Below are 57,671 nucleotides of genomic sequence, written 5' to 3'. Positions count from 1 at the left end.
CCCGTACACCTTGGAGGAGCTGGAGGACCGCTTCCGCTCGCTGGAGTCGGCAGAGGGGCATTTTATTTGGCCGGCGCTGCGCTGGCTGTTCAGCGAGTTTGCGTTGTCGCCGGAGCCGTATTTCCTGCAAATGGCCGGACAACGGCTCGACACGTCGTTGACCCGATACGACACGGTGGAGCAGCTGGAGCATTACTGCTACCTGGTCGCGGGCACAGTGGGCAGTATGCTCGTGCCGATTTTGCACGGAGGGCGCGTCGGCGAACGGCTGGCGGAATCGGCCGTTTATTTGGGCAAGGCTATGCAGATCGTCAACATCATCCGCGATATCGGCGAGGACTGTCAGCGGGGACGGCGGTACATTCCGCTGGAGCTGATGCAGCAATACGGCTGCACGGAGCGCGACTTCGAAAACGGTACGGTCCACCCCGGCTTCATTCGCATGCTGGAGCATTTGATGGAGCTTGCCGGCAGCTGGCTGCAGCTGGGCTTGCGCGAGCTGGAGCAATATCCGGCGACCAGCGCCTTTTGCGTCGAACTGGCTGCGCAGACCTACATGGCGATACTTGACGAGGTACGGGCAAGCCGCTATCAGGTGTTCCGCCAGCGCGCCGTTGTCAGCGATAAAGCCAAGCTGTCGATTTTGTACGGGCTGCTGCAGCGCTACCCGCAGCTTACGCAGGAAGCGCAGGCGCGTCTTGCAGCGCTTTAGGCCAATGGCGCTGCTATTCTGGGGCTGGTACGCGGTAGGCCTGCTGCTGATGCTTTTCTTTCGCGTGCCTGAGGCGCTGGGCTTTGCGAATGGGCTCTTTTTGCTCCTCTACGCGCTGTATGCCATTTCCCTGCGCCTTCCTTCCGCCAGCGGCTCCCGCCTGCTGCGAATCGCCCCCGCGCTGCTGGCCATCGCCCTGCTCGCCTTCGGCGTCGAGTGGCTCGGCACAACGACCGGCATGCCTTTCGGCGCCTACGTCTACACTGCGACGCTTGGCATCGGCTTGTTTGGCGTTCCCGCAGCCGTTGCGGCGGCATGGGTCGGCGTCGTTGTCAATACGTCGCTGCTCATTCCGCGCGGCGTCTCGCGCCCTCTTCGCGCGCTGACGATCGGAGCGCTGGCGACCGGGCTTGACCTCGTGCTCGACCCGGTCGCTCATGCGCGCGGTTTGTGGCGCTGGGACGAGACGGCCGGGCTGTACGGCGTGCCGTGGACAAATTTTGCGTCCTGGTTTGCTGTCGGGGCGCTGCTATCGCTGCTGCTGCCGCAGCTTGACGCCACTGAATGGCAGCGCCGCCGCGCGTGGCGGTTGTATCAGGGCATGCTGCTGATGTTCGGGCTTTTAGCCGTCAAAGAAGCGCTGTGGGCCTCTGCAGCGATTGCCGCAATCGCGCTGCTTGCGGCGGAAAGGAGTCTGCGCCATGATCGAAGCGCACAAGCGCCCCGGCTTTGAAGCCGTGTTCCGGTTGTATAACCGCCATTATTTGCTGCGCCGCCATTTTCATTCCTTGACCGTTCTGGGCGATGTCGACCCTGTCGAGAGCCGCCCCGCCGTCTACGTCATGAACCATTGCAGCTGGTGGGACGGATTGCTGGTCTACGAAGCGGTCAGCCGCCTGTCGGCGCGCGCCCATTTCATGATGATGGAGGAGCAGCAGCTGGCCAAATACGCCTTTTTCCGCAAAATCGGCGCGTTCTCGATCCGCAAAACGAGCCCCTCCGGCATCCGCGACTCGCTGCAGTACGCCCGCGGTCTGCTTGAGCAAGGGCATAGCGTCTGGATTTTTCCGCAAGGGGATATCGAGCACATCGACAAACGCCCGCTGGGCTTTCACAGCGGAACCGGCCTGCTGCTAGCCCTCTGCCCTTATGCGCTGGCCGTGCCGGTCAGCTTGTATCTGATGTTCGGCTTGCATCAAAAGCCCGAAGCCAGCCTCCGCTTCGGCGAGCCTTTGGCTCTCGACTGGGCGGCGCTGGGCCGCAAAGCCGCCGTGCAGGCGCTGGAGGACGCTGTGACCGACCAGCTTGAGCGCCAGCGCGCGCAGGCGATTGCCGGCGAGCCGACACAGCTGGCCGGCGACGCTACTGCCCTGCTGCGCCCTGGACGTTCGGTCAGCGACACGTTTGACCGCTGGTTCGGGCGCAGTAACGGCGGGCGCGGCCGCGGGGTGGCGCCATGAGCGCGCTGCTGTGGCTGATTGCCGCGCTCGTCGGCGTCCAGTGGCTGTTCGCGCGCTGGAACCTCCAGCAGCTGCCGACGCTGGAGCAAGCGGCAGCGGCGCGCGATGCGGGCCAGCCAGACGCGGATGCTGCGGCCGTATGCGGCGGCGCTTCTGCAGCCGAGACGCGTCCGGTACGCACGCGTGAAGCGTCCGCCGGCCTTGCGGGCCGCGATTCCTACTGCACGCCGGCCGTCCCCCAGGACGGCTACGCAGACTGCACGCCTGCCAGTCCAAAGGGCCGCTACGCCGATTGCCTGCCTGCCGGCCTCAAGGGCCGCTACGCCGTCCGCGTGCCGGCCGGCCCCCGGGACCTCCATGCCTGCTACTCGCCTGCCAGTCCAAAGGGCCGCCCTGCCGACTGCGCGACCGCGCCGACCGGCTCCTGCGGCCCCCTTGGCATCAGCGTGCTGATCCCCGCCCGCAACGAGGCCCGCAATATCGCCGCATGCCTGCGCTCGGTGCTGGCACAAAGCGAGACGCCGCTGGAGGTAATCGTACTCGACGACCGTTCCGAGGACGGAACCGCCGAGCTGGCAGCCGCCTTCCTCCAGGCCCATCCGCAGCTGCGCGTCATCCGCGGCGAAGAGCCGCCGCCCGGCTGGACCGGCAAAGCCTTCGCCTGTCACCAGCTCGCGCAAGCGGCCCGCGCTCCGTGGCTGTTCTTCCTCGATGCCGACGCGCGGCTGGAGCCAGGCGCGCTCGCCCGCTTTGCAGCAGCGGCGGAAGCGCTGGGCCCGGGCCTGGTGACCGGCTTCCCGCGGCAGGAGGTCGTCACGCCGCTGGAGCGGCTGATCGTGCCCCTGATGATGTTCACCGTCGCCTGCCATTTGCCGATACCGCTCGTACGCCGCTCGGCCGACCCGCGGTTTGCCGCTGCGCATGGCGCTTGCCTGCTCATTGCCCGAGAAGCCTATAGGGCCGTCGGCGGGCACGAAGCGATCCGCGGCGCGCTCGTCGACGATATGGAGCTGGCTCGTGCCGTAAAGCGGGCCGGCTATCCGCTGCTGCTCGCCGACGTGCATCGCGACATCCATATGCGGATGTACACATCATCTGCGGAAGTGTGGCAGGGCTACCGCAAAAACATTTTCGCCGGAACGGGCCGCAGCCATGTTCTACTCGGTACCGTGCTGGTTGTTTATTTCCTGCTTTACGTGCTGCCCGCGCTGACCGCTGCGGCTGCGCTGCTCGCGCTCGGAACCGGCTTGCTCTCTGGCGCCGGCTTAGAGGGCTTCCACATCTCCGCGGGCAGGGGCAGCTTTGCCGATTTCATGCCATCCGGCAAATCAGGCGGCTGGCTACATCTGCTGGTCCCGGCGCTCACCGCCTGTGCGCTTGGCTGGGCGCTCAAGGCGACGATCGACACGCGCAACGGCCAATCGCCCAAGCTCGGCGCTCTGCTGCCTGTGTCGATCGCCGCGCTGATCGCGCTTGCTGCCGATTCGTGGAGACTCGCCGTCACGGGACGCGGCTACGTCTGGAAAGGCCGCGCCTACCATCATTCCAAAGCTTCGCCGGAGGTGAAATCCAAATGACGCCGTATATTACCACACCGATCAGTTCCGCCGCTTCCGGCAAGCGGATCGTCATTATCGGCGCAGGGCTTGGCGGCTTGTCATGCGCCATTCGGCTCGCTGCGGCCGGTTGCCGCGTGACCGTCATCGAAGCCCAGCCCCGGCCGGGGGGCAAGCTCGCTCGCATCGAGCAATCCGGCTACCGCTTCGACCGCGGACCGAGCACGATTACGATGCCGGGAGCGTTTGCCTCTGTGTTCACGGCCGTTGGACGGCGAATGGAGGATTACGTGACGCTGTACCGGCTGGACCCGTCGACGCGCAACTTGTTTGCCGACGGCCACAAGGTCGATCTGTGCCGCGACCGCGAGCGCATGAAGGAGCAGCTCGCCGCCTTCAGCCCCGAGGATGCGCGGCAATACGACGCATTCATGGATGAAGCCGAGCGGCTGTACCGCTTGTCGGAGCGTCATTTTTTGAGCCGTCTGCTCCTTTCCTGGCGCGACAAGGCCGATCCCGCTCTGCTTAGGGCCTTCCTGCGCGTACGGCCGTTCACCCGGCTGAATCAGCTGCTGCGCCGCTATTTCCGGCATTCGCACACACTGGCGATGTTCGGGCGCTACGCCACGTATGTCGGCGGCTCGCCAACCGCCGCGCCGGCGATTTTCGCCATGCTTGCCCATGTCGAGACGGAAATCGGCGTTTACGGCGTGCGCGGCGGCACCTACGAGCTGGTGCAAGCATTCGTGCGGCTGGCCGAGGAGCTGGGCGTGACCATCGTCTGCGGCGCGCGGGCCAAGCAAATCGCCGTGCGCAACGGCCGCGCCCACGGCGTGCTCACGACAGCCGGCGATCTTCCCGCCGACGAGGTTGTCGTTGGCGCCGACTTGCTGACGGCCTGCCGCGAGCTGCTGCCTCCCGGCTGCCGTCAGCATATGACCGACGCGCGGATCGACGCCTACGAGCCGTCCTTGTCCGGCTTTGTTATTTTGGCCGGAGTGCCGCAAACCTTTCCGCAGCTGCTGCATCATACCCTCCTGTTCCCCGAACGGTACGGAGAGGAATTCACCGATATTTTCCGACATGGACGGCCTGCTAGCGATCCCGCCCTGTATCTTTGCAATTCATCCTTCAGCGATCCGGAAGCCGCTCCCGCGGGGGGCAGCAACCTGTTCATCCTTGCCAACGCCCCATACCTCGGCAGCGGCGCGAGCTGGACCTTCGGGGAAACGCTGCTTTACCGCGATCTGCTGCTGGAGCGGCTAGAGCGGCGCGGCTTCGGCAAGCTCGGCCAAACGGCGCAGACACTGGAGGTCTATACGCCGGCCGATTTGCGCCGCGATACCTCGGCGTTTCGCGGCGCGATTTACGGCATTTCGGCCAATACGCGCCGACAGACGTTTTTCCGTCCCTCCAATCGCAGCCGCGACGTGCAGGGACTTTGGTTTACGGGCGGCACTACGCATCCCGGCGGCGGTACGCCGATTGTTGTGCTTTCCGGTCAGCGCGTAGCCGAACGGCTGCTCGAGGGTTAGGAACGAGCGAACTGCACATTGTATTTTGTATAACTTTTGTATAGAATGGCGAAGGAGGAGGGACATAAGAGCGATGTATACGATCAAAAAAGTATCCGAGTGGCTGGACATCCCCGCCGTGACGATTCGCGCGTGGGAAAACCGCTACGGCCTCGTCAAGCCGCTGCGCACGGAAGGCGGACACCGGCTGTACCGCGATGAAGACGTCGCCACGCTGCGCTGGGTCAAGCGCCAGCTGGAGGAAAAGCAGCTGCGCATCTCCGAAGTCGTTCGCGCGCTCGCCGCGCAAAAGGATGCATCCATGCCTGAGCTGCAACCAACATTTACGCCGCACGGCGAAACGGACTACGCCAAAGCAGACGCGGGCCTGACCGCCGCCCCGGCTTCCCCGGCTCCCGCTGCCGGAAGCGTCGCCTCCACGACATCATCTGCCGACTCCTTCGCTGCTTCTGCCGCGCCCGATCGCCGCGACGAGCTGATCGAGCAGCTCTACCGCAGCTTGATCGGACTTAACGGCGACCAGTCGAATGCCAGGATTGACCTCGCCTTCTCGTTGTATCATTTCGAGGATGTGTTTCACCACATTCTGGCGCCCGTGCTGTACCGAATAGGCGAACAGTGGGAAGCAGGGCTGGTGACGGTCGCTCAGGAGCATTTTGCTTCCCAGCTCGTGCAGCAGCGCATGCAGCAGCTTTTACGTTCGCTGCCCGTGCGTCCCAGCCAGCCTAAGGCGCTGGCATTTTGTCCGGAGGGCGAGCATCATCAGCTGGGCCTGATGCTGTTTTCCCTATTTTTGCGCAGCCGCGGTCTTGAAGTGATTTATGTCGGACCCGATACGCCCTATGACGGTCTGATTCAGCTGATTGAAGCGAAAAACGTCCGGTTCGTAGTCGTCTCCCTGTCACACGCCCGGTTTGCGCCCGCTTTGGAGATGTGGGTCGAGCAATGCCGCCAGCAGCTGCCAGAGCTGAAATTCATATTGGGGGGCAGCGGTCTTGACCCATGTCCCCCCGCGCTTCGCCCTTACTTGCTGGGAGCCGCCTACGAATCCTGGGAAGAGTGGTTCTTAACAGAACTACGTGTATAGCAAAGAAGCACCCTGTATACAGAGTGCTTTTTTTTGCGAAGTGTCGGCTTTATCAGCGTGCTTTTTTTATCGCGCAGGCGCACTGACAATCCGCTGACAGCAGACGGTCCTGCCCTGTCCTGTCCTGTCCTAGTCTGCCCTGATCTGATCTGATCTGATCTGCCCTGCCCGGTCCTGACCTGCCCTGTCTCATCCCTCGCCCGCCAGCCCGGCCGCTACCTTCCGCTGCGCTTCCCTGCCCAGCTCGACGATGGTGCGCGCCCGTTCCATCTCCTGCTCTGTCGGAGGCGTCACATTCTCCAGCGGATACGGCCAGCCCAATTGCCGCCATTTGTACAGGCCCATCCGGTGGTAGGGCAGCAGCTCGATTTTGTCCACACAGCCCAAGCTTTCGGCAAAAGCGCCCCAAGCGTGCAAGTCGCTGTAAGCATCCGTTACACCCGGCACCAGCACGTGCCGCAGCCACATCGGCTTGCCGATCCGGCCCAAATGGCGGGCGAACCGCAAAATCCGTTCGTTCGGCTGTCCGGTCAGCGCCTGATGCTTGCGCGAGTCCGTTTGCTTGATATCGAGCAGCGCGAGATCGGTTTGCCCCAGCAGCGTCTCGGCGTGCTCCGGCTCGCAAAATCCGCTCGTATCGAGCGCTGTATGCAGCCCCCAGCGGCTATGGCATTCCGCGAACAGCCGGGCCACGAACGGCGCCTGCAGCGTCGGCTCGCCGCCGGTCACGGTCAAGCCGCCGCCCGACCGCCTGTAATACGGCAGGTACGGCTCTATCTCTTTCATAATCTCCTCGATCTCTACCACTTTGCCGCCCTGCGCGTTCCACGAATCGGGATTGTGACAATACTGGCACTGCAGCGCGCAGCCTTGCATGAACAGCACAAACCGGATGCCGGGTCCGTCTACCGTGCCAAAGGTGTCAAAGGAATGAATACGTCCTTTCAGATGAGCCGTCATGATCGCCGGCCCCCTTTCCTCATTCCGCGCGCTACTGCATCGAGCCGTGGAACGTGCGATGAATAACGTCGAGCTGCTGCTCGCGCGTCAGCTTGATAAAATTGACCGCGTAGCCGGAGACGCGAATCGTCAGCTGCGGGTATTTTTCCGGGTGCTCCATCGCATCGAGCAATTGCTCGCGATCAAACACGTTGACGTTCAAGTGATGACCACCGCTGCCCATATAGCCGTCGAGCAAAGCGGTCAGATTGCCGATGCGCGTATGCGTCTCGCGGCCGAGCGCCTTGGGCACGATCGAAAACGTGTTGGAAATGCCGTCCTGACAGCAGGCGTACGGAATTTTGGCCACCGAAGCCAGCGAAGCAAGCGCGCCCTTGCGGTCGCGGCCATGCATCGGATTCGCCCCGGGGGCAAACGGCTCGCCCGCTTTGCGGCCGTCCGGCGTGCTGCCGGTTTTTTTGCCATACACCACGTTCGAGGTAATCGTCAGCACCGACATCGTCGGCAGCGCGTTGCGGTACGTGCGGTGTCCGGCCAGCTTCGCCATAAACGATTCGGCCAGCGTCACGGCCAGTTCGTCGGCCCGATCATCGTTGTTGCCGTATTGCGGATAATCACCTTCAATTGTAAAATCAACCGCCAGCCCTTGCTCGTTGCGCACCGGACGCACCTTGGCGTATTTGATCGCGCTGAGCGAATCGGCCGCCACCGACAGACCGGCGATACCGCAAGCCATCGTGCGCACGATGTCGCGGTCGTGCAGCGCCATTTCCAGCCGCTCATAGCTGTATTTGTCGTGCATGTAATGAATCGCGTTCAACGTGTTCATATACAAGCCGGCCAGCCAATCCAGCATCTGATCGTAGCGCTCGGCCACCTCCTCGTAGACCAGCGTTTCGCCGGTAAGCGGAGCGAGCTGCGGTCCAACCTGAACGCCCAGCTTTTCGTCGACGCCGCCGTTAATCGCGTACAGCAGCGCCTTGGCCAGATTGGCCCGCGCGCCGAAAAACTGCATCTGCTTGCCGATCCGCATCGCCGATACGCAGCAGGCAATGCCGTAGTCGTCGCCGTAGTATGGACGCATCAAATCGTCGTTCTCGTATTGGATCGAACTGGTCTCCGCCGACACCTTGGCGCAATACGCCTTGAACGGCTCCGGCAGCGCTGTCGACCAGAGCACGGTCAGGTTCGGCTCGGGCGCAGGACCGAGGTTATACAACGTGTGCAGAAAGCGGAACGACGACTTCGTCACACGCGTGGTGCCGTCAAGCGCCATGCCGCCGATCGATTCGGTCACCCACGTCGGATCGCCGCTGAACAGCTCGTTATAGTCCGGCGTCCGCAGAAACCGCACCAGCCGCAGCTTCATCACGAGATGATCGACCAGCTCCTGCGCCCCGGCTTCGTCCAGATAGCCCTCCTTGATGTCGCGCTCCAGATAAATATCGAGGAAGCTCGATACGCGGCCCAGCGACATCGCCGCCCCATTCTGCTCCTTGATCGCACCGAGATAGGCAAAATACAGCCACTGCACCGCTTCGCGCGCATCCTTCGCCGGCTCGCCGATGTCGAAGCCATAGGCGAGCGCCATGCGCCGCAGCTCGGCCAGCGCCCGCAGCTGCTCGGCCAGCTCCTCGCGAAGACGGATCACGTCTTCGCTCATCTCGGCGGCGTCCAGCTCGCGCTGCTCCGCTGCTTTGGCGGCGATCAGCCGGGTGACGCCATACAGCGCGACACGGCGGTAATCGCCGATGATCCGGCCGCGCCCGTAGGCATCCGGCAGCCCGGTAACGATGCCGGCTTTGCGGGCGAGCTTCATTTGCGGCGTATAGACGTCGAAGACGCCCTGGTTGTGCGTCTTGCGGATGTCCGTGAACATCCGCACCGTCGCTTCCGGCAGCTCGTAGCCGTACGCCGCGCACGCGTCGACGGCCATGCGGATGCCGCCGAACGGCTGGACGGACCGCTTGAGCGGCGCGTCCGTCTGCAAGCCGACCACGCGTTCCAGCGCGCGGTCGATGTAGCCCGGGGCGTGAGAGACGATCGTGGATACGGTAGCCGTATCCACGTCCAGCACGCCCCCCTGCTCGCGCTCGCGCCGGGTCAGCTCGCTCACCTGCCGCCACAGCTCCACCGTCGCTGCGGTCGGCCCGGCGAGGAACGCGGCGTCGCCGCCATACGGCTTCACATTCGCCGCAATAAACGCCGCCACGTCCACTCGCTCCCGCCAGGCGTCGCCGGCGAAGCCCTCCCAGCCGTCCGCGCGCCTTGCCCCGCCTTGCTCCACTTCCGCTTCTTTCATGCTCATGTCGCTCTTGCCTCCTTCTCGTGCCGCTGTCCCGGCGCTTTATTCAAATTTGCCGTAAAAGGCGTTGCGGTAAATATCGGCCAGCTCCTTAACCAGCGGCATCCGCGGGTTAGCCGTTGTGCATTGGTCCTCGAAGGCCCGGTCAGCCAAGTAGTCGACCTTCAGCTCAAAGGCGGCGGCGTCAAAGCCGAGGTCCTGGAATCTTTCCGGAATGCCCAACGCCTTGTTCAGCTTGCGGATCGCGTCGATCAGGCTGTTTACGCCTTCTTCGGTCGTGCGGGCCGGCAGGCCAAGCATGCGGGCGATTTCCGCGTAGCGACGGTCGGCGACGAAATGGTCGTATTTCGGGAACGACGTGAATTTTGTCGGCTTCGCCGCATTGTAGCGGATGACGTGCGGCATGAGAATCGCGTTCGTCCGGCCGTGCGCCGTATGGTATTCGCCGCCCCATTTGTGCGCCAGCGAGTGGTTGATACCGAGGAAAGCGTTGGCGAACGCCATGCCGGCAATCGTCGAGGCATTATGCATTTTCTCGCGGGCCAGCGGATCGCCGGTCGCAAACGACGCCTCCAAATATTCAAAAACAAGCTGAATCGCCTTCATCGCCAAGCCGTCCGTATAATCGTTGGCCATCACCGAGACATACGCTTCAATCGCATGCGTCAGCACGTCCATGCCGGTATCGGCGACGGCGGTTTTCGGCAGGCTGTACACATAGTCCGGATCGATAATCGCCACGTCCGGCGTCAGCTCGTAGTCGGCCAGCGGGTATTTCGTATTGCCCTTGGCTTTGTCGGTGATTACGGCAAAGGAGGTGACCTCCGAGCCGGTGCCCGACGTCGTCGGAATGGCGACGAATTTCGCTTTGCGGCCGAGCCGCGGATATTTGTACACCCGTTTGCGGATGTCAAGGAACTTTTGCTTGAGCGCGTCAAAGCTCGTGTCCGGGTATTCGTAGAACAGCCACATCGCTTTGGCTGCGTCCATCGGCGAGCCGCCGCCCAGCGCCACGATGCAATCCGGCTGGAAGCTGTCCATCAGCGCCCGGCCGCGCTCGACCGTATCAACCGATGGATCGGGCTCCACATCGGCAAAAATCTCGATGTACACCGGCTTCGTCCGCTTGCGCAGGTAATATTCGACCCGCTCGACATAGCCGAGCTGGACCATCATCGGATCGGTGACAATCAGCACGCGGCTGATATCGGGCATTTTTTCCAAGTATTGCGTGGCGCCCTTCTCGAAATAAACCTTGGGCGGAATTTTGAACCACTGCATATTGACGGTGCGGTACGCGACCCGCTTGAGATTGATCAGGTTGACGGCGCTGACGTTGGAGGTCGTCGAGTTATGGCCGTAAGAGCCGCAGCCGAGCGTCAGCGACGGCAGGTTCGTATTGTAAATGTCGCCGATCGCGCCATGCGTGGACGGCGAGTTGACGATGATGCGGCCGGTTTGCAGCCGGTCGGAGAACGCCTGAATCACAGCGGCGTCCTGCGAATGGATTACCGAGGAGTGGCCCATGCCGCCGAAGCGGACGATTTCCGCGGCCCGCTCGATACCCGCTTCGGCTGTTTTCACCTTGTAGCAGGCGAGCACGGGACTAAGCTTCTCGGCAGACAGCGGGAACGCTTCGCCGACGCCGTTCAGCTCGGCGACGAGAATTTTCGTATCGGCAGGCACGCTGATGCCGGCCATTTCGGCAATACGCACGGCGGACTGGCCGACGATGACAGCGTTGACTGCGCAGCGGTCCGTGTTAATCACGAGCTTGGAGACGGCTTCGGTTTCCGTTTTATTGAGGAAATAGCAGCCTTGCGCGCTCATCAGCTTTTTGACCTCGGTGTACACCGGCTCTTCGATGATCACCGCTTGCTCGGAGGCGCAAATCATCCCGTTATCGAACGTTTTGGACAAAATCAGGTCGTTGACCGCTTGCGGCAGGTTCGCTGTCTTGTCGATCAGGCACGGCACGTTGCCTGGTCCGACGCCGAGCGCCGGCTTGCCGGTGCTGTAAGCCGACTTGACCATCGAGGAGCCGCCGGTTGCCAGCACAAGCGCCACGTCCGGATGGTTCATCAGCAGCTGCGTCGCTTCGACGGACGGATGCTTGATCCACTGGATGCAATCGGCCGGAGCGCCTGCGGCTACCGCCGCTTCGAGCAGCGTGCTTGCTGCTGCGGAGCTGGACAGTTGCGCCGACGGATGGAAGGCGAAAATAATCGGGTTGCGCGTCTTCGTCGCAATCAGCGATTTGAACATCGTGGTCGATGTCGGATTCGTGACCGGCGTCACCCCGGCGATGATGCCGACCGGCTCGGCGACGGTACGATAATTTTCGTAGCGGTTTTCCTCGATCACGCCGACCGTTTTGATATTTTTAATGCTGTGGTAGATGTATTCGGTGGCGAAAAGATTTTTCGTCATCTTGTCTTCGTACACGCCGCGTCCCGTTTCTTCTACAGCCAGCTTCGCCAGCGACATGTGACGGTCAATGCCGGCGAGCGCCATTTTTTGCACGATCAGATCGACCTGCTCCTGGCTCAGCTCCAGAAAAGCCCGCTGCGCCTCCTTCGCCCGCATTACCAGCTCGTCAACTTCCTTTTGCGCCGCGGCGCGTTCGTTCACTTTATTTTCCTGAATGGACATGTGCGTCACTCCTTTGTCATTGTGCCTGTTAGCGGCTTGCAGCTCGTTCCGCCGCCCGGCTGTGATGTTCTGCTCTTAGCTTACGGCTTTTGCGATAGGGCCACTATGAGAAAAATCACCTGGCGGGTTGTTTTTTCAATGATATTGTGAAAATATTCACAAATATTTCGAAAAGCAAAAGCGGCTGCCTGCAACCGCCTTGCTTTGCTTTGCTTTGCTTTGCTTTGCCTGCCTTGCTTTGCTCTGTTTTGCTTTGCTTTGCTTTGCCTTGCTCTGCTTGCCCTGCCCTGCCTTGCTTTATCTTGCTTTGCCGCGCCCCCGGCGCATCTCTCTCTATATCGCGCCTACCACGTTACATACGTCGGCGACCCTGGTCCGCCGTGCATGATCATATCGGCCAACGGCAGCGTATACGCGATGACGATCAGCGCTACCGAAAGCCCGATCCAGATGCCCCAGCGCTCCAGATACGCCGGCGTCGCTTCCGCCTGCTCCATCGCTTCGCCAAGCGGATACTCGCTTTCGCCCTTGGGCGCTTTTAATAAAGCAAACACGTTGTAGACGATCAGCAGCACGCCAATGAACAAAATCGTTCCGCCAATCGCCATCGCCACCTCATACGGCAGCCAGGACAGCGCTTCGGGGTTGTCCTCGTAGGTCGTGTATGCCGTGCGCCGCGGCGCGCCGAACAAGCCGACCAGATGCATCGCTCCGGACATGAAAAACATGCCGATACACCAGATAATCGTCTGAACAATGCCCAGCTTGTTCATCCGCGGCGTCAGCACGCGGCCCGTGACCAGCGGCAGCAGCCAATAGGTGATGCCAAAAAACGTCAAAGCGACGCTGGTCGCTACGGTCAAATGAAAATGCCCCGTCACCCAAAGCGTGTTGTGTACGACCGCATTCATCTGGTTGCTCGCGTTGACGATGCCGCCTGCACCGGCCGGTATAAAAATCAGCATACCCATAAACGGGGCAAAAAATCGCACATCGCCCCAAGGCAGCTTCCGTAGCCAGCCGAACAAGCCCTTGCCGCCGCGCGCCCGGCCGTTCAGCTCGAACGTCGCGAACAGCGAAAACGCCGTCATCAGCGACGGGATCACGACCATAAACGTGAGCACGACCTGCAGGTATTTCCAAAAAGGGCTGATGCCCGGCTCCATCAACTGATGGTGAAAGCCGACGGGAATCGAGAACAGCAGCAGCAAAATAAACGAAAGTCGGGCCAGCGCGTCGCTGTAGATTTTGCCCCCGATAATTTTCGGAATGATCACATACCAGCACATATACGCCGGCATCAGCCAGAAGTAAACGAGCGGATGACCGAAATACCAGAATAACGTCCGGCTCAGCATCACGTTAATCGTCTCGACCCAGCCGAACGACCACGGAATGAGCTGGATCAGCACCTCGGCAGCAACGCCCAGCGTCGCGATTTGCCACATCAGGAACGTCACAACAGCCATGAAAGCGAACAGCGGCGAAATCTTGCCGCGATGCGTGCGTTTCCAATACGTGTATTGATAAAAAATGCCCCAGCCGCTGATCCAGCTGCCAATCACCAGCAGCGCCAGCGCAATGTAGAAATATGGCGACGCCTTCAGCGGCGCATAAAACGTATACAGCACGCTCGCTTTGCCGCTCAAAATCATCACCGTGCCCAGCGCCGTGCCCGCCCCCATCAGCCCGAAGCCAGCCCAGCCCATGCGCAGCACAACCGGCAGCAGCTTGCCGCCCAGCGTATGTGAAATGCCTGAATACAGGAATCCCACGATAAAAAACGTCGTAAACACAATCGCCATCAGCACGCCGTGCGCCGTCAGCAGCTCATAGTAGCCGACTGCAGCCGGCAGCTTGATCGAGCCGCTGCGCACCAGGCTTTGCAGCAAGCCCGCAACGCCGCCGAGAAGCAGCGCGACGAACGCGGTAAGAATATGCGCAACGACAAGCTTGCCGTCCCGCAGGTTGAATCCGGTAGGCTGTACACCTGCATTCATAAAGGCCGCTCCTCTCTTTATTTCACGATAATTTTCGTCTTCATCCATTCATGCGCCCCGCCGCAATACTCGTTGCAAAGCACGAGAAATTCGCCCGGTTCGGTGAACGTATGCGTAATCTGGCTGATCTCTCCGGGCACAATCATCATGTTGACATTCGTACCGGGGATCGCAAATCCGTGCACCACATCTTTACTCGTCACGGTAAAATGCACCGTCGCCCCTGCGGGAATCTCCATATTGTCCGGCGCATAGCCGAAGGTGAACGCGGTCATAACCGCCTCGTATTCGTTGTCGCCAATCTTCGTCAAGCCCGGCTTATCGAACGGCGCCGTCGTATCGACTTGGGTCGGATCGATGCGGTGATGGTGCTCGCTCGGCGGCTTCGTGCCCATCGCAAAGGCGGAGACGCCCAGCACGGCCAAAAACACAAACAGCATCGTAATGCCCACAGTGAGCCAAATTTTTTCCAAACGGTGAATATGCATCGCTATCGACCTGCTTTCCTCAGCTAATTTACAGCTATCCGGCGCTATTGCCGCGCCATAAACAATACAAATACAGCGACCCACGTCACTGCCACAAATACGCCTAGCAGCAGCACTGCCGCGAACGTGCCGCGCAGCGACGGCTCCACTTCGCCCCGTTGCCCGTCCGCTGCTCCTGCCCGGCCTTCCGCTCCCCGCTTGCTCATTGTTGCTCCACCTCCCGCCGGTTGTTTGTTGCCTTGCCCCTATTGTAGAGGCCGGAGCCGGCCGGGGTTGTGATTTTGCTCACAGCCGCCTCCGGCAATCGTGAACATTCGGTTACAGCCGGCCTCCGTCGGGCTGACCGCTTGGCGCGTCGGCGCTGTCGGCTGCCGTGCCGTCGGCGAACAGCTCGGCTGCGGCTGCGCTCGCGGCGAGTCCTCCGGCTGCGATTGCACCGCCAGCCAATCCGCCGTCCGTCGCGACGACGCGCTCGCGGCTCACTGGCGGCGCGGGCCGGTCGGCCGCTCCTTCGACCGCCCCTGCAGCCGCCGCACCGTCCCCCGCCCTTACCTCGCTATCGCCCCCTGCGGCTTCGCCCGCCTCGGCCTCGCGCACCAGCCGCGCATAGTCGCTCGGCGTCTTCACGCTGGCGACAAAATTCAGCGGCACGCCGCGCTCGCGGAAGCTCGCATCGCCGAGCTCGCTCCAGAACAGGCGGCGCAGCAGCGCGGCCGCGCGCGTCTCGCCCGCCTCCAGCAGCGCTGCTGCCTGGTCGCGGCAGCCGCGGGCGTACACGCCGTGCAGCGGGTACAAGCCGCCCTGCACGAGCGGAATCGCCGCGTCAAGGCCGAGCCGCAGATGCGCCAGCAGCAGCGCCGCCGCTTCGCTCGACACGAACGGCATGTCGCCGCCGACGATCCATACCGCCTCGTGGCGGGCCAGCGACAAGCCGGCGTGCATGCCGCCCAGCGCTCCCGCCTGCGGGTAAAAATCCGTGATCAGCCGATCGCCCCGCTCCAGCACCGGCAGCAGCGGCTTGGGATCGTCGGTCACTACAATCAGCTCATCGCACAGCCGCCGCATCCGGTCAAGCTGCCCGGCAATAAGCGGCCGGCCGCAGAACGGCAGCAGCGCCTTGCGCTCGCCCGCCATCCGCTTGCTCACACCGCCGGCCAATATGACGCCGCTCAGCATAACGCATCCCCCCCTTTGCCTTGCTTGCTTTCGTTCGTCCAGCCCCACTGTACGCCAAACCGTTACGCCTGTATGTGATCTATATCACTGACCGCCCGCTCCTTCCGCCAGCAACGGCCAGCGACGGGTAGCTGCCGGCAGCCTTCGACAGAAGCCGCTCGCGCGCTCTGCCTGTGACATCGGTCACACCTGAACGCGCCGCAACGCGTTACAATCGGTGCATCCGCATATTCGCGAAGGAGGATGGGACATGGGCCCTACGGAACCGGCGGGCGGGAGCGCCGTCCGCAATACGGATTGCTTTTCGCCCGAATGCTTGAACAAGCTCAAAGACATCATGTATGAAATGAAGGCGCCCGCAGGCTCGCATCTGTTCTGGGAGGGCGACCCGGCCGACAAGCTGTATTACATCCAAAGCGGCCGCGTCAATATAACCAAGTCGTCGGACGAGGGTCGACATTTCATTTTGTATATGTATCAGGAAGGGGATATGCTCGGACAGGTTGACCCGTTTCGCCGCTCCGAGCACGCCTTTAACGCCGAGGTGGCCGAAGACAGCGTCATTGGCGTCCTACAGCAGAAGGACCTGGAAATTCTCCTGTGGCAGCACGGCGAGCTGGCCGTGGAATTCATGAAGTGGATGGGACTTGTCCACCGGATGACGCAGACCAAATTCCGCGATCTGATGATGTTCGGCAAACACGGCGCCTTGTGCTGGCTGCTGATTCGCTTGACCAACTCCTGCGGCCGCCCGCAGCCCGACGGCTCCATCCTGATTGATAAAAAGCTGACCAACACCGTGCTGGCCGACATGATCGGCGCCACGCGGGAAAGCGTCAACCGGATGCTGGGCGAGCTGAAAAAAGCAAACGCCGTCAGCTTCGAGAACGGCCTTCTCATCGTCGCCGACGTCCATTACCTCAAGGACATCTGCCACTGCGAGAATTGCCCGAAGGATATTTGCCGCAAGTAGCCAGCCGCGGCTTGCGTCTCGCACACGCACAAGACAAAAAAGCTTGCTTTCGCTCCAACGGCATCCGTTGCGGCAAAGCAAGCTTTTTCTTTTATTTAACGCTTAGGAATAAAAGTAATCGAGGTCCTTGAGCAGCTGATCGGTCATCGGGAACACCAGCTCTTCCTCAAGCGTGAAATGCTCCGACAGGATCAGGCAGGCCTGAATGAGCTGCGCAGCCATTTCCTTCATAAAGCCTTCTTCGATCGGCTCCGCCATCCCGTTGACTCCGTCGATGAACGACTGTACGAACAACCGGGCCAGCTCGTGATCCTTTTCCATCACCCAGATGGAAGGCGTAATCGACGGCAACAGCTTGCGATTGAAATACAACTGCAGCACCGGGAACAGCTCCTCCTCCTCCCATTTCGAGTGGCGGTCCAAATCCTCGGTAATCAGCAGCACCCGATCCTGCAGCTCGATCAGTCGGCACGGCCCGCTGGCGCAATCCTGCGCCGCATACAGCTCGCCTGCCAGCTGGCGAATTTCCTTGAGCTGCTGCTGCAGCACCGCATGCTCCACCTTCAATCGGTCCACCATCGTCAAAAATGCCGTCGGATGCGCCGCATGCTCCGATACGGTCTGCCCGTGCAACCTCGTCTCCATCGCGATTCCTCCTTGCGTCTCACAGCCCCGTCCGGGGCGTAACTGGCTTCCTGCTTTCAAGTGTATGCGAAGTGAGGCCGTTTCGATGTGAGGTACGTCACAAGTTGTGAAAAAAAAGTAAAGACAGCCGCTGCACACGGCTGCCTCCTCCCGCTCCCCAGTCTCTGGAGTCCTCTGCCCGATCTGCCGCTCCATCCCACCTGTCTTTTCCGCCGCTCGCCAAGCCGTTATGTGCCGGGATCAGCCGGACCGCTCGGGCCCAGCCCTTCCTTCACATGCTTGAGCTGCGCCACGATCATAAAGCTGACGATCACGAGCAGTCCCCACGAGCTGAGCTTGCCCAGCGACACGAGCCGCCAGCCGGCCTGCTGGTTCGGGTACTGCCACGCGCCAAGCAGCGTGCCGATATTTTCCGCAATCCAAATGAAGAAACCGATCAGCAGAAACGACACATTCAACGGCATCCGGTAAGCCACCCGGCGGACATGGAACACGACCTGCGTGCGGAAAAACACCACGAACAGCAGCCCCGTCAGCACCCAGCGGAAATCATAGATATAATGATGCGTCATGAAATTCAAATAAATCGCTGCGCCCAGCGGCACAATCCACACCGGACGCGGCCAGCGGATCAGCTCCACGTCCAGCCGACGCCACGCCTGACACAAATAACTCGCTACGCTGGCGTACATAAAGCCGCTATACAGCGGCACGCCACCCAGCTTCGTCCAGCCCGGCTGCGGGTACTGCCAGGAGCCCATGTGCACCTTGAACAGCTCCAGCGCCAGACCGATGAGATGGAACACGCAAATAACCTTGAGCTCATCCAGCGTCTCCAGCCCGCTTCTCACCATCCAGATCTGTATAGCGATGCAATAAATCAGAATCAGATCGTAGGCCGGAATCCCCGGCACATGCACCAGCTTCAACGCCAGCAAACCGACGAAAATCAACGCGGGAAACAGACAGGACAATGCCTGCTGCCACCCGAAATGCACCAGTTGTCCCCACATTCTCACAGCGGCTTCCACACCCTTCAAAAAAAGTTCAAGCGATATTTTTCCATATGCGTTTCATTCTAAATCTTGTGGGGTAGTAACACTCATGCACAACACAAACGAAATAATCGGGAGGATGAAGATGATGAAAAAAAGTTTAGGTGTATTGCTCGGTTCAGCTTTGGCAGTAACGATGTTGTCCACGGGGGCGTTTGCCAAATCGTCCGAAAATTTCTCGGACCTCGGCGGTCTCGACGCTTCCACGAAAATGAAATTCGACGCAATGATCAGCTCCGGCGCATTTGACGGCGTCAGCGCCAACTGGTTCGGCGTCAACGACAGCATGAATCGCGCTCAATTCGCCAAAGCGGCAGCAGCCGTTATGGGCCTGCCGGTGAACACGGAGCTGCGGCTGTCCAGCTTCACCGACGTGATGTACACCGATACGGCCAACGGTTACGCGCTGCCGTATATTGAAGCCCTGAAGGAAGCCGGCGTAGCCGACGGCACCGTAAACGGCAAATATGATCCAACTGCAAAAGTCACAAAAGAACAGCTCGCAGCCTTCCTGGTACGCATGCTGGGCAAAGACAGCGAAGCCGCTGCAGCAGGCGGTTCCGATCCGACCGTATCCGATTGGGCCCAAGGCTATGTGACCATCGCCAAAAAATGGAACCTGCTCGATAACGAAGGCGCAGCCAACTTTAACGGAACGTGGCCGGCTTCCCGCAAGCAGCTCGTAACCAGCGCCTACGACGCAGAACAATTGTACATACAAATGAGCAAAACGTCTATCGTGAGCGCAAAAGTAACCGGCGCCCGCGAAGTCACCGTCAACTTCAACAAAGCCGTAGACGGCAAACAGCTGCAAGTCACGTTGTGGAAAAGCAACATGAACATCAGCGCCAAAGCGATGTGGGCAATGGACGGCAAGTCCGTGACACTGACCACCGACAATGCGCTGGACGCGGGCCAATATGCGGTAAATGTCGCCGGTTTGGACGCAGCTACCGCAGGCCGCACGCAGCAAACCCTGCTGGCTGACGACGAGCGCGTCGTATCGCTGAGCTTCGAGAACACCAACGGCATGATTGCCAATAGCGTGAGCACAGCGCTGCGCGTCAAAGCCGTCAACCAATACGGCGAAATGACCAACCTGCCGGCCAATCGCTTCAACGCTTTCGTAGCAGGCAAAGCGGCTCTCGATCTGAGCAAGGATGATGAAGGCTTCCTCGTCATTAGAACAGACGTTGCCAACAACGCCGCAGTTCAAGCTTCCGGCATGCTCACCGTCAACGTGAACACCACCGACAACAGCATGACGCTGACGCAAAGCTTCAAAGTCGGCGACGCGCCTAAGCTGGCCGCAGTCCGCGCCCACAAAATCTCCTACTCAAGCGATAGCTGGACACTGGAGAAAGAAGGCGACACCGCCACGATCACGATGCTGCTGTTTGACCAATACGGCAACCCGATCGACCGCGCCCAATTCGATCGCAGCGAGCTGATGCCAAGCAGCATCAACCCGATGCTCGTCCTCAACGGCCAATACGTGGAAATCGTGAAAACCGGCAGCGCCTACGGCGTGGACGATTTCTTCGAAACCGACGGCGGTCCTCGCTTCCGCGTGAAGCTGGTTAACTCGCCAGTCGAGAACGTAGAGTCCTCCATCGACATTTACGGCGGCAGCTCCAGCCCTTCGCGCGCTACAGTGAGCGTTGACGCCAGCGAGCTGGCTGCGAAGTAAGCGGCAGCTGAATATTATAACACGGGCTATTCCAAAAAAATTAAAACCTCCAATCCCACTTACTCAGTGGTTTTGGAGGTTTTTTCGCTCTGATTTGGGACTTATCCAGAGGTAGATGATTTTGCTTTTAAAACGGGATATAATGACAACAAAGCAGGAGGGATATAAAATGATCGCATTTTCGGATAAATACGCCTTGACCAAACCACAAAGCTTGTTTCTGGCCAAAAAAAAGTGGGACGAAAATATATATTGCGGAATGAAGATGGAGAACCGGAACATTACCTTTCCGCAAAATATGAGAGATGCTTGGCGTTATTTGGTAAACGCGAGAGAAGATCTTCCCAAAAGCGAATGAAGGCTGCCACGTCGGAAGAAGATGGGTAGACGTTCTTTAGATTCAAGTTTTTGCAACTCTTCAAAGGAAAATAGACTTTCTTGGAGAATATACAAGTGACTTCACTTCCTTGGTTGTTTTCGGGTTTGGTCGCTTGAAAACTTCTCCAAGTTGGGGTGAAGTCCCTTTTTTATGTTCAAAAACCCTTGTCTAGCAAGGGCTCAGAATTATGCAAAATGCTCAAATATAAGAGACGTTGATAACTTGATTATGAGGGGATACTACAACTTTGAGGATAGTTTAGAATCCCCCATTTGCATAATGTTAATCAAGACTACTTTTCGCGTTTGAAAGGAATATCATCCGTTAACTTAAATCTTTAATTAACTTATAGGTTCTCGAGCATTACATTGTCTACAAAAATTTGATTTAAATAACCTTGCTAATTCATCACGACTTTGTCCAATTAATGATTGATGTCCAAATTTTTCGCATATAATTATTCTGTCAGGATTAACCAAAAATTTATTTTGAAGTTCTTTATTAACGCTTAAATCTTGCCTTGTTCCAATATGCTCGCAAAATTGAAATCTGTCTATTTCATCCTGTTGCAACCATCGATATTCATTTAAAACATTTGGGAATCTATCATTTGGAATTTCTAATAATTCAATCATTTGCCGAGCATACTTTTCAATTTCGGCATCCGACAATACTGAAAGTTTTCTTTTACTTTTAGATTCTGCTTGAGCCATACTTGCATAATTAAAAACATAATATCCATCTAGAAATAATTTGCAGTATGTTACAATCTCCAAAACTCCTATGCCCTCTGCATTTAACATGACTTGTTGAACTAATTCAGTTGCTTGTTCGACTAGTCCTAGTCCCATATAACATTCCGCTAAAGACATTTGTGCGCGGAATAATTCGTGCAAATAACCACCTTGTTCTAAAACTACTGCTCCGTGTTCCAATGACTCCTTCATTGAATGGAGTAATGAATTAGTCTCAGTAGTTAGATCTTTGTACATTCGAGTTTGTGCAATAAATTGAAGTTGAATACTTGCAAATATGGTACTAGCACGTGCTCTACTTACTTCATCCTCAATTGAAATAAATATTGATCTGAAATTCAGCATCCATTTTTCAATCTTTTGGATTATTAATTGTGCCGCATGAATCCGTTTCTGCTGAGGAATGGGATAACCGATTGTTTCTCTACCTTCCAGATTAAACTTACTAAATTGAAGCTCTCTTAATATTTGAAATCCAATTATTTCCCATTCAACTAAATCAACAAATTTTACTAACATTGATTCAGGAGTATGTATTTGCTTAACTGTTCTCATTAACGCTTGAAATGAATCAGTTAACTCTCTATAGCTATCCTTTAAAGTCATATCTGCAGTAATCAATTCTTCTCTCAATCTAAATAACCTATGTTGTAATGTTATCTGGTTGTGAGGATATTTTTTTTGAAATGAATTAAATAGTTCGTTATACATTTCAACACTGCACATGTTGAGTAAGTACTTTAACGAAATATCTAAATATTCTGCCAATTCTTTCTCAGTCTCATCTAGTTTTAGTTTTGTTATCCCTTTCGGCAGCCAAGAATAGGCATCATAATACTCTCCATTGTTATATTTAATATAAGCAACAGTTAGAGAATACTCCGGATCAGATTTGAACTGTAACGGAATTTGAGAAATCCACTCATTAAGAAACGCAAATTTGCCTTCATTAGCTAGCGGATATCCATATCGCTTTACATATTCAACCAGCGTATCTGAACTCATCACTTTTTGTTCCTGTACATTTACTAGAATATTTGTCGCGGTAGATTTCGATAGTTTTAAATTATCTGAGATTTGCGTTGCTATAGAGCACTTTATCCTAATATCATTATGTATCTCTTCGAAAGCAAGGTCATCTAACTTCTTGATAAAATGAAAATTAACTGTTTTTTGATCTGTTGTTGTAATATCAATTTCTTTAGAAGCCGAAAAATTCACTATCTCAGAGATCCACTCCCAAAGAAATATTTTTTCGTGTTCTAAGAATATGACAAACATCGAGCTTGGTTGATTTCTCAAGTAATTCAACGTCTTTATTGGAACTGAGAATGGTAGATAAGAATTATTAAGCCTCGAACTGGTGCATTTTAATTGTATGTGTGATCTAAAGTTGGACATTCGTGTACCCTGCAACTTCAATTCAATTACCTTGTCGACTCCATAATCCCCACCATCTTCATTTCTAACAAGAAATAAGTGGTCTGGAACAATTATGTCAAACATCGCTTTGGATCGCCTTTCTTGATTATGAGTTTCAGGCGATTCCGGTAGATTACCCTCTGAACGATGATCCATTGACATGTCCTCCAACAAATGTTGTAATCAAAAACAATGCACGCCTATATATTAGCTCACAAAAAAGACAACTCAAAAAGAAGCGCAGAGTTATCTAGAGGCATTGCAATTTTGAATTACTATTTAATATAACAATGAACGCAAGCTTTGTCCACAGAGACCTTCTTCTCTTTCGGCTTGAATTCAACAAATTGCTCATGGTTGCTTCCAGGTAACATCGAATTGTGCTGCAACTAAAATTAGAATTCAATATAATCTTATTGCGCAGTCATACGATCACCTTATTAATATACGAAAGACCACCTTCATCCAGCTCAAAGGTGGTCTTTCACGCCGATTTATTGCTGATTCCCATGTGATTAAGTTTACTTAGTAAAAAACACAACACCGGATTATTCTCCACATACGTATACAAGTTCAAGCTCAGCGGATTATCAATCTGCCCCTCATAGCTATCTTCACTAATAAATCTTCCCATTACCGTGCCATAACTACGTATATCCCTAGGATATTGCAAATTTGTGTTGAACTACTCTCTTTACGCTTTCAAGCTTCACTCTCGCCCCCTCCCCCCCACATTTCATATCCTGCTAAATAGAGGGATTGCCGCAACGATGTGGAATATATCCTAATATGAAGGTGGCCGCGATTCGGCCACATCCAATCGACAGGAGGCCTAGCCTATGAAATCCACCGGGATCGTAAGAAAAGTCGATGAATTGGGACGTATCGTATTACCGATTGAGCTGCGCCGCACCTTGCATATTGAAATCGGAGACGCCGTCGAAGTGTACGTCGATCCGGACCGCATCACCCTCAAAAAATATATGCCCGCCTGCTTGTTTTGCGGCAATGTCGAGAACACGACGTATTTCAAGGGCAAGCTCGTTTGCCAGGCCTGCATCGAAGACTTGCAATAATATACGGAACAGCGATATTCTCCAGCCTCGAACGCTCTACTGGGTTTTCCAACAAGACCCGTACAGCGCTTTGCGCAGCAAAAAACCTTCGCCCGCTCCAGCGGGCAGAAGGTTTCTTTGTGTCGTCGCGCGGTTCCGCACAGTCCCTGGCGACCACCCGGCGTTGCTATCTCCGTTCGACTGGCGGAAGCCCTAGCCCGCCCGCCTTTTACAGCGTAATGCCAAATTCGCGCGCAACATCGCGCGTCAGCTTCGACAGCACGCGTTTCTCCGCCTCCTCGGTGTGCATGAAGTTGCCGAACACCAGCCGGGCCAAATGCTCCTTAGTCGGAAACAGGTGCGGAAACTGCCGCTGCATCGCGTCCAGCTTGGCATCATTGTACCAAATGGATTTCAAAATAATTTCCTGCACGTAATCCCCGTGACTCGCATACAGCGATTTCAGCTTGAAAATCCGCTTGTGGTTGTTCACCCGCCGCAGCAGCCGCTTGAGCTCGTCCCGGTCAAGCCGCCTGCGCACAGCCGGATCGAGCAGCAGCTCCACACGCAAATCCCCCTGCTCCCGGTACCACATTTTCAAATAATCCAGCTTGCCCTTCCCGGCCGGGAACTTGACGGTAAACCGCACATCGTCCCCGAAGCCGCCCTCATACGGATGAATATGATCGTCCCACGTAAACATCTGGTTGCGCTTGAGGCTGGCGTTGCAGACGCTGCAGCTTGGAATCAGGTTATAAAGCGATACGGCCAAATACGGAAAATGCGACTGGGCAAAAAAATGATCGAGCTGCGGGCGCGCCCGGCCCTTCTCACCGAGCACCGGCTCCACCACCGTGATATATTGGCGGTTGCAATACGGACAGACCGGGATGCGCAGCCGCTTCACCAGCGCGTACGCGCCCCATTCCTCATCTTCGTACCTGTCGCAAAAATCGTCATAGTTAAACACCGATTGGATTTTGCCCAACAGCCCCTCGATCCGTCCTGTCTCCTGCTGCAGCGTCCGGTACTGGTCCAGCAGCGCCTGCTTGCCGTCCAAAGCCCGGCGAATGTCTTCGGCCGCATGTCGGTGCGGCTCCGCCGTCAAGCGGTCATGATGCTCGGCTGCTTGTTCGAAGCGTTTTTTTACGCTTTTGGTTTCACGTTTGAGCGGCGTCAAGCTGGCAAGCCACTGATGAATGTCCGGGTGGGTGGCGCGCGCCTCCACCGTAAGCTCATGCAGGCGCGCTGGCCGGGCTGTGATCAGCTCCGGCGCACGGTCATGCAGCCAGGCAAAAAACGCCCGTTCTACCGCATCCGGCTCCCGTTGCGCCAGCCGTTCCAGCTTCCGCTCGAAGCCGCAACCGACGAAATAATCGCGATAGTGTGTATCGGCGATTGCCGGCAGGTCAGTTCGCTCGATTTTGATCACGTTGCCACCGCTCCAATTCATCCAGACGTAACTTCAATGACGCGATCTCTCGTTCGACGCCAAAATCGCGCACGGCCAGCTTGTCCCGCAGCATCTGGGCTATTTTATGGCGAATGACCGGCTCGCCGATCATGTTCAGCACCGTCTCCAGCCGCTCGCGCTGCTCGTACGCTACTTGCGCGCTTTCGTGGACGAGCACGTGAATCACCTCATTGATTTTGCGCTTGGCAAACGCCCCGATCAGCCCTTCCTGCATAAAAAAAGAATGCGCCAGCAGCGTATGAATATTGGCCGCAAACGTCTGCGGCTGTTCATCCAGGCTGTCCAGCACCCGGCAGCCGTCTGCGCTGCGCTGCAAATAAATAACACTGGCGTTCGGCAAATCCGACACGACAAAAGGCGAATTCGACGTCAGCACGAGCTGCACCTTGCGATTGGACGGATCGAACAAATGCGGCAGCATCTGCAGCAGGTTATCGATGAATTGCTGCTGCCAATGGGGATGCATATAGATGTCGCCTTCGTCGATCAGCAGCACCACATCAAGCGGCGCTTCTTCTCTGATAAAGCCGGCGACGTAATGCAGGCGGGAGTAAATGTTGAACAGCGCCTTTTGTCCGCTGCTCAAATCGCGCCACATGAAGCGAAACAGCTCGTGCTCGCCCGAAGCTGCTTCGCACAATCCAAGAAATTCCTGCACGCCTGCGTTTCCAAGCTTGTCCAGATCCAGCATGAAATACGGCGTCTGGTTGTCGTCGAATTTCAGCGGCGACTCGCTCAATTGCTTGTACAGCATCCGCGTCAAGCCCAGCATCGGCTCAAACAATGCGGTCAGCTCCAGCGTATCGGCGTAATGGTGCATGCGAAGCGCTGTAAACAGCTCCTCCAGCAAATATTCAAAATCGGCCAACGGGACTGGCGCAGGAACAAAATCCGGATGCGGAACCACGACCGGCCGCTTCGGCACATCGATATCCACAAATTGAAGAAAAAATGGCGAAGCTAACAGTTCGTCCGTCAGATGCTCCAGCATAAACCGCAGGAAATACAAATGCGAATTGTCAGGCTCGCGCTTGGCGGCAGCAGCCCGTTGCTCTACGAACGCATTGCTCAGCGTAATGATTGATTGGGCCAGCGGATAATTGCGGTAGCGCGGCTCGTTTAACCTCGACCAATGCGCGGATCTGTTGATGTACACCTGAAGCTGGCGCGGCGTGTCAAACGGCAAACGGTGATTGCCGACAAATTGCGAAAACAGCACCTGCCGCTTCACATCGCCAAAGCGGTGACGGCTGCCCTCGCGCGGGATCGGCGCCGCGTCGCTTCTCCTTTTTTCATCAACAAGGTAGTTGGTCGATACATTCAGCAGGTTAGGCCCGGCCGGCTCGCGTTTGCCGTCGTAAACATTCGACAGAAACACAAACCGCGTATGCTGCAAATTGACAATAGCGCCCGGCTCCAAGCTTACGGGCCGCTCTGCGGCAAATTCCGTGCCTTCCGCCTTCTGCACCTCCAGCCGCAAAGCCGGATGCCGATAAATGCGATGCAGGTCTCCCTCTTCGCCCCGCTCGCGAAGCACGTAGACGAATCGCGATTCGGCCAACGCTTCGTCCGACAGCTGCTCGCGGTCGACTAGCCGTTCCTTGATATAATCGAGAATCGTCGATTTACCCGCCCCATTTTCGCCCACAATCGCCGTAACCTGTCCGACCAAAGCCGGCCCAGGCTCGTCGCCGACACGGAAAAAATCGCGCAAATCATACGAATTCGCCTTCACCTGCAGCGTGTAAACGCCGTTGTCATCGGTTTTGAGCGCATAGCGATAGCGCTGGTCAAAAATCAGCCCCTGCTCGCGTAAGCTGCCGTCCCGATACTGTTCGATCCATAGGTAACAAAGCTCCACTTTTTTTGTCCTCCACACAGGAATTCCCTTTTTATTTTACAGACTTTTTGCAGAAAAAAAAGGCCCCCGCGGTTAGAACCTCTCGCGAGAACCCTGGTGGATGAACACGTGCCCTGTCGGCGCAAGCCGTGTTATTACAAGCTGACCAGCGTACCATCCTCCATGCGGTACACCTTGTCGCAATAGGCGAGCATCCGCTCATCGTGTGTGACCATGACGGCTGCTTTGCCGCGGGACTTGACCTCCTTGGCCATCAGCGCCACAACCTCATGCGCCCGCTTGGTATCAAGACTGGCCGTCGGCTCGTCGGCCAAAATGACGCTCGGGTCGTTGATGAACGCCCGCGCAATCGCCACGCGCTGCTTTTCGCCGCCGGACAGCTCTTCGGGATAGACGGACAGCTTCGTTCCCAGCCCCAGCTCCTCCAGCAAGCGGGCTCCATAGGCCCGGTCAGCTGTCGTAACTTTACCGGCCATTTTCTTCACGACCAGCAGTTGCTCCAGCACCTTCAGATAGGGAACCAGATTGGATGATTGCATGATAAAACCGATATCCTGCAGCCGGATGCGGGCCAGCGCCTTGGCCGAAGCGCCCGAGAAGGCTTGGCCGTTCAAGAGAACCTTTCCTTCCGACGGCGTCAGCAGCGCTCCGGCCACGGAAAGGAAGGTGCTTTTCCCCGAGCCCGACGGACCGACGACGGCAACGAATTCGCCCGGCTGCACGGCGATGGAAACCCGGTTCAGCGCGGCTGTGCGATTGCGGCCTTCCGTGTAATAATGGACAACTTCCTTCATTTCCAGACCATACGTCATCAGTCGGCCCTCCCTAATGCTTGCAGCGGATCAATATGAACGATTTTGCGCACCGACACCAGCGAGCTGAGCACGGCAATCACCAGTAATATCACTGAATAAGCGGCAACCAGCTTCGTATCCAGCAAAAAAGGCATCCCCTTGGGCATAAACGCCGCGGTCACATACGTTAAAGCAATGCCGACGGCAATACTGACCAGTGAAACCACAAACACCTGCGAGACAACAGCCCGGCCGAGAAATCCGCTTCCTGCGCCAATCGCTTTCATGATGCCAAACTGATTCGTTTTTTGCATGGTGAATACATAGAAGAACACGCCGAGCATCACGGCCGAAATAACCAGAAGAAACGCCAGCATCATCATGATCGTGCCGTTTTCTTCTTTATAGCCCGGCATCCCCTTGATCGCAGCTGCGCGAGTCACGGTCTCGGTTCCAGCCAACCGGCTGTCAAGCAATGTTGCGTCGATTTGCTCCCCTTGAAGCATGATCGCGTTGACCGGCTGCGAGATTCCCTTGTCGGCCCCGGGCGCCGCAAACGCAATCGTTCTCCACTTCGGCATTGGCGTAAATACAGACGCGACGTGATTGTAGGTTTGGTTGCTTACGAATCCGACAATCGTCAGCGAGGCCGTCGAGCCATCCAGCCGGAACGTATCGCCAAGCTGGAAGCCCTCGTCCTTCATCGTCCGGTTGACGATAACGCCGTCGGGCCGGTCAGCCGACAAGCCGCTTCCTTCCACAACCGCCGGCTCCAGAAAGCTGCCCGGCTCGATGCCGATCAGCGCGATATCGAGCTTGGTCCCGCCAGCCGCTTCCTCGCCGCGGATTGCCGTCGCCATGCTGCTGCCAATCGGCGAAGCAGCCTTGACGCCGGGCAGCCCGGCAGCCTCTTGCACCCGGTCCGCCGATAGCAGCGACCGACTCATCGAAACGCGAGCGCCTGCCTCGAAGACGGCATAATCGGCCTTCATGTTCTGGAACGTCGACGCCGCGAGCGTTTGCAAGCCGTTGCCAAGCCCCGATAAAATAAAAACCAGCCAAGCAATCAACACAAAAATAAGACCGATCATCGAGAAGCGCAGCCGATATTTGTTCAATTCCCGTAAAGCCAAATACATCGTCAGGACCTCGTTTCTTTTTATGACACATGTGTCATTTTTGGTGGATAACTCTTGCGCTGCAGCTTCTTTATTAAACACCATAATTGACACCTATGTCAATTAAATAAACAGAAACCGTCACCCGCCGGCTCCCTTCAACCACATATCAAACAAAAGCCCGCTCCACTGCGCAAGCGGCAAATTCAACATATTCGGCGCATTGATCAGACTGAACATCACGCTGATTTGCACCGGCAGCGGTACGTCCTTGCGCAATCCCCCTTGGGCGTATGCCCGTTCGAAAATCCGCGACAACTGATCCTTCAGCGTCTCGTGCGCCTGCATAATAAACGCCAAATCCTCTGCGGCTGCAGTGGAATGCCCGGTTCGGATTTTATGCGCGTCGCCCAGCAGCTGATGGAATTCCGCTTCCTCTACGTAGATGTGCAGCAGCTGCCGGAGCGCAGCCATCGCATCTTCTTCGTCGACAGCGGAGGTTTTCTCCAGCACCTTGAGCATCACGCGTTTCATGCAAGCCGTAACAATTTCCTCGCGACTGGAAAAATATTGATAAATCGTGCTGCGCGCGCCGGTCAGATGTCCCGACAGCAGCTTCAGATGAAAGCCGTCATAGCCGTGCTCCAGCAGCAGCTTCTTCGTGATATCCAGCAGCTCGGATTCCGTATAGCTCCGTTTGCGCCCCAACTCCATCATCCCCTAACCGTAAAAAGCCCTAGCCGTATTGTACCAGAAAACAGCCCGGCGGTTAATGGGTTCTCCGACCGGCGCGCTGCATCACCGACCGGAGAAGCCGGAAGCAAAAAGAAAGCCCCGGCTGCTTTCACAGCCGGGGACAGCCTTAATCCAATCAAGCCTTATACCGTTTTCACGACGCATTCGGCAGCCGCTGCCGGCACGACAACGCTCACCTTTACCTCGTGCGGGCGATATACTGCCAGCAATTCGCCACTGGCACGCGTCGCAAACATAACGGTCCGCTCCGACTCCAGCTCAAATGCATAGCTCGCTCCGCTTGTCGGGTCCGTCACCTCGATCTCGGCGTCCGCCGCAAACTCGGAGACGAACACATACAGCGCGCCGTCGCGGAAGCTCAGCTTGCGGCCGTATACGCCCGGCAGCTCGCCGCCGCGCGTCCAGATCAGCTCCGCGCCGACGCCGGCTTGCGCCAGCGCGTGCGCGTACAGCTGAACAAGCGGCTCCGAACGCTCGTTCAGCTCCACCGGCAGCGGGCACCAAATGAGCGCCCCCTGCCCCAGCGGATACGTGCGCACTTCGCTTACGCCCGCCCGTACAGCCGAACCGCCGTCCGACGCGGCGGTTTCCTTGCACGCTTCGGCGATCCGCGCCCCGCCGAACGAAACCGGCAGCTGGCGTCCGCCCAGCGCCAGCATTTCCTCACGCTGCACGTTGCCCAGCACCGTCTCGCCGACGACATCGGTCAGCCGGGCGACCGGCGTCCAATATTCGTCGAGGCCGAGCGGTCCGGTGACCAGCAGCGTGCCGCCCCGCTCGCGCACATGCGTGGTCAGCTTCGCGAGCGCTTCGTCGCTGAAATTGTGCGCGCTAGGCACAATGATCAGCTTCGCGCCGTCCTGGACCAGCGAATCCAGATGATATTCGCCGAGCGCGCGGAACGGCACGTTCATTTCGTACGCGAGCGTGCGCGTCAGCTTCGACGTCGCGTCGAAGGCCAGCTTGCGCGTCGAAAAGTCGTTGGAGTAAGGGAAAACCACGACAACCTCCTCCAGCTTGCGTTCGACGAACAAATCGCGCGCCGCTGCCATAAAGGCCCCGAAATCGTACGAGACGTTCGCTTCCGGCTTCTCCGTGCCGTCCGCCCGCAGCGCGCCGATGTTCGATTCGTTGATATTGTTCATATAGAAGTTAATATTCCAGATCCATTGCACCGCTCCCGCGCCGCCCGTCGAAAAGCTGTAGGCATACTTGCGCTCCAGAATGTTGCGCAGCTCCTCCTCGGAGCGCTTGGCCCGGCCGTCCGGCGTCTCCACATACATGATGCCCGTTTCCTGAATCAGATTCGGCTTATCCGGCGCTTTCGAGAAAATGCCGTCCCAGACGAGCTGGTCCATCAGCCACCAGCTGTGTACTGTCGTATAATCGACCGCCTCGGCGTAAAACAACGGCGACGGACGCTGCGCGCCCAGCCCCTCGTCTTGACCGACCGTCGCCAGCTGACGCGGATTGATGCTGCGGATCGTCGCGATCAGCTCGCGTGCCCAGCGATTGTGCATCTCCATCGTAAACAGCGTGTAGTCCAGCCACGGTCCGCCCTTCTTAGGCAGCGGCTCCGTTGTGTTCAGATTCATATTCGCGGCGTCAGGCAAACGTACGGAAGCAAAATCAGGCAGCTCCAGCGGCGTCATATTCCAGCGCTCCTGCAAGCGGCGGATATCGCCGTGACGCTCCTGCAGCCACTCGACAAAAGCCGCCTGCTCGAAGCGGTCGTGCGCCGACTGCGGACCGCTGAACGGCTTGGCCGGATTGAACATCGAAGGCTCGTTAATCAAATCCCAATGCACGTGCGTCGATGCGGCATGACGGGACACCACCGCGGCGATCAGCCGCTTTTGCGCTTCTACGCTGCGCGGATCGAGATACGGATTTTCTCCCTCCCACGCCTCCGGCGTAAACGCGAAGAAGTTGAACGTGACTTCAAGCCCGTGCTTTTTACAGGTCAAAAAGAACGCGTCGATCGCGCGCAGCACTTCCTCGCTCGGATGTCCGTCGACGAACATCACCTGACGCCATGCCGTCCAGATGCCGGTGCGCAGCAGGTTGATGCCGGCGTGCGCCATTTGGGCCATATCGCGATCCCATACCGCGCAATTCGGCATGAACAAAAACTTGCGCGCCACGTCGCTGGTCATATACGTCATGCCGACAATCGGCAGCGGACGGCCATCTTTAATAAAATAATCGCGCCCGGCCGCCAGCGGCTCGCCTTCGCGCAGCAGCTCGGCGTCGAAGCCCCAGAAGCCTTGCCGGAAGGTCCGCGTCTCGCCTGCCGACGAACGCGCAGCGCACTCGACGCTGTAATAGCCGGGACGCACGTCAAAAGGCAGCGGAATGCGATGGAAGCTCAGCTCGCGCGACGCCGGCAGCGACGCCTCACCGCTCCACACAGCCTCGTCGCCGTGCCGTACCTCAAGAGCGAACGTCCATGAGTCGTTGCCCGCAGCGCCACGCAGCGTTTGCAACTGCAGCTGCAGCGACGCCCGGTCGCCGGGATCGTAGCAGGCGTAGTTTGTTTTCAGCCATATCTCGGTCACGCCGCGTCCGGTATACGCGCTCAAGCGGCCCAGAAGCGCCGCGCCGCCGCCGGCCCAGAAGCGCTCGTCCGCTACCGTATTCATGAAGATCCAGCGCCCGCCGGCAAAATCCCCTTTCGTATTCTCCAACAGGACGACGGGTGCCGCCACCTCGCGGTCAACCGCAGACAGCCCCTTGAGCAGCGGAACGATATGCGCATCCATCGGACCGCTGGAGCCGACGTGGCCCGGATAAGGATGATCGTCGTAACGGGTAACGTGCAGCACAAGACCGACCGTCGGCTGAATGCTGAACAGATCCTCGCTGCCCGACAGCAGCGGCAGGTCGGAGAACGCCTCGTAGCGCGCCACCGGAGCCGGGTCGACTGGCAGCACTTCATGAATTTGCAGCTGCTGGTGATAGCCCGTTTGCTCGGCCTCCAGCTGCCAGGTCCCGCCCTCCCGGTATGCCGGAATGCGGAACGGAGCGCTGCCCGCATGAACCAGACCTTTTCCGCGCTGCAAATGCGCGACAATCGCCGGCCAGGCCGACTTAGGGAAATAACGTCCGTGCAGATGCACGAAGCTGTCGGCTTCGGCCAGCGCGGCGCTCAACGAATCAGCATCGACGACGCGGCCCAACGCATGCAGTGTTTCCCGCTCGCCGGCACCGGGGCGCACTCCTTCAAAGGGAAACGCGGGATCGTAAAAAATAACGGTTTGGGACATGGGTACAGCCTCCTAAGCCATAGATTCATGGGGTCAATTTAATTTCGTTAGTTTTGTTAGCCTAACTAATGTTTGTTATGTATATAATGTAAACCCTTTCCCTCGAAAGGTCAACGAAGAAATTTGCAGAATGATGTCGAAAAATTTTCAAAAATGGCTTGACTTCTCCTCCAAAATAGCGAACAATTAAAGCTGTTAGTTTTGTTATTATACAAACTTGGCAGGTGCCTTTATGAGCAAGAAAATTACGATGCAGCAAATCGCCGACCGGCTTGGCATATCCAAATTTACCGTCTCGCAGGCGCTATCAGGCAAATCGGGCGTCAGCCAGGAGAATCGCAAGCGCATTCAGGAAGCGGCGCGGGCAATGGGCTACAAGGTCCGCTCCGGGAAAGGGTCGGACTTTGGCAAACCTGACGCCTTCGCAGCCGACGAGCAGGACAGCAGCGCGGAAACGGAGCCAGTCATACCTTATATTCTGGTGTGGATTGACAGCCGCCATTTTCAGGAGACAGGCTTCTGGGGCAAGGTGCTGGCCGGGATCATGGCCACGTGCAAGGAGCACGGCTACGAGCATATCATCGTACCGCTGCCGGTATCCGAGCAGCAGCACCTCAAGATTCCGCGTTATCTGGAGCGCAGCGCCTGCATAGGCCATATTCTCGTCGGCACCTTTCCTTCGCAGGCCGTCATCTCATTGAAGCAAAGCGGCTTGCCGTTCGTGCTCGTCGATCACGAAGAGCCGCTGGTCGAAGCCGATTGCGTGCTGAATAACAATCTGGATTCGGGCAAGCTGGCCTGCAAGCGTCTGCTGTCTGCCGGCTGCAAGCGCATTGTGTTTATCGGCGACGACTCCTACGCGATCAGCTTCAAGGAGCGCTGGTGGGGCGCGCGTCTGGCGATGGAGGACGTGGCCGGTCCGGCCCATGAGCTGGTTTTGAAAAAATGGAGCATCGCCTACAGCACCGAATTCGCCGCTTCCAGCCTGGAGCGCAAGCTGGTGGCCAGCGAAGCGACTTCGCTGCCTGACGGCTTCATTTGCGCCAATGACCATATCGCGCTGGAGCTGATTGCGCTGCTGAAGATGAAGGGCGTCTCCGTGCCCGGCCAAACCAAGGTCATCGGCTTCGACAATATCGAAATGTCGGCTTATGCCGACCCGGCGCTCAGCACGATTGAGCTGGGCAAGGAATCACTTGGTATCCGTGCGGTTGAAATGCTGCTTTATCGCATTCAGCACCCCGGCAGGCTGGCGGAAAAAATCGTGCTCAGCTCGCAGTTTATCATTCGCGATTCCGGCTGAGGCGATGCGCGGGGGGGCGGATTCGCGAGCGGGCGAGATCAGCTCTCGGTTGGCAGAGCGGGCGGATTCGGGCGAGAGCGGCCTTCGGCGGGCGCAGAGCGGACGGATTCGGGCGAGCGCGGCTTTCGGCGGGCGCAGAGCGGACGGATTCGGATGAGCGCGGCCTTCGGCGGGCGCACAGCGAGCGGACCGGAGCGGGGCGAGATCGACGCCCCAAACGAATTGGCGGCGACGTCTCCGGCTCAGCTTGATGCCCGTTAGACACGGCCTGTTCCCATCGGCTGGCGGTTGATCCCGTCCAGCGGCACACCGTCGCAGAGCCCCGGCACTTACGGCGCGCGCTTCCGGCAGGCAACAAAAAAGCGACCTTCTCCGTGAGGTTCGCTTTTTTGTTGTGCTTCCGGCGTCTGCACCTCCGGCTCTGCCAGCCGCTGCCTGAGCGCTCCAGCAGCGTTCGTAGCGCCGCTGCCGCACTCGGCGCCGGACAGCCGACGGACGGCGGCTCTGCATCCGGCAGCCGCCGCGCTTACTCTTCGCGATACGCCAGCACGCGAATCCGCACATAGTCGGCCGTCCACTGGCCGTCCTTGTACAGCTGCGGGCGCAGCCGCTCTTCGATCGCCTGCAGCGCCCGCTCCTTGACGCCGGCATCGAAGCCGGCGAAAAAAAACGCGGCGAACGTGTCAATCCACAGCCGCAAGCCGTTCTCCCCGCCCGCAAGCGGCGTCGGGCGGTCAAAATGCCAGGCGCCGGCCACGCGGAAGCCGTGCGCCTCCAGCAGCGTGGTATATTCCCCGATACTCGGGTAATACCACGGATTGCGGGCCTGGGCATCGATCCCCAGGCCGGCCAGCTCCGCCGCGACCGCACCGGCAATCGCGGCGATGTTGCCTTTGCCGCCAAACTCGGCGGCAAAGCGTCCCCCCGTCCGCAGCGCCTGCCGGACGGTTTCCACCGCCGCTTCCGGCGGCTTGACCCAATGCAGCGCAGCATTGGAGAATACGCCGTCAAAGCGGCGCTCGCTGCGGTAGGCGGTTGCATCCGCCACCGCGAACGGCAGGCCCGGATATTTGACCCGGGCCTCCTCGATCATCGACGCCGAGACGTCGATGCCCTCCGGCACAGCCCCGCGCCGCGCCAGCTCGGCGGCCAAATCGCCCGTGCCGCAGCCCAGATCGAGAATCCGCTCGCCAGGCTGAGGAGCAAGCAGCTCCAGCACAGACTCCCCGTATTTGGAAACAAAACTCATCGCCGTGTCGTATTGCTGGGCCTTCCATTCCTGACTATTCGATGCTGTCATTGTGCATCCCCCGCTTCCTGCCTGCTGGCCGCGAGCGCGGCTGCAAGCTTGATGACTTCATTATACGCCGGGAGATTGATAAGTCTAATATATAAAAACTTTTCAATTGATAGGATTTACCTATAATCAAAATAAGCAGCCTAAGCTGCAACCCGTCCTATCGGACCCTTATAAGGCCCGTACCGGACGCCGGAACTCGCGCGCGATCCGGTTTGAACGGGATGTCCCCCTCTTCTCCCTACCTCAAAAAGCTGCCGCTTTCTCTCCGAACAACCGATTGGATGCAAAAAGCAGCGTCAAAGCCGGACCTCACCACCGACATACGACCGGCACTACGCTCCATTACTCGCTTTCACGGTGCGGAAACCGCAGCATCGCAGCCCGTATCTTTACCTACTGTTCTCCCCGCTGACGCTTGCCCTGGCGGCTTCGCCGGTTCAGCCACCTGCGCTGGAGACGCAAATAGACCTCGACCAGCAGCCAGGTACCCGCTACAGTCGTCACCCAATAACCGGCAATATACCAGCGAAAAGCTGCAATATCCCCCGGCGTATCCACCACCGCCTTGATTGCACTGAGTACGGCGGGATGCACCAGATACAGGCCAAAGGAAACCTGTCCAAGCCGTAGCAGCGCCTTGACCGGCCAGCCGCCGCTCTCCAGCAATCGCTTGCCGCAGCCGATCAGCGCCACGGCGGCCAGCAGTGCGAACGCATTGTAGGCCAGCCGGAACCAGCCCCCGGCGACAGGCTGTTTGCCGTAGTACACCAGCCAATACAGCCCGACGAAAGCCGCACCCGCAATCAGCGCCCCCGCCAGCAGCACGCCCCAGTAACGCCTCGCCCAAACGCTCGCTGCCGGATAATGGATGCCGACATAGCCGCCAAGCACAAAAATGGCGAAATACGTGATAAACAACGTCGCACTGTGCGGTACTACGATGCCTGATGTTGCGACATGATATACAAGCTGGACAAGCACGGCAACCGCCGGCATGGCGCGGGCCAGCAACGGCCACGCTTTGAACGCCGAGAGCAGCAGCGGAAACAGCACGTAGAATTGCATAATGATGATCATGAAATACAAATGATAACCGGCATCGCCCAGCGGCAGCAGTTTGAGGAACCCGACCAAGCTGAAGCTGAGCGTCCGCGTGTTCAGATATTGATAAAACAAATCATAAAACAGCGAAAACAACACATACGGATACACGACGCTGATGATTCTTTTTTTATAAAATTCCACCGTATCGCGCGCCCGCCAGCCGGCATCATACCGATAAAACAAAACCAGCCCGCTAACAAAAATAAACACGGGAACGGCAAACGAACCGAACATATTCAGCGAAAAAAACATCCGCTGCGTGGAACTGCCCGCTACGGGCACGTACGTCCCTTCGGAGGTAGCGTGAATCATGATCACGGCCAGAATCGCGATGGCCCGCACGATATTGATCTCCGTCAGCCGCACACGCGCCGGTTGTGTTGAAAGGTTACTCATGGTCGATCCCCCGGATGTCGAATCTTGCGCTTCTGCGCTATTCTAGTTTAGCTTACTTTGCCCACAAGCACTATGTAAACCTTATCTGCCGAACGCCACTTTTACGACCGGCTGCAGCCGCCGGCGATTCGCTGCCCCTTCGCGTCTGGCTGCCGTAAAATCCGGCTACAGCTCAACTTCCGCCGCCAAACGGACAAAACCTCTGCGAGCGGCTCCTTCTCAGGGGCTTGCAGAGGTTTTGCTTACATAAAACGATTCAGATTTGCAGGCATCCTGACTGACCGACTGGCTGCCTGCTTCCTTGGATAACAAGCTTTCCTTACAGCGTCTTGTCCCCCGGCTTCCAGTTCGCCGGACAGAGGCCGCCTGCTTGCAGCGCCTGCAGGACGCGCAGCGTCTCATCGACGCTCCGGCCAACGTTCATGTCGGTGACGACTTGATAACGCAGCACGCCGTCGGGATCGATGATAAACAAGCCGCGATGCGCCGCGCCGGATTCGTCGTCCAAGACACCGTAAGCGCGAGCCGTTTCCTTGAAAAAGTCGCTGACCAGCGGGAACCGGACAGCGCCGATGCCGTTTTGCTCGCGAGGCGTCTGTGTCCAGGCCCGGTGCGTGTACACACTGTCGACCGACGCGCCGACAATTTCGCAATCCAGCTCCAGAAACTGCTCGTAATGGTCGCTGAAGGCAGTAATTTCCGTCGGGCACACAAAGGTAAAGTCAAATGGCCAGAAGAAAAAGACGAGCCATTTCCCGCGGTAGTCCTCCAGCGTAACACGCTCGTCGAGCGTTTCCATATTTTTGGTGGACAGCAGGCTGAAGCTTGGCGCCGGCAGGCCGATTTTGGCCACGGCAGGTTGTTCAGTGATCGTGAATTGTGCTTGTGTCATGTCGGTTCCTCCTCGTCAAACAGCCGCTTCGGCCAGCGCTTTTTTCAACCGGGTAACATTAAGACCAAGAATTTTATGCTCGCCGATGACCGTTACCGGCAGCGACATCATACCCATATCGTGCAGCTCCTGACCGTATTGATCGTTCAAATCGATATTGCGCTCCTCATAAGCGACGTTTTGATCCGTCAAATATTTTTTGAGCTGTTGGCAGTAGGGACAGTTAGTGCTGGAATAAACAATGACATTAGACATGGCGTTTCTCTCCTTTTTTAAAAGTACCTGTATTTACTTATATTGCGGGATCAGTTGAGCCCGTTTGTTGATAAACTTGTCGACCGCCATCGCAGCAATCGCGCCGTCGGCAGCAGCGACGACCGCTTGCTTGACCGGGGAGCGCCGCACCTCGCCGGCTCCGAATACGCCGGGAACCGACGATTGCATGAACGCATCGACGATCATAAAGCCGTCTTCATCCAAAGGCACTTGATCCTGCAAAAAATCGGTGCCGGGCTTACTCCCCGACATGAACACAAACACGCCGTCGACCTCCAGCTCTTCCTCCGCGCCCGCACCGCTGCGCACCTTCACGGCCGTTACCCGCTCATCGCCGATAATTTCCAGCGGCTTGGTTTTGAAGCGCAGCTCCGTGTTGGCCAGCTCCGGCACATGGCTGACGCCCTGCAGCTCCGGCCGCGGCACGATAAACACCAGCTTGCTCGCAAACTTGGTCAGCGCCTGCGCTTCATCAAGCGCCTCTTCGGAATCGCCGATCACCGCTACCGTCTTGCCGACGAAGAAAGCGCCGTCGCAGGTGGCACATGTGCTCACACCGCGTCCGAGCAGCCGTTCCTCACCCGGAAGCATCCGGTTACGTCCCTTGGAGCCAGTCGCGACGATAACCGCTTTGCTTTCATAAATGCCGTCAGCCGTAAAGACGTATTTGGTTTCGCCTTCCAGATCGACAGCCGTAATCGTCGTTTGCACGAATTCTGCGCCAAAGCCCGCCGCTTGGCTGCGCATCCGCTCCAGCAATTCCTTGCCGGTCAGCGGGTCCTCGACGCCCGGGTAATTGGCGATTTTGTGCGTAACAGCCAGCGCTCCGGTATTGGGCGCTTTGTCGATCACCAGTGTGCGCAAGCTGCCTCTGGCCGTATAAATCGCTGCCGACGCCCCCGCCGGTCCGCCGCCGATAATAATAACATCGTACATGGCTCCACATCCTCTCGCGTTTCATTCGCTGATAATGAGTATCACTTAATAATTATTATAAATAATATAAGATAAAAGTCAATATTATTTTATAATTATTATAAATAAGAAAAACGGGCGGCCGCAAACATTTATCTGCCCAAAAGAGGTATAATGTAGGTACAGCAGCAAATCAATCAGGAGCTGAACGCATGCGCAAAATCCCGGTTACACGCGACGGCAAAAAAGGATCGGCCACGCTGCTTATACCTGCCGCCGATGTCATTAAAATCGAATGTATCCGCGATAAAGAATACCGTATTCATACGCTGGATGACGTCTTTTATTATTCCGCTTCCCTCGAAGCCTTCGAAGAATGGCTGTTCGAAGACGGCTTTCGTTTGATCGACCAATCCAATCTGGTCAATATGAATTTCATCACGCATTACGATCCGTCCAAAGGCATCGTATATTTGGGAACCGCTGAGCGTCAGTGGGTCAAAACCGCTTCCGCCGCGCGCATTCATCGCGAGCATATTCTGAAGGTCATGGAGCTGCTGCGCATTGCCAACGCTGAGAAGGCGCTTGGCTTTCCCCTGGGCGGCGATTCGGCCGGGAAGCTGCGCAGTCTGGTCGCGCAAAGCACGGACGATCTGTTTTTCCGCTCCTATGCGATGATTCAGGCGATTTACGAGCGCACGCGCGCAGAGAAAAGGCTGGAGGAAAGCGAGCAGCGCTACAAATCGCTGTTCGAGAACAACCCCGACGGCATTTGCTCGTTTGACCGCGAGGCACACTTCATCAGCGTCAACCCGGCGACAGAGCGCATTACCGGCTACAGCGCGGACGAGCTGCTGCGGCAGTCGGTCCAGCACATGGTTGCGCCCGAAGACGCGCTGCGCTGGCAGGAGCATTTTCAGCGGACACTGCTCGGTGAAACGCAGACCTACCGGATTTCGCTGATCCACAAGCTGGGCCATACCATCTCGCTCAGCCTGATCAACGTGCCGATTGTCGTTGACGAGGAAATTGCCGGCGTGTACGTCATTTATAAAGATATATCCGAGGAAAAACGGGCCGAAGAGCTGCTGATCAAATCGGAAAAGCTGTCGATTGTCGGCCAGCTCGCCGCCGGCGTCGCCCACGAAATTCGCAACCCGCTCACTTCGCTGAAAGGCTTTGCGCAGCTGCTCAAAAGCAAGCATAACGACTTCGCCCATTATTATGACATCATGCTGTCCGAGCTTGAGCGGATTAATTTCATCGTCAGCGAATTTCTGGTCATTGCCAAGCCGCAAGCCGTTTCCTTCCAATCGAAGGCCGTCGCCGATATCGTCAACAACACGATCGCGTTGATGAGCTCGCAGGCGCTGATGAACAACGTGGAAATCATCGGCCGGCTGGAGGACGATTTGCCGCCGATTTTGTGCGACGAAAATCAGATCAAGCAGGTATTCATCAACGTGCTGACCAATTCCATCGACGCGATGGCCGAAGGCGGGGAAATCATCGTCGAGGCGACGCGTTCCGGCAGCCGTGAAGTCGCCTTGACGTTTACCGACAACGGCATCGGCATTCCCGAAGAGCGGCTGCCGCGGCTCGGCGAGCCTTTTTATACGACCAAAGAAAAAGGCACCGGGCTTGGACTCATGGTCAGCTACAAAATCATCGAAAATCATCGCGGACAGATGACGATTTCCAGCGAATTGAACGAGGGCACAACCGTGCGCATAACGCTGCCGGCCGCCGTCGGCTCCAGATAAACCGCAAGCCTTCGCCGCCATGCGGCTTCTCGCGCCCAAAACCGCCCGCAATCTACAAGCAAGCTGGAGCGCATCCCGTCCGTCAGACCTCTTTCGCACGCCAAAAAGCGCGAGCTATCAGGCCGTAACGCCTGTAAGCTCGCGCTTTTGCTTATGTCCGACTATCGTTGCGAACAACTGTTTTCTGAAGGGCTTAGCGGTTCAGCAAGCTGCCGACATACCGCAGCAGCTCGTTGGCGCAGACCGGGCAGTAGCCGTGCTCGTCGATCAACTGCTTCGTCACATCGTTGATCCGTTTGAGCTGGCGTTCGTCCGGCGTTTTCGTCGACGTGGTGATTTTGACGATATCCTTGAGGTCGGCGAACAGCTTTTTCTCAATCGCTTCGCGCAGCCGCTCGTGGCTGCTGTAATCGAACTTGCGCCCCTTGCGCGAGTAAGACGAGATGCGAATAAGGATTTCTTCGCGGAACGCTTTTTTGGCATTTTCCGATATGCCGATTTGCTCTTCGATCGAACGCATCAGCCGCTCATCCGGGTCCATCTCCTCGCCGGTCAGCGGGTCCTTGATTTTGCCCCAGTTGCAATAAGCCTCGATGTTGTCAAGATAGTTGTCGAACAGCGTTTTGGCCGATTCTTCGAAGGAATAGACAAATGCTTTTTGCACTTCTTTCTTCGCCAACTCGTCGTATTCCTTGCGCGCCACGGAGATGAAGTTCAAGAACCGCTCTCGCTCATCCTTTGTTATCGAAGGGTGCTGGTCAAGGCCGTCCTTGAGCGCGCGCAGCACGTCAAGCGCATTGATGCACTGCAAATCCTGGCGGATCAGGGCGCTGGAGATCCGGTTGATGACATAACGCGGGTCGATGCCGCTCATGCCCTCGTCAGTGAACTCGTTTTGCATCTCCTTGAGATCGGCTTCCTTGTAGCCTTCGACGGCTTCCCCGTCGTACATGCGCATTTTTTTCAACAGGTCCATGCCCTGCTTTTTCGTTTCCTTGAGTCGGGTCAGAATCGAGAAAATCGCGGCGGCCCGCAGCGCATGCGGCGCAATATGAATATGCGACATATCGCTTTGCCCGATCAGCTTGAAATAAATTTTTTCCTCGTCCGTCACCTTGAGGTTATACGGCACCGGCATGACGATCATCCGCGACTGGAGCGCTTCGTTCTTTTTATTGGCGATAAACGTCTTATATTCCGATTCGTTCGTATGCGCAATGATCAATTCATCGGCGGAAATCAACGCGAACCTTCCGGCCTTGAAATTGCCCTCCTGGGTCAGCGACAGCAAATTCCACAGAAACTTTTCGTCGCATTTGAGCATTTCCTGGAACTCCATAATCCCGCGGTTCGCTTTATTCAGCTCGCCGTCGAAACGGTAGGCCCGCGGGTCCGATTCGGAACCGAACTCGGTAATCGTCGAGAAGTCGATGCTGCCGGTCAGATCGGCGATATCCTGCGATTTCGGGTCGGACGGGCTGAAGGTGCCGATGCCGATCCGGTTTTCTTCGGAAATGAATACGCGCTCGACCTGCACATCTTCAATGCAGCCGTTGTATTCGGTTTTCAACCGCATTTGGCACGACGGGCACAACGCGCCTTCGATGCGCACGTTCAGCTCGCGCTCGACCTCCTCCCGCAGCTCCTGCGGAATCAAATGCAGCGGCTCCTCGTGCATCGGGCAGCCCTTGATCGCATACACCGCTCCGCGGTCGGTCATGGAGAAGCGCTCCAAGCCGCGCTTGAGCATCGTCACCAGCGTCGATTTACCGCCGCTCACGGGTCCCATCAAGAGCAGAATCCGCTTGCGCACATCCAACCGGCGGGCGGCGGAATGGAAATATTCCTCCACCAGCTTTTCGATGGAACGGTCCAGACCGAACATCTCCTGATTGAAGAACTTGTAGGACTTCTGCCCGCTCTCGTCGTCGATACCCTGAGAAGCGATCATTTCATAGACACGGGTGTGCGCCGGCTTCGCCAATCCGGGATTGTGCCGAACCAATTCTATGTACTCCGCGAACGTACCGGTCCATGCCAGCTTCTGCTTCTCCGTCCGGTGCTCCGTGATCCTCTTGAATATGTCCATGGGTACCTCCTTTCACTGCTACCTCATCTCTTTCAGGTCAGCTCGTGATGGTGATTTGTGTATTACAATCCTATGCGCTCCTTGAGGATAAGTTTCCCGAAATTTTAACGCTGCGAAAAAAGAAATCGCCGGCACGGCTGTGCTATAATAGAGAACATACATTCCGCAGCGCGCTGCGCGGCGGGCAAGGAGGCCGCTGAAGGACCATGCCGATTCAGCACGAAACGGAGCTGTACGCTCCGATCAAACGATTCTTCGAGGAGCGCGGCTACGCAGTTCGCGGCGAGGTGAAGCACTGCGATCTGGTCGCGATTCGCGGCGACGAGCCGCCGGTTGTCGTCGAGCTGAAAAAAAGCTTCAATATACCGCTGCTCGTGCAGGGCATTGAGCGGCTGAAGCTGACGAGCGACGTATATGTCGCCTTCGAGCTGCCGAATAAGGGCCGGGCGCCGCATCGGCTGCATTGGGACGACATCAGCCGCCTGTGCCGGATGCTGGGGCTGGGCGTTATTACCGTGCAATTTTTCAAACGCAAACAGCCCGCTGTCGAAATCGTCAGCGAGCCGGTGCCCTATACGCTGCGCGCCAATAAACGGGCGGCAGGCCGGGTGGTGCAGGAATTTCACGAACGCAGCGGCGATTATAACGTCGGCGGCAGTACCCGGCAAAAGCTGATGACCGCCTACCGCGAGAGATCGCTGCACTGCGCCTATTTGCTGCGCGAGCAAGGCCCGCTCAGCCCGCGACGGCTGCGTGAGCTTACCGGCCATCGCGCCGTCGCCGGCCTGCTGCAGAAGAACGTCTACCGCTGGTTCATCCGCATCCGGCGCGGCGAATACGGGCTCACGCCGCTTGGCGAGCAGGCGCTGGCGCATTACGGGCACGTGCTGCCGGCGTTTGGACGCTCGATGGGCTCGGCGGCCGATGCCGCAAGCTCCGCAGAAGCCGTAGAAGCTATTGCAGCTATAGAAGCAGCAGCTTCGGAGGTTCTGGAGCTTGGGCGCTTGGAGGAGTCCCCCGTCCGCTAAGGCAGGACGGGCTGCTGCGGCCGCCGCGCCTCGCGCTGCGCCACAAGCGCTTTGTGCATCCAGATGGCCGCTTGCGAGCCTTCGCCCATCGCAATCGTCACCTGCTCGGCATGCACGCCGACATCCCCGGCAGCCCAGACGTTGGGCACGCTGGTCATTTTGCTGCGCGGATCGGTCACGATATGGCGATTCTCCAGCCGCTCCGCGCCAAGCTGACGGGCCAGATCGGAGCGCACCTCGTTGCAGCCGAAGGCAATGAACGCCCGCTCCGCCGCCAGGCGCTGGCCGCTGGCCAAAGTCACGCCGCCGAACTGTCCTTCGCCTTCCGTCTGCACAGAGACGATATCGCCCGCTTCATAACCGATCCCTTGCGCCTGCAACGCCGTCAGCAGCTCGGCTTTGACGGCTTTATGGCCGTGATTGACATACAGCAGCTTGGACGTCCGCTCCCGCAGAAGCAGCGCCATCGAAGCCCCGGCATCGCCGCTGCCCAGCACCAGCGTTGATTTATCGCGAATTTCGTAGCCGTCGCAGTCCGGGCAGACATAGACGGTCAATCCCAGACAACTCCGCAAGCCCGGCACATCCGGGCAGCGGTCGAGCAAACCTGTCGCCAGCAGCAAAGTGCTTGCTTCATACCCTTTGCCGGTTTTCCCCCACAGCTCGAACTGCGGGCCGTTCTTGCCGACAGCCACCGCTTGCACCACCTCGTCGGCGGCAAACGCCACGCCAAGCCGCTCCGCCTGCAATCGGCCGAGTCGCCGCAGCTCCTCGCCCGACACGCCATCCGGCCAACCCAGCACATTGTGATAGCTGCGGCACATCGAAGAACGTCCGCTGCCGCTGTCAATGACCAACACCTTGTGCTCGTAACGGCCAAGCTGAATCGCAGCCTGCAAGCCGGCAATCCCCCCGCCGACGATAATGCTGTCATAAGCCTCCATCCGTCTTCCTCCCTTTCTTGACATTCTTGTCCTTATCTCTAGCTTACCCGTGCTATCTGCCATCCATGCCAATCTATTCACTGCAACAGGCCGTGTTTTTTTCTTGTCCTGCATAATAGAACGCTTACCGGCCATACTAACGTTACTCTCCCACGAAAGGATGATGAACATGTCAAAAAGATCCAGCAACAGCTTAGTCGTCCCGCAAGCCACAGCCGCATTGGACCAAATGAAGGTAGAGGTTGCTCAAGAGCTTGGCATCCAGATTCCTCAAGACGGTTACTACGGCTTCATGGCTTCCCGCGATGCCGGCGCCATCGGCGGCCATATCACTCGCAAGCTTGTGCAAATCGCCGAGCAGCAGCTGCAAAGCAACACGTTCGTCAGATAACACCGCACATCCATATACCGACAAAGACGGCTCGCCAGCGGGCCGTCTTTGTGTTGTCCTCGAGGTGTAAACCGCATCGCACGAGTCATTTCTGCCCAAGCAGACAGCCCTGTCAATCAGCGTTTGCTGTCTTTCTTGCCGTCTGCGCCAGGCGGCGGATTTTCCGCGCACGGCGCAACGCGACGCCAACAACAACAAAACCCCGGCATCGGCCGGGGTTTTGACGATCGAGGCAGCTTATTTTTTCAAGCTGTCCCACGTTTTTTGGAATTCGTCGAGCATTTGCTCTTTCGTTACTTTTTTCGCTACATACGCTTGCATCGTATCGGCGAATTTTTTGCTGGACGCTTCGCCGCCCGGGAATTTGAACCAGTTCCAGCTCAACGTTTTGTTGGCTTGGCTGTATTTCATGATATCGGAAGCCAGCGGTCCAAGAACGGATTCGTCTGCGGAGATCGTCGTGAACGCCGGGATGAACTTGAATTCGTTCGTGATATATTTTTTACCTGTTTCGGAAGTAACCATCCAGTTCAGGAATTTCTTCGCTTCTTCCTTCACAGCGGAGTTTTTGTTGATCACCCAGTTGTTCGGTACGCCTACAGGCAGCTTGTCGTTAGCCGTTGCGTCGTCGCTGATTGGCATTGGCAGGAAGCCAACCTTCAGGTCCGGATTCGTTTGCGACAGCTCGACTTGCGTCCAGTTGCCTTGTTGCGTCATGGCCGCTTTGCCGGTTGCAAAATCCGTTACTTGCGTTTTGTAGTCGGTTTGCAGCGGGTTTTTGTTGCCGTATTGCAATTGCAGGTCGAACAATCTCACCCAGTTGTTGAAGGCTTCGTTGCCCGGAATTTTCGCCGTGCCTTTGTTCAGGCCGTCGATGAAGGCGTTCGGATCAGGCTGCTGTGCGAACGGAATGTTCACGAAATGGTTGCCCAGGACCCACCATTCGCCATAGCCGTTTACGAAAGGTGTAGTACCGGCGGCTTGCAGTTTTTTCGCTGCGTCTTCCAGTTGGGTAATCGTTTTTGGCAGCTCGGTGATGCCCGCTTTGGCAAACAGGTCTTTGTTGTACAGGAAGCCGTAGCCTTCGAGGTTCAGCGGTTGGCCGTAAAGCTTGCCGTCTTTGGTCATTGGCTCTTTGGCAACCGGGACGAGGTCCTTCACCCAAGGCTGGTCGGACAAGTCTTCGAGGTTCTCGATCCATTTGTCGAGGTCGGAGAAGCCGCCGTTGTTGAAAATATCAGGCTTGTCGCCGGAGTTGAATTTCGCCAGCAGCGCTGCGCCGTAGTCCGCGCCGCCGCCTACTGTATCGATCTGAATCGTAACGTTCGGATTTTCTTTATGGTATTCATCCACCAGCTTGGCGAGCTGATCGGCGATTTCGACCTTGAACTGGAACATTTTAATTGTAACCGGTTTGCCGCTTTCCGCGGTAGCCGCTGCCCCGTTTGTTGCAGCCGGGCTGGACGTGGAGCCGGATTCTTCTTTTTTGGCGCAGCCGGTTGCAATCATCGAAAGCGAAATCGCGGCAGCCAAGCTTACCATCGTTAACTTTTTCATTGTGTAAAGCCTCCCTTTTTTCTTTTGTTTCGTTGTCTACATGGTTTATTGTAAAGAGTTGTGTTAACCCGGAACACCGAGAATATTGAACATAAAGGTGGAAGATGTTGAACTGTTATCCTTTTACGGAACCGGCTGTAATTCCTTCAATAATATGCTTTTGCAGCGTCAGGAAAAAAATGATGATTGGCAGCACGCTGAGCACCAGCGCGGCCAGCGCCAAATCCCACTGCTTTGTATATTGGCCGAAAAACGAATAGGTCGCAAGCGGAATCGTCCGCAAATTCGGGCTGTTGAGGATCAGCGACGGCAGCAGGTAGTCGTTCCAGATCCACAGGCTGTTCAAGATCACGATGGTAATGCTCATCGGCTTGAGCAGCGGGAACACGATGCGCCAGAAAACCCCGTAAGGGCTGCTGCCGTCCACTCGCGCCGACTCCTCGATCTCCAGCGGAATCGATTTAAGGAAGCCGTGGTACAGGAACACATTCAGCGAGACGCCGAAGCCGAAGTAGCAGAAGATCAGACCGTAGCGGGTGCCCATAATGTTGACGATGTCGGCGACGCGGACCAGCGGAATCATGATCGACTGGAACGGGATGACCATTGCCGCGACGAAGGCGAGAAACACCAGCGCGTTGAATTTCGAAGGTCTTCTGAGAATTTGATATGCAGCCATCGAGCTGATGACGACCAGACCGATGTTGCTCACCACCGTGATGATCAAGGAGTTGAAGAACACGCGCGGGAATTTGATGATGCCCCACACCTTGACATAGTTGTCGAAATTCAGGCTTTTCGGCAGGCTCGCCGTATTCGTCACCAGCTCGGCGAACGTCTTCATCGAATTGGCGATAACGAAGTAGAACGGAACCAGGAACACGATGGCAACCACAATGGCCAGCACTTCAAGTGAAAAAAGGCGGGCGGAATAACGTTTGGCTGTCGGCATTACACTTCAACCTCCTTGCGTTTCGTATAGACAACCTGGATTGTCGAAATGATCGCCACCACGATAAAGAAGACAAAGGCTTTAGCCGTCCCGAGTCCGTAGCGGTTGTTGCGGAACGCTTCCTGATAAATGTTGATCGATACCGATTCCGTCGAGCCGAACGGTCCGCCCTTGGTGAGCGAGAAGTTCAGATCGAAGATTTTGAACGACCAGGAAATCGTCAGGAACAAGCATACCGTAATGGCCGGCATAATCAGCGGAAGCGTAATCTGCCGCAGCATTTGCCAGCGGGTCGCCCCGTCGATGTAGGCGGCTTCCACCATATCCTTGGGCACGTTCATCAGCGCTGCGATGTAAATGATCATCAGGTAGCCGGAGCCCTGCCAGACGCTGACAATCACAATCGCCCAGAACGAGGTCGGCGCGTCGCCGAGCCACGGAAGCTCGAAAAATCCGATGTGGGTCAACTCGCCGATCATTGCGAACCCTTTGACGAAAATAAACTGCCAGATAAAACCGAGCAGCAAGCCGCCAATGACGTTGGGCATAAAAAAAATCGTCCGCAGCACATTGCGCGTCTTCAGCGCCTGCGTCAGCATCAGCGCCAGCAAAAAGCCGACCAGATTGGTCAAAATTACGCTTGTGATACTAAAGCGCGTTGTGAACCAAAATGCGTTATGATAGTCCTTGTCATCAAAAATAATGTGCTTGAAGTTGTCCAGTCCGTTCATCTTGATGTGAGAGGTGACGCCGTTCCATTCGGTAAACGAGTAATAAATGCTCATCAGAAACGGAGCCAGCACAATGACGGTGAAAAAGAGCAGCGCCGGTCCGAGGAAAACCCATTGCTGCATGAGGCGGGCAAAGCCGTTCTTGCTTTCCATAACCACATTCCTCCTTGCTTTCATGATTTATGTACCTTTAGTATATAAGCCGCCACGCCTGCAATACACAGACTCTCGTGACGCTTTAGGTGGAATTTGTTGACCTCACCTGCTACAATGTAGGGTACAAATCCAAAAGAACCGGGATGATCCGTTATGATCAAAAACAGCATCCGCAACAAGCTTGTGCTTTTTTTGCTGGCCGCTACGCTGGTTCCTATTGTGACCTCGATCATTGTCACGTATGCGTTTACGAAGGATCGGGTAACCGAAGAAACGATCAAGACCAACTCCGCGCTGATCTCGCAAGGCAAAACCAACTTGATCAACTACTTGAACGGCGTCGCGCAGGCATCGCTGACGATCTATACGAACGATGAGCGCTACTATACGCTGCAGCAGCCGGAAATCAATTATTTGGGCGGCAAGCAAATTACCAGCGGCTTGCAGGTCATGTCGCATTCCGTTAAAGAGATTCAGCAAATCTATCTGTATGCCAAAGCGAGCGACCGCTCTTTTCTGATGGTGCACGACTTGTCCAAAATGGCCAATGGCCCTTATGCCAAGCTGCCGGCGTTTCCGGCCGGCCGGGACGTCTATTTCGAGCCTACGCACATTATGACCAATTACGATATTCCGCTTACCACATATCCTTCACCGATTCCCGTTCTGTCTATGCATCGGCGTATTATTAATTTCCCCGAAAATCGCGTGCTGGGCGAGCTGATCATCGACCTTGATCTGAGCGTGATAACCAGCGTCTGCGAGGATTTGCACGAATCCGGTAAGGAGGAGCTGTACATTCTCGCCAAGGACGGCACGGTTATATACGGCCCCGATCCCGCCCAATGGGGAAGCAAGCTGACCCAGAGCTGGGCGCTCAAAGCGATCGGCAGCAGTAGCGCGCAGGGCAGCTTTGCTTGGAACGGCGATGAATTTAACGGCATTAATTTATATGAAAATATGCAAACCGACGCTGTCGACTGGACGATCGTCAAGCGCATCCCCCTCGATGTGCTGTACAAAAACGCCCGCCAGCTCACGCTGATCAACACGCTCGTGCTCAGTTTGTTTCTCGTCATCGTTATTGCGGCGACGGTTTTCATCTCCATCCGCTTCACTTCGCCGATCAAGAAGCTGATTCGCTACATCACGAAAATTCAGGCCGGACAAATGAACGCCGAGATCGAGCTGTCGCGGACGGACGAGTTAGGCATTCTAGCCAACCGCTTCCATGTGCTGATCCAGAATCTGGAGCAGATGGTCATGCGCGAATACCGGCTGGAGCTGGCTAACAAATCGAATCAGCTGCGGGTGCTGCAGGCGCAAATCAACCCGCATTTCCTGAACAATGCGCTGCAATCGATCGGCACGCTGGCGCTGCAGCATAACGAACGGCGCATTTACGATCTCATTTCCTCGCTGGCCAAAATGATGCGCTACAGCATGAACACGCACGAATCGTCCGTGACGCTGCGCAAGGAGCTGGAGCATGTCAAATCCTATCTGGAGCTGCAAAAGCAACGCTTCGACCAGCAGCTCGAAATCGAATACGATACCGAGCCGGAGCTGCTCGCCGTGGAAGTGCCCAAGATGATTCTCCAGCCGATTGTGGAAAATTATTTCAAACACGGCTTCCAGCCGGCGCTGGGCATCGGACTTTTGCGCATCGCGATGAAGCGCGGCGAACGCGAGGAGCAACCTGTCCTGATCGTGCGCGTCGAGGATAACGGCAGCGGCTTGAGCGAAGACCGGATGGACGAGGTGCGCATGTCGCTGACCGCTCCGGCCACGGGGGCCGAAGAAGGCATCGGCCTCTGCAACGTGCTGTCGCGGCTGCAGCTGAGCTTCTCCGACCGCGCTGAGCTTACGTTGACAGCCGCACAGCCGCGCGGCTTGATTGTCACGCTGATCATTCCGCTTACCAAGGAGGAATCAAGTTGAAGGCACTGATTGTCGACGATGAAAAGCACGTCCGCGACGCCATTCGGCTACTGGTCGACTGGAGCCGTCACGGTATCGATACGGTTCTGGAAGCAGCCGATGGACAAACCGCCATTGACTGCGTACGCATTGAGAAGCCGGAAATTATTATGACCGATATGATGATGCCCGGCGTTGGCGGCGTCGAGCTGCTGGAATGGCTGCATACGAACGCTCCGGCGAGCAAGACGGTCGTGATCAGCGGGCACGACGACTTCTCCCTCCTGCGCCATACCGTCAAATACGGCGGCACCGACTACATTCTCAAGCCGATTGATCCCGAGCAGCTCGACGAAGCGCTGGCCAAAGCAGTCGATACGTGGTGCCGCGAAGAGGGCGAGCGCTCTCATCAACTGGAGCGCAGCATCGAGGTTAACCGGCTCAAGCCGGTGTATTGGGAGAAGCTGCTGTCCAATCTGCTCGTCGAGCCGACCTTGTACGAGGGAGCCGCGGCGCAGCTGGAGAAGGAGTTGGGCCTGCCTCGCGCGCTGGCCGCCTGCCGCGTCGCTATATTAAGTCTCGACACGATGGAGCGCAGCTTGAAGATGAAATTTCAGAACAACCTGGATTTGTTGTTCTTCTCGCTTGTTAACATCTGCAACGAATTTCTGCGGGCGACGCCGGTCGGCTTTGCGTTCCGCTACTGGAACAGCGAGAACGAAATCGTCCTGCTGCTGTGGGACGAGCAGCAGCAGCAACAGCCCGCCGCTCTGCTGGCGGGCATCAACGAAGGGCTGCGCACGACGCTGCGCTGCCGGCTCGATTTCGGGATCGGCGGATCGCACCCGTTCCCGTTCGAGTTGCGCCGCTCCTACGAGGAGGCGCGCGGCGCGCTTCGCCAGCGCAACCTGCTGGCGAAGCTGACTTGGGTCCACGACGCAGCCGCGGGACCGCCCCTGCACGCGCAACGTGCCGTGCAGTTCAGCGACTACGCCGAGCGCATCCATCTGGCGATCCGCAGCGGCAGCAGCGAGCAGGTCCAGGCGGCGGTGCAGCTATGGGTCGATGCGCTCAAGCAGCTGCCGTGCATCACGCTGGAGCTGCTCGATCACTGGTGGCGCGAATATGCCATCCTCAAGCGCCGCTGGGTGCGCGAGTCCGTGCCGGCCGGCAGCGAGCCGGATGAGCAGCTGACCGCGCTCGGCGAAGCGCCGGGCATGATCGTGCCGCTCGACGAGCACGGCATTGTGTCGCTGCCGCTGTATCAGCAAGAGCTGACGCGCGACATCCTCGATCTGTCCAAGGCGCTGCTCGGCCGCCAGCAGAAGGAGCATAACGTCATTTTCGACATCGCCGCCTATATCGAAAGCCGCTACAATGAAGACGTCACGCTGCAAAGCATCGCCAGCCGCTTTTTTCTCAGCCGCGAATACATTTCCCGCAAATTCAAGATGGAGTTTGGCGTCAATTTGTCCGATTATCTCGGCGCCATTCGCATCGAGAAAGCGAAGCTTCTGCTGCTCAATCCGAACCTGCGCATTTCCCAGATTGCGGAGATGGTCGGTTATCAGGACGAAAAATATTTCAGCAAAGTGTTCAAAAAGCAAACAGGCTTTACGCCTAACGAATTCCGCAAAAAATCTTGACGGGCGACACTAACTTGACGAGGTGATGGATCATGAATACGCCCCTTCAGCCTGCCGCGCAGGATGCCGGCTTTGCGCGTTCCGGCAAATCGGCCAAGACCCGCAGAAAAACCTACGTGCTGCTGCTTGTCGGCTGGCTTGTGCTGGTCGCAATCGGCGTCACCGGCGCCGTGCTGTATAGCGAGCACCTGAAGCAGCAAATCACTGCCGATATCGCCAAGCAAACCACTGAGCAGCTCCAGTCCGTCGAAGCCGATTACCAAAAACAGGTCGACGATCTGCGAACCAGCGTCAATGCCGAGGTCGAGGCGCTGGAGAAAAAGGTCGAAGCGCTGAACGAGCTGCTGGCTTTCACCAAAGACAGCGCCAACAGCAAAACCGACAACAGCAACCAGCTCTACACCCAGTTGGAGGAAGTCAAAAAAAAGCTGGACGAGCTTCAGCATAATCTGGATGTGCTGAAATGATCATTCCCGTTCAGCAAATCAACCGTCTGCTGCTGCTCGCCTGCGCCCCCTTCCTCGGCGCTTTAGTCTGGCTGCTGGCCCAGCAGGCACATATCGAGCTGCCCGCACTGATTCGCCCGTCTGCGCAAGCCGCAACGGCTGCAGCCGGGCCGCTGCTCGCCGGCGCACAGACGACGGCAGCCAAGCTCGATCTGGCGCAAGCCGACGCCGCGCAAATCAAATCCACCATCGAGCAATATTACGAGGTGTATGCCAAAAGCGCCGCGCAAATGAACGCCATGCTCAGCGCCGCCACGGCGCAAGCGGCCCGGCCGGGCTTGATCTACGACAGCCGGATCACAGCCCGGCTAGGCCAGCCGCTGCGTCAGGCGTCGTCAGGCAATATCGACCTCAAGCTGTTTGCGCTTAGCGACACGCATTACAACGGCTATGCGCTCAAGGTCAATCTCAAAAACGACAAAGCCGTCAAGCTCGTCCTTGGCAAAGACAAGCTGGGCAGCAGCGAGACAACGCTTGAAGCCTCCAGCCGCTATGGCGCCATCGCCGCCATCAATGCCGGCGGCTTTGCCGACGATAATCGCGGCCGCCGCTACCCGATGGATACCACGGTCATCGGCAGCAAATACGTTAACGGCTTTTTTCCCACCAACAACGATACGGTCTTCATCGGACTGGACCAAAAGCTGCGGCTGATTGGCGGCAAATTCTCCAGCCAGTCGGAGCTGGACAAGCTGCAGCCGCTGATGGGCTCGACGTTTGTCCCGACGTTGCTGCAAAGCGGTGCCAAAGCGGCAATTCCCGCACGCTGGCAGACATCGCCGGTCCGCGCCGCGCGCACGATTGTCGGTAATTACAAAAACGACCAGCTGCTGTTTATTGTCACCGATGGCCGCGATGAAAGCGGCAATTCCGGCGCGACGCTCGCCGAGCTGCAGGATCGCTTGCAGGCGCTGGGCGTACGCGATGCCTACAACCTTGACGGCGGCGGCTCGTCGACGCTTGTCTTTAACGGCACGGTGATCAATCATCCGTCCGACGGCCGGCTGCGTCCGCTTGCGACGCACCTGCTCTTTTTCAAATAGAGAAAATTCACAGTTTATTCGTTTCTTTTTTGCCGCACGTTGGGTTATAATAGACGTTAATGAGTTCCGGTTTCGTTATTTTTGTAGGGGGTGCCTGTATATGTCAGCTGCATTTTGGATCACTATCATGGTATTTGTATTGTTCGTAGTCGCTATGCTGACGGCTGCTTACAACGACGATAAAACCAAAGGGCTGTAAGGATTCGCGAAGGTCGCACAGCCTGCCTGCCGCCAACAAAAAAAGCATCGTCTTCCCTCGGGAAGCGATGCTTTTTCTTTGGCACCGGACAACCTTACGCCCGGGTTTTCAGTTCGTTCATTTCTGCAAGGCACACACCGCAAATATGGCGTTCTCTGAATTCGCTGACCTGCTCCATGTTTCCGCAGAACACGCATTTCGGCCGGTAACGCTCAAGAATGATATGGTCACCTTGAACAAGAATCTCCACCGGGTCCCCTTCATTCATCTGGTAACGCTTTCTCAACGACTTTGGCAAAACAATTCGTCCCAATTGATCGACTTTACGTACAACTCCTGCTGGCTTCATCATAGGACTTCACCTCTTTCTAAAATTGCTTTTCCATGACTCTGGAACTAGCTTTTAAATATGTATACGCTGTTATATCGTACCTAATTCGCCATAGTCACAGGAATTCCTTCTACTTTGAATCCAAATCCTGAATTTCCTTCAAAAGAGTTGCTTTACGCAAGGACAAGCAGTTGCAAGCATTTTGCTCTTGGTCAATTCCTGCCAGCGCATCCAGCAAAATATGCCCGATCCGCTGCGATTCGCCATAGAAAATGTCCGACAAATCCTTGTGATCCCAATCCTTGATAATGCCTTCAGCATAATTGACCACCATATAAATGCCCGCATAGCAAGCGCCGATTTCCCGGGCCAAGTAGACCTCGGGACAAATGCTCTGCCCGACAATGTCGCCGTGCCAGCCGCGGAACATCTGCACCTCCGCCGGGCTTTCAAAATGGCGGCCGTCCGTATTGACGTAAATGCCGCGGTCAAATACGTGGCGCGGACGCGGTGTACGCGATTTCTGTTCGCCTTCCTCCGCTTGCGCCTCTTCCACGAACGATTGCGCCGTATGCCGGCGAGCCGCATCGGTTAGCGCCGCAGCCTGCGTCGGACAAATCGCTTCGCGCATCACCAGCAAATACGGGCCGCCGAGCCCGACGTCCTTGCGCATCGAATTGTCGATGTAATCGTTGGGAATCACCAGGTCGCGCAGCTCCAGCAAATGATTGATGCTGCCGACGCCGCCTTCGACAAAAATCTTCTTCACGCCGGCTTGTCCAAGCACCCAGAACAATTGCTGCGAAGCAACGCCGCGCGTAACCACATTCGGCCGCCAGCCGTGCATCCGCACATTCAGCACCCGCTTGTCGCCCTGCCGGAACAGCTTGAACTCCGGGCTTTCGCCGTAAGGAGTATCGAACACCAATCCGGTCGCCAGCATCTCGATATCCGCCCGGTTCAGGTCCTCCGGAAACTGAATCGAAAACATACTCGAACCGCTAATAATCGCAAAATCCGCTTGAGGAATCGTAGTCTCTTGCGCTGCAGTCACGTACATACAGCTCCTTTCTTACGTCAGGCCGGCAAAACCCGTTTGCCGCAAGCCCTCATACAAAATAATCGCCGCCGAATTCGACAAATTCAGCGAACGTACCGCATCCGACATCGGCATCCGCATCAGCGTCTCGGGATGCTCGGCCAGCAGCTCCTCCGGCAATCCGCGCGTTTCCCTGCCAAACACGAAAAAATCCCCGTCCTGAAACGCAAAATCCGTATACCGCTTCTTCGCTTTCGTGGTCGCAAAGAAAAACCGATGCTCTGCGTACGCCTCCAGCACCTCGGCAAACGAATCATGAACCTCCAATTTGACCGATGGCCAATAATCCAATCCCGCACGCTTCAGCGTCTTGTCGTCGATCTGAAAGCCCAGCGGCCGCACCAGATGCAAATACGTCCCCGTCGCTGCGCACGTACGCGATATATTTCCCGTATTGGCGGGAATTTCCGGCTCCACCAGCACAATATGAAAAGCCATTACCGACGTTCACCTCATCCCTTCTATCCTATTACAACCGCAAGCCGAATGCAATTTTACACTGGCTTTACGTCATCTTAATCCGTCGATGACAGATTTTTGCCACAATAAACATAGAATACTATCCCTCGACATAAAGGAGCCAACGATCGATGAAAAAGAAAATTTTGATCGTCGATGACGAGCCTTCCATTTCCATGCTGATTGAATTCAATCTCAAGCTCGCCGGATTTGACGTTCATTGCGTCTACGACGGCGAAGCCGTCTTCGAAGCGATTCCCGTGTTTCGTCCGGACCTGATCGTACTGGACTTGATGCTGCCCAAAATGGACGGCTTCCAGGTGTGCCGCAAGCTGCGCCACCACAACAACCTCGTGCCGATCGTTATGCTGACGGCCATGCAGGACCTGTCCGACAAAATCGCCGGCCTCGACAACGGCGCCGACGATTACATGACCAAGCCCTTTAGTCCGCCCGAGCTGATCTCGCGGATTCAAGCCATCCTGCGCCGCGTCCAGACGCTGCCGACGGCCCCTGCGCAAACACCGATCCAGATCGGCCAGCTGACGATCCAGCCCGACCAGCGCGAGGTCGCCGTCAACGGCACGCCAGTTGATTTGACGCCTAAGGAATTCGAGCTGCTACTGTTCCTGTGCAAGCATCGCGGCAAGGTGCTCAGCCGCCAGCAGCTGCTGCACGGCGTATGGGACTACCACTTCCTCGGCGACACGCGGATCGTCGACGTGCACATCTCCCATCTTCGCGACAAGCTGGAGAGCAGCGCCCGTAATCCGGAATACATCATCACGATTCGCAACGTCGGCTACAAGCTGACCGAGCCTGCAGCCAAGGAAGTGCTGGCTTGATGCTTTTTCTCGCGATTTCGCACATGTTCGTTGCAAACAGGTGTCTGCCGACAGACGCCTGTTTTTATTTACCGGACGTGTTGCCCGCCACTCCCACGATTCCGCACCAACATGACTACGCACCCAGCCAAGCAGTCGAGCAATCGAGCAGCCGCTTGCCGGACCGCGCGCAAAACGCGCGCCTCAACCGAGACGCGCGCAGGGGATGCGGCTATCGCCAAACGGCGGACAAGCTCGCTTAGCCGTTGCGTTTTTGGAAATCGATCATGAAATCGGCCAGCGCCTTGCAAGCCTCGTAAGGCACGGCGTTGTACGTCGATGCGCGCAGACCGCCTACGCTGCGGTGGCCTTTGAGGCCAACGAAGCCTTGCGCTGCTGTTTCCTTGATGAATTTCTTCTCCAGCTCTTCATCGGCGAGACGGAACGTTACGTTCATCATCGAACGGCTACCCACGTCAACCGGACCACGGAAGAAGCCGCCGCTTTGATCGATGGCACTGTAGATCAGGCCGGTTTTTTCCCGGTTGTTTTTCTCCACGGCTGCCAGACCACCTTGGCCTTTGATCCATTTGAGCACAAGATTCACCATATAAATCGAATACACCGGCGGCGTATTGTAAAGCGAATTGTTTTTCGCATGAATCTCGTAACG

At 57.0% G+C, this 57,671-nt stretch carries 49 protein-coding genes (2 of these 49 cut by a window edge); 19 read left to right on the top strand and 30 right to left on the bottom strand.

Translation table 11 applies throughout. The features are described from left to right. From B5M42_RS19665 to B5M42_RS19635, 6 genes are all read left to right on the top strand, one after another. Positions 1-712: the 3' portion of a phytoene/squalene synthase family protein gene (locus B5M42_RS19665; protein ID WP_134752846.1), read on the top strand. The gene continues 167 nt to the left of window position 1, outside the view; the window shows 712 of its 879 coding nt (coding positions 168-879); the start codon falls outside the window, past its left edge; its stop codon occupies positions 710-712. Then, on the top strand, positions 699-1,445 hold the full coding sequence (locus B5M42_RS19660) for a carotenoid biosynthesis protein (RefSeq protein WP_230633033.1): 747 nt from the start codon (positions 699-701) through the stop codon (positions 1,443-1,445). Before B5M42_RS19665 ends, B5M42_RS19660 begins: the two co-directional genes overlap by 14 nt. Continuing rightward, positions 1,414-2,172, top strand: coding sequence for a lysophospholipid acyltransferase family protein (locus B5M42_RS19655; protein WP_134752844.1), 759 nt, complete (start codon positions 1,414-1,416; stop codon positions 2,170-2,172). The genes B5M42_RS19660 and B5M42_RS19655 overlap by 32 nt, the downstream gene beginning before the upstream one ends. Continuing rightward, entirely contained in the window at positions 2,169-3,749 is a 1,581-nt protein-coding gene (locus tag B5M42_RS19650) for a glycosyltransferase (RefSeq protein ID WP_134752842.1), read from the top strand. Before B5M42_RS19655 ends, B5M42_RS19650 begins: the two co-directional genes overlap by 4 nt. Next, positions 3,746-5,263, top strand: coding sequence for a phytoene desaturase family protein (locus B5M42_RS19645; RefSeq protein ID WP_134752840.1), 1,518 nt, complete (start codon positions 3,746-3,748; stop codon positions 5,261-5,263). The genes B5M42_RS19650 and B5M42_RS19645 overlap by 4 nt, the downstream gene beginning before the upstream one ends. Positions 5,264-5,336: 73 nt before the next feature. Continuing rightward, complete coding sequence (locus B5M42_RS19635; RefSeq protein WP_134752838.1) at positions 5,337-6,350, top strand: MerR family transcriptional regulator; 1,014 nt, start codon at positions 5,337-5,339, stop codon at positions 6,348-6,350. A gap of 189 nt (positions 6,351-6,539) precedes the next feature. Here B5M42_RS19635 and pflA read toward each other — a convergent pair whose 3' ends face one another. From pflA to mobA, 7 genes are all read right to left on the bottom strand, one after another. After that, positions 6,540-7,310, bottom strand: coding sequence for a pyruvate formate-lyase-activating protein (gene pflA, locus B5M42_RS19630; protein WP_230633032.1), 771 nt, complete (start codon positions 7,308-7,310; stop codon positions 6,540-6,542). 31 nt (positions 7,311-7,341) lie between these two features. Further along, complete coding sequence (gene pflB, locus B5M42_RS19625; RefSeq protein ID WP_134752836.1) at positions 7,342-9,618, bottom strand: formate C-acetyltransferase; 2,277 nt, start codon at positions 9,616-9,618, stop codon at positions 7,342-7,344. 39 nt (positions 9,619-9,657) lie between these two features. After that, positions 9,658-12,267, bottom strand: a complete 2,610-nt coding sequence (adhE, locus tag B5M42_RS19620) for a bifunctional acetaldehyde-CoA/alcohol dehydrogenase (RefSeq protein ID WP_134752834.1) — start codon at positions 12,265-12,267, stop codon at positions 9,658-9,660. A gap of 344 nt (positions 12,268-12,611) precedes the next feature. After that, positions 12,612-14,267, bottom strand: coding sequence for a cbb3-type cytochrome c oxidase subunit I (locus B5M42_RS19615; RefSeq protein ID WP_134752832.1), 1,656 nt, complete (start codon positions 14,265-14,267; stop codon positions 12,612-12,614). Positions 14,268-14,284: 17 nt separating this feature from the next. After that, complete coding sequence (locus B5M42_RS19610; RefSeq protein ID WP_134752830.1) at positions 14,285-14,755, bottom strand: cytochrome c oxidase subunit II; 471 nt, start codon at positions 14,753-14,755, stop codon at positions 14,285-14,287. 44 nt (positions 14,756-14,799) lie between these two features. Then, a complete protein-coding gene (locus B5M42_RS19605) occupies positions 14,800-14,961 on the bottom strand; it encodes a cytochrome c oxidase subunit 2A (protein WP_134752828.1) in 162 nt (53 codons plus the stop codon). Positions 14,962-15,073: 112 nt separating this feature from the next. Further along, on the bottom strand, positions 15,074-15,931 hold the full coding sequence (gene mobA / locus B5M42_RS19600; protein ID WP_134752826.1) for a molybdenum cofactor guanylyltransferase: 858 nt from the start codon (positions 15,929-15,931) through the stop codon (positions 15,074-15,076). 250 nt (positions 15,932-16,181) lie between these two features. On the opposite strand from mobA, the gene B5M42_RS19595 reads away from it, so the two are divergent. Further along, complete coding sequence (locus B5M42_RS19595) at positions 16,182-16,904, top strand: Crp/Fnr family transcriptional regulator (RefSeq protein ID WP_134752824.1); 723 nt, start codon at positions 16,182-16,184, stop codon at positions 16,902-16,904. A 102-nt stretch (positions 16,905-17,006) separates the two neighbouring features. Here the strand turns inward: B5M42_RS19595 and B5M42_RS19590 are convergent, their stop codons facing one another. Together B5M42_RS19590 and B5M42_RS19585 are read right to left on the bottom strand one after the other, a co-directional pair. Next, entirely contained in the window at positions 17,007-17,549 is a 543-nt protein-coding gene (locus B5M42_RS19590; RefSeq protein WP_167689901.1) for a hemerythrin domain-containing protein, read from the bottom strand. A 227-nt stretch (positions 17,550-17,776) separates the two neighbouring features. Further along, complete coding sequence (locus tag B5M42_RS19585; protein ID WP_230633030.1) at positions 17,777-18,568, bottom strand: DUF817 domain-containing protein; 792 nt, start codon at positions 18,566-18,568, stop codon at positions 17,777-17,779. Between the two features lie 121 nt (positions 18,569-18,689). Here B5M42_RS19585 and B5M42_RS19580 point away from each other — a divergent pair, with 121 nt between their 5' ends. Continuing rightward, complete coding sequence (locus tag B5M42_RS19580; RefSeq protein WP_167689898.1) at positions 18,690-20,294, top strand: S-layer homology domain-containing protein; 1,605 nt, start codon at positions 18,690-18,692, stop codon at positions 20,292-20,294. Positions 20,295-20,463: 169 nt separating this feature from the next. Then, positions 20,464-20,652 (top strand): hypothetical protein, encoded by a 189-nt coding sequence (locus tag B5M42_RS19575; protein ID WP_167689896.1) that lies wholly within the window; start codon positions 20,464-20,466, stop codon positions 20,650-20,652. Positions 20,653-21,014: 362 nt separating this feature from the next. Here the strand turns inward: B5M42_RS19575 and B5M42_RS19570 are convergent, their stop codons facing one another. Then, positions 21,015-23,006 (bottom strand): DUF4365 domain-containing protein, encoded by a 1,992-nt coding sequence (locus B5M42_RS19570; protein ID WP_167689894.1) that lies wholly within the window; start codon positions 23,004-23,006, stop codon positions 21,015-21,017. A 683-nt stretch (positions 23,007-23,689) separates the two neighbouring features. On the opposite strand from B5M42_RS19570, the gene B5M42_RS19565 reads away from it, so the two are divergent. Next, the gene (locus B5M42_RS19565) at positions 23,690-23,926 is read left to right on the top strand and encodes an AbrB/MazE/SpoVT family DNA-binding domain-containing protein (RefSeq protein WP_134752816.1); all 237 of its coding nucleotides are present in this window, start codon (positions 23,690-23,692) and stop codon (positions 23,924-23,926) included. Positions 23,927-24,134: 208 nt separating this feature from the next. Here the strand turns inward: B5M42_RS19565 and B5M42_RS19560 are convergent, their stop codons facing one another. The 6 genes from B5M42_RS19560 to B5M42_RS19535 all read right to left on the bottom strand — a co-directional run bounded on the left by B5M42_RS19560 (position 24,135) and on the right by B5M42_RS19535 (position 33,174). Beyond that, positions 24,135-25,337 (bottom strand): hypothetical protein, encoded by a 1,203-nt coding sequence (locus B5M42_RS19560; RefSeq protein ID WP_134752814.1) that lies wholly within the window; start codon positions 25,335-25,337, stop codon positions 24,135-24,137. Beyond that, positions 25,315-27,240 (bottom strand): AAA family ATPase, encoded by a 1,926-nt coding sequence (locus B5M42_RS25620; protein WP_134752812.1) that lies wholly within the window; start codon positions 27,238-27,240, stop codon positions 25,315-25,317. The genes B5M42_RS19560 and B5M42_RS25620 overlap by 23 nt, the downstream gene beginning before the upstream one ends. A gap of 134 nt (positions 27,241-27,374) precedes the next feature. Continuing rightward, the gene (locus B5M42_RS19550) at positions 27,375-28,052 is read right to left on the bottom strand and encodes an ABC transporter ATP-binding protein (protein ID WP_134752810.1); all 678 of its coding nucleotides are present in this window, start codon (positions 28,050-28,052) and stop codon (positions 27,375-27,377) included. Then, complete coding sequence (locus tag B5M42_RS19545; RefSeq protein ID WP_134752808.1) at positions 28,052-29,173, bottom strand: ABC transporter permease; 1,122 nt, start codon at positions 29,171-29,173, stop codon at positions 28,052-28,054. Before B5M42_RS19545 ends, B5M42_RS19550 begins: the two co-directional genes overlap by 1 nt. 120 nt (positions 29,174-29,293) lie before the next feature. Then, the gene (locus B5M42_RS19540) at positions 29,294-29,860 is read right to left on the bottom strand and encodes a TetR/AcrR family transcriptional regulator (RefSeq protein WP_134752806.1); all 567 of its coding nucleotides are present in this window, start codon (positions 29,858-29,860) and stop codon (positions 29,294-29,296) included. A 170-nt stretch (positions 29,861-30,030) separates the two neighbouring features. Continuing rightward, the gene (locus tag B5M42_RS19535; protein WP_134752804.1) at positions 30,031-33,174 is read right to left on the bottom strand and encodes an alpha-amylase family protein; all 3,144 of its coding nucleotides are present in this window, start codon (positions 33,172-33,174) and stop codon (positions 30,031-30,033) included. Between the two features lie 232 nt (positions 33,175-33,406). On the opposite strand from B5M42_RS19535, the gene B5M42_RS19530 reads away from it, so the two are divergent. Next, the gene (locus tag B5M42_RS19530; protein WP_134752802.1) at positions 33,407-34,477 is read left to right on the top strand and encodes a LacI family DNA-binding transcriptional regulator; all 1,071 of its coding nucleotides are present in this window, start codon (positions 33,407-33,409) and stop codon (positions 34,475-34,477) included. A gap of 526 nt (positions 34,478-35,003) precedes the next feature. On the opposite strand, the gene B5M42_RS19525 is transcribed toward B5M42_RS19530, so the two are convergent. The 5 genes from B5M42_RS19525 to B5M42_RS19505 form a co-directional block, all read right to left on the bottom strand. Next, entirely contained in the window at positions 35,004-35,777 is a 774-nt protein-coding gene (locus B5M42_RS19525; protein WP_134752800.1) for a class I SAM-dependent methyltransferase, read from the bottom strand. Positions 35,778-36,170: 393 nt separating this feature from the next. Then, complete coding sequence (locus B5M42_RS19520; protein ID WP_134752798.1) at positions 36,171-37,277, bottom strand: acyltransferase; 1,107 nt, start codon at positions 37,275-37,277, stop codon at positions 36,171-36,173. Between the two features lie 319 nt (positions 37,278-37,596). Beyond that, the gene (locus B5M42_RS19515) at positions 37,597-38,169 is read right to left on the bottom strand and encodes a peroxiredoxin (protein WP_134752796.1); all 573 of its coding nucleotides are present in this window, start codon (positions 38,167-38,169) and stop codon (positions 37,597-37,599) included. A gap of 15 nt (positions 38,170-38,184) precedes the next feature. Then, positions 38,185-38,424: a glutaredoxin family protein gene (locus B5M42_RS19510; protein ID WP_134752794.1), complete on the bottom strand. Its 240-nt coding sequence runs from the start codon at positions 38,422-38,424 to the stop codon at positions 38,185-38,187. Positions 38,425-38,457: 33 nt separating this feature from the next. Then, positions 38,458-39,381: an NAD(P)/FAD-dependent oxidoreductase gene (locus B5M42_RS19505; RefSeq protein WP_134752792.1), complete on the bottom strand. Its 924-nt coding sequence runs from the start codon at positions 39,379-39,381 to the stop codon at positions 38,458-38,460. A gap of 191 nt (positions 39,382-39,572) precedes the next feature. Between B5M42_RS19505 and B5M42_RS19500 the strand changes: the two genes are divergently transcribed. After that, complete coding sequence (locus B5M42_RS19500) at positions 39,573-41,123, top strand: ATP-binding protein (RefSeq protein ID WP_134752790.1); 1,551 nt, start codon at positions 39,573-39,575, stop codon at positions 41,121-41,123. 193 nt (positions 41,124-41,316) lie between these two features. Here B5M42_RS19500 and B5M42_RS19495 read toward each other — a convergent pair whose 3' ends face one another. Further along, positions 41,317-43,212, bottom strand: coding sequence for a PrkA family serine protein kinase (locus B5M42_RS19495; protein WP_134752788.1), 1,896 nt, complete (start codon positions 43,210-43,212; stop codon positions 41,317-41,319). Between the two features lie 206 nt (positions 43,213-43,418). Here B5M42_RS19495 and B5M42_RS19490 point away from each other — a divergent pair, with 206 nt between their 5' ends. Beyond that, positions 43,419-44,240, top strand: a complete 822-nt coding sequence (locus B5M42_RS19490) for a DUF2161 domain-containing phosphodiesterase (protein WP_134752786.1) — start codon at positions 43,419-43,421, stop codon at positions 44,238-44,240. Here B5M42_RS19490 and B5M42_RS19485 read toward each other — a convergent pair. Further along, the gene (locus B5M42_RS19485) at positions 44,237-45,184 is read right to left on the bottom strand and encodes an NAD(P)/FAD-dependent oxidoreductase (protein WP_134752784.1); all 948 of its coding nucleotides are present in this window, start codon (positions 45,182-45,184) and stop codon (positions 44,237-44,239) included. The genes B5M42_RS19490 and B5M42_RS19485 overlap by 4 nt on opposite strands. A gap of 163 nt (positions 45,185-45,347) precedes the next feature. Between B5M42_RS19485 and B5M42_RS19480 the strand changes: the two genes are divergently transcribed. Continuing rightward, complete coding sequence (locus B5M42_RS19480; protein WP_329959328.1) at positions 45,348-45,575, top strand: alpha/beta-type small acid-soluble spore protein; 228 nt, start codon at positions 45,348-45,350, stop codon at positions 45,573-45,575. Between the two features lie 237 nt (positions 45,576-45,812). On the opposite strand, the gene B5M42_RS19475 is transcribed toward B5M42_RS19480, so the two are convergent. From B5M42_RS19475 to B5M42_RS19465, 3 genes are all read right to left on the bottom strand, one after another. After that, a complete protein-coding gene (locus B5M42_RS19475) occupies positions 45,813-47,132 on the bottom strand; it encodes an ABC transporter substrate-binding protein (RefSeq protein WP_134752780.1) in 1,320 nt (439 codons plus the stop codon). A 115-nt stretch (positions 47,133-47,247) separates the two neighbouring features. Then, positions 47,248-48,084: a carbohydrate ABC transporter permease gene (locus B5M42_RS19470; protein ID WP_134752778.1), complete on the bottom strand. Its 837-nt coding sequence runs from the start codon at positions 48,082-48,084 to the stop codon at positions 47,248-47,250. Beyond that, positions 48,084-48,968 (bottom strand): carbohydrate ABC transporter permease, encoded by an 885-nt coding sequence (locus B5M42_RS19465; RefSeq protein ID WP_134752776.1) that lies wholly within the window; start codon positions 48,966-48,968, stop codon positions 48,084-48,086. The genes B5M42_RS19470 and B5M42_RS19465 overlap by 1 nt, the downstream gene beginning before the upstream one ends. 156 nt (positions 48,969-49,124) lie before the next feature. On the opposite strand from B5M42_RS19465, the gene B5M42_RS19460 reads away from it, so the two are divergent. Genes B5M42_RS19460 through B5M42_RS19445 form a run of 4 tightly spaced genes read left to right on the top strand, consistent with a single transcriptional unit; the run spans position 49,125 to position 54,086 of the window. Further along, complete coding sequence (locus B5M42_RS19460) at positions 49,125-50,912, top strand: cache domain-containing sensor histidine kinase (RefSeq protein WP_134752774.1); 1,788 nt, start codon at positions 49,125-49,127, stop codon at positions 50,910-50,912. Further along, complete coding sequence (locus B5M42_RS19455) at positions 50,909-52,537, top strand: response regulator (protein WP_134752772.1); 1,629 nt, start codon at positions 50,909-50,911, stop codon at positions 52,535-52,537. Before B5M42_RS19460 ends, B5M42_RS19455 begins: the two co-directional genes overlap by 4 nt. 32 nt (positions 52,538-52,569) lie before the next feature. Beyond that, the gene (locus B5M42_RS19450) at positions 52,570-53,004 is read left to right on the top strand and encodes a hypothetical protein (RefSeq protein WP_134752770.1); all 435 of its coding nucleotides are present in this window, start codon (positions 52,570-52,572) and stop codon (positions 53,002-53,004) included. After that, positions 53,001-54,086, top strand: a complete 1,086-nt coding sequence (locus tag B5M42_RS19445) for a phosphodiester glycosidase family protein (RefSeq protein WP_209280710.1) — start codon at positions 53,001-53,003, stop codon at positions 54,084-54,086. The genes B5M42_RS19450 and B5M42_RS19445 overlap by 4 nt, the downstream gene beginning before the upstream one ends. Before the next feature lie 293 nt (positions 54,087-54,379). Here B5M42_RS19445 and B5M42_RS19440 read toward each other — a convergent pair whose 3' ends face one another. The 3 genes from B5M42_RS19440 to trmL all read right to left on the bottom strand — a co-directional run bounded on the left by B5M42_RS19440 (position 54,380) and on the right by trmL (position 56,153). Then, positions 54,380-54,634: an AbrB/MazE/SpoVT family DNA-binding domain-containing protein gene (locus B5M42_RS19440; RefSeq protein ID WP_167689914.1), complete on the bottom strand. Its 255-nt coding sequence runs from the start codon at positions 54,632-54,634 to the stop codon at positions 54,380-54,382. A 112-nt stretch (positions 54,635-54,746) separates the two neighbouring features. After that, the gene (locus B5M42_RS19435) at positions 54,747-55,670 is read right to left on the bottom strand and encodes an MTAP family purine nucleoside phosphorylase (RefSeq protein ID WP_230633028.1); all 924 of its coding nucleotides are present in this window, start codon (positions 55,668-55,670) and stop codon (positions 54,747-54,749) included. An 18-nt stretch (positions 55,671-55,688) separates the two neighbouring features. Further along, positions 55,689-56,153, bottom strand: a complete 465-nt coding sequence (trmL, locus tag B5M42_RS19430) for a tRNA (uridine(34)/cytosine(34)/5-carboxymethylaminomethyluridine(34)-2'-O)-methyltransferase TrmL (RefSeq protein ID WP_134752764.1) — start codon at positions 56,151-56,153, stop codon at positions 55,689-55,691. Positions 56,154-56,305: 152 nt separating this feature from the next. Here trmL and B5M42_RS19425 point away from each other — a divergent pair, with 152 nt between their 5' ends. After that, positions 56,306-57,019 (top strand): response regulator transcription factor, encoded by a 714-nt coding sequence (locus tag B5M42_RS19425; protein ID WP_134752762.1) that lies wholly within the window; start codon positions 56,306-56,308, stop codon positions 57,017-57,019. A gap of 238 nt (positions 57,020-57,257) precedes the next feature. Here B5M42_RS19425 and serC read toward each other — a convergent pair whose 3' ends face one another. Then, on the bottom strand, positions 57,258-57,671 hold the final stretch of the coding sequence (gene serC / locus B5M42_RS19420; protein WP_134752760.1) for a 3-phosphoserine/phosphohydroxythreonine transaminase. It continues 675 nt past the right edge of the window; 414 of the gene's 1,089 nt are visible here — the last part of the coding sequence; its start codon lies off the right edge, out of view; it ends in the stop codon at positions 57,258-57,260.

It is taken from the genome of Paenibacillus athensensis, from assembly GCF_004514475.2.
GTDB classification, from domain to species: domain Bacteria; phylum Bacillota; class Bacilli; order Paenibacillales; family NBRC-103111; genus Paenibacillus_AL; species Paenibacillus_AL athensensis.
The sequence above is the reverse complement of the archived record's forward strand: the minus strand, read 5'-3'. Positions and strand labels throughout refer to the sequence as shown.

Excerpts from the sequence above, each read along its gene's own strand:
- B5M42_RS19655 (WP_134752844.1), top strand. The coding sequence starts at position 1,414 with ATGATCGAAGCGCACAAGCGCCCCGGCTTTGAAGCCGTGTTCCGGTTG.
- B5M42_RS19650 (WP_134752842.1), top strand. The coding sequence starts at position 2,169 with ATGAGCGCGCTGCTGTGGCTGATTGCCGCGCTCGTCGGCGTCCAGTGG.
- B5M42_RS19645 (WP_134752840.1), top strand. The coding sequence starts at position 3,746 with ATGACGCCGTATATTACCACACCGATCAGTTCCGCCGCTTCCGGCAAG.
- B5M42_RS19635 (WP_134752838.1), top strand. The coding sequence starts at position 5,337 with ATGTATACGATCAAAAAAGTATCCGAGTGGCTGGACATCCCCGCCGTG.
- pflA (WP_230633032.1), bottom strand. The coding sequence starts at position 7,310 with ATGACGGCTCATCTGAAAGGACGTATTCATTCCTTTGACACCTTTGGC.
- pflB (WP_134752836.1), bottom strand. The coding sequence starts at position 9,618 with ATGAGCATGAAAGAAGCGGAAGTGGAGCAAGGCGGGGCAAGGCGCGCG.
- adhE (WP_134752834.1), bottom strand. The coding sequence starts at position 12,267 with ATGTCCATTCAGGAAAATAAAGTGAACGAACGCGCCGCGGCGCAAAAG.
- B5M42_RS19615 (WP_134752832.1), bottom strand. The coding sequence starts at position 14,267 with ATGAATGCAGGTGTACAGCCTACCGGATTCAACCTGCGGGACGGCAAG.
- B5M42_RS19610 (WP_134752830.1), bottom strand. The coding sequence starts at position 14,755 with ATGCATATTCACCGTTTGGAAAAAATTTGGCTCACTGTGGGCATTACG.
- B5M42_RS19605 (WP_134752828.1), bottom strand. The coding sequence starts at position 14,961 with ATGAGCAAGCGGGGAGCGGAAGGCCGGGCAGGAGCAGCGGACGGGCAA.
- mobA (WP_134752826.1), bottom strand. The coding sequence starts at position 15,931 with ATGCTGAGCGGCGTCATATTGGCCGGCGGTGTGAGCAAGCGGATGGCG.
- B5M42_RS19595 (WP_134752824.1), top strand. The coding sequence starts at position 16,182 with ATGGGCCCTACGGAACCGGCGGGCGGGAGCGCCGTCCGCAATACGGAT.
- B5M42_RS19590 (WP_167689901.1), bottom strand. The coding sequence starts at position 17,549 with ATGGAGACGAGGTTGCACGGGCAGACCGTATCGGAGCATGCGGCGCAT.
- B5M42_RS19580 (WP_167689898.1), top strand. The coding sequence starts at position 18,690 with ATGATGAAAAAAAGTTTAGGTGTATTGCTCGGTTCAGCTTTGGCAGTA.
- B5M42_RS19575 (WP_167689896.1), top strand. The coding sequence starts at position 20,464 with ATGATCGCATTTTCGGATAAATACGCCTTGACCAAACCACAAAGCTTG.
- B5M42_RS19570 (WP_167689894.1), bottom strand. The coding sequence starts at position 23,006 with ATGGATCATCGTTCAGAGGGTAATCTACCGGAATCGCCTGAAACTCAT.
- B5M42_RS19565 (WP_134752816.1), top strand. The coding sequence starts at position 23,690 with ATGAAATCCACCGGGATCGTAAGAAAAGTCGATGAATTGGGACGTATC.
- B5M42_RS19550 (WP_134752810.1), bottom strand. The coding sequence starts at position 28,052 with ATGACGTATGGTCTGGAAATGAAGGAAGTTGTCCATTATTACACGGAA.
- B5M42_RS19545 (WP_134752808.1), bottom strand. The coding sequence starts at position 29,173 with ATGTATTTGGCTTTACGGGAATTGAACAAATATCGGCTGCGCTTCTCG.
- B5M42_RS19535 (WP_134752804.1), bottom strand. The coding sequence starts at position 33,174 with ATGTCCCAAACCGTTATTTTTTACGATCCCGCGTTTCCCTTTGAAGGA.
- B5M42_RS19530 (WP_134752802.1), top strand. The coding sequence starts at position 33,407 with ATGAGCAAGAAAATTACGATGCAGCAAATCGCCGACCGGCTTGGCATA.
- B5M42_RS19525 (WP_134752800.1), bottom strand. The coding sequence starts at position 35,777 with ATGACAGCATCGAATAGTCAGGAATGGAAGGCCCAGCAATACGACACG.
- B5M42_RS19520 (WP_134752798.1), bottom strand. The coding sequence starts at position 37,277 with ATGAGTAACCTTTCAACACAACCGGCGCGTGTGCGGCTGACGGAGATC.
- B5M42_RS19515 (WP_134752796.1), bottom strand. The coding sequence starts at position 38,169 with ATGACACAAGCACAATTCACGATCACTGAACAACCTGCCGTGGCCAAA.
- B5M42_RS19510 (WP_134752794.1), bottom strand. The coding sequence starts at position 38,424 with ATGTCTAATGTCATTGTTTATTCCAGCACTAACTGTCCCTACTGCCAA.
- B5M42_RS19505 (WP_134752792.1), bottom strand. The coding sequence starts at position 39,381 with ATGTACGATGTTATTATTATCGGCGGCGGACCGGCGGGGGCGTCGGCA.
- B5M42_RS19500 (WP_134752790.1), top strand. The coding sequence starts at position 39,573 with ATGCGCAAAATCCCGGTTACACGCGACGGCAAAAAAGGATCGGCCACG.
- B5M42_RS19495 (WP_134752788.1), bottom strand. The coding sequence starts at position 43,212 with ATGGACATATTCAAGAGGATCACGGAGCACCGGACGGAGAAGCAGAAG.
- B5M42_RS19490 (WP_134752786.1), top strand. The coding sequence starts at position 43,419 with ATGCCGATTCAGCACGAAACGGAGCTGTACGCTCCGATCAAACGATTC.
- B5M42_RS19485 (WP_134752784.1), bottom strand. The coding sequence starts at position 45,184 with ATGGAGGCTTATGACAGCATTATCGTCGGCGGGGGGATTGCCGGCTTG.
- B5M42_RS19480 (WP_329959328.1), top strand. The coding sequence starts at position 45,348 with ATGAACATGTCAAAAAGATCCAGCAACAGCTTAGTCGTCCCGCAAGCC.
- B5M42_RS19475 (WP_134752780.1), bottom strand. The coding sequence starts at position 47,132 with ATGAAAAAGTTAACGATGGTAAGCTTGGCTGCCGCGATTTCGCTTTCG.
- B5M42_RS19470 (WP_134752778.1), bottom strand. The coding sequence starts at position 48,084 with ATGCCGACAGCCAAACGTTATTCCGCCCGCCTTTTTTCACTTGAAGTG.
- B5M42_RS19465 (WP_134752776.1), bottom strand. The coding sequence starts at position 48,968 with ATGGAAAGCAAGAACGGCTTTGCCCGCCTCATGCAGCAATGGGTTTTC.
- B5M42_RS19460 (WP_134752774.1), top strand. The coding sequence starts at position 49,125 with ATGATCAAAAACAGCATCCGCAACAAGCTTGTGCTTTTTTTGCTGGCC.
- B5M42_RS19450 (WP_134752770.1), top strand. The coding sequence starts at position 52,570 with ATGAATACGCCCCTTCAGCCTGCCGCGCAGGATGCCGGCTTTGCGCGT.
- B5M42_RS19445 (WP_209280710.1), top strand. The coding sequence starts at position 53,001 with ATGATCATTCCCGTTCAGCAAATCAACCGTCTGCTGCTGCTCGCCTGC.
- B5M42_RS19440 (WP_167689914.1), bottom strand. The coding sequence starts at position 54,634 with ATGAAGCCAGCAGGAGTTGTACGTAAAGTCGATCAATTGGGACGAATT.
- trmL (WP_134752764.1), bottom strand. The coding sequence starts at position 56,153 with ATGGCTTTTCATATTGTGCTGGTGGAGCCGGAAATTCCCGCCAATACG.
- B5M42_RS19425 (WP_134752762.1), top strand. The coding sequence starts at position 56,306 with ATGAAAAAGAAAATTTTGATCGTCGATGACGAGCCTTCCATTTCCATG.